At 56.2% G+C, this 56,776-nt stretch carries 53 protein-coding genes, 1 tRNA gene, 1 pseudogene and 1 riboswitch (1 of these 56 cut by a window edge); of the genes and pseudogenes, 16 read left to right on the top strand and 39 right to left on the bottom strand.

The genetic code is table 11. The features are described 5' to 3' along the window. The 3 genes from ACN085_RS08420 to ACN085_RS08410 all read left to right on the top strand — a co-directional run. Window positions 1-201: the final stretch of a TY-Chap domain-containing protein gene (locus ACN085_RS08420; protein ID WP_419111234.1), read on the top strand. It extends 1,248 nt beyond the left edge of the window; only the last 201 of its 1,449 coding nucleotides appear in the window; its start codon lies off the left edge, out of view; its stop codon occupies window positions 199-201. Between the two features lie 72 nt (window positions 202-273). Then, window positions 274-1,104 carry an HNH endonuclease family protein gene (locus ACN085_RS08415; protein WP_419111233.1) on the top strand — a complete coding sequence of 277 codons (831 nt, stop codon included), beginning with the start codon at window positions 274-276 and terminating at the stop codon, window positions 1,102-1,104. A 109-nt stretch (window positions 1,105-1,213) separates the two neighbouring features. Then, complete coding sequence (locus ACN085_RS08410; protein ID WP_419111232.1) at window positions 1,214-2,437, top strand: MFS transporter; 1,224 nt, start codon at window positions 1,214-1,216, stop codon at window positions 2,435-2,437. Between the two features lie 81 nt (window positions 2,438-2,518). On the opposite strand, the gene ACN085_RS08405 is transcribed toward ACN085_RS08410, so the two are convergent. Further along, a complete protein-coding gene (locus ACN085_RS08405) occupies window positions 2,519-3,976 on the bottom strand; it encodes an amino acid permease (protein ID WP_419099958.1) in 1,458 nt (485 codons plus the stop codon). A gap of 225 nt (window positions 3,977-4,201) precedes the next feature. Between ACN085_RS08405 and ACN085_RS08400 the strand changes: the two genes are divergently transcribed. Together ACN085_RS08400 and trmB are read left to right on the top strand one after the other, a co-directional pair. Then, window positions 4,202-5,884: an alanine/glycine:cation symporter family protein gene (locus tag ACN085_RS08400; RefSeq protein ID WP_419111231.1), complete on the top strand. Its 1,683-nt coding sequence runs from the start codon at window positions 4,202-4,204 to the stop codon at window positions 5,882-5,884. A gap of 95 nt (window positions 5,885-5,979) precedes the next feature. After that, the gene (trmB, locus tag ACN085_RS08395; RefSeq protein WP_419099960.1) at window positions 5,980-6,801 is read left to right on the top strand and encodes a tRNA (guanosine(46)-N7)-methyltransferase TrmB; all 822 of its coding nucleotides are present in this window, start codon (window positions 5,980-5,982) and stop codon (window positions 6,799-6,801) included. A gap of 165 nt (window positions 6,802-6,966) precedes the next feature. Here the strand turns inward: trmB and ACN085_RS08390 are convergent, their stop codons facing one another. From ACN085_RS08390 to ACN085_RS08345, 10 genes are all read right to left on the bottom strand, one after another. Next, window positions 6,967-7,326 (bottom strand): hypothetical protein, encoded by a 360-nt coding sequence (locus ACN085_RS08390; RefSeq protein ID WP_419111230.1) that lies wholly within the window; start codon window positions 7,324-7,326, stop codon window positions 6,967-6,969. A gap of 14 nt (window positions 7,327-7,340) precedes the next feature. Further along, window positions 7,341-7,925 carry an ABC transporter ATP-binding protein gene (locus ACN085_RS08385; protein ID WP_419111229.1) on the bottom strand — a complete coding sequence of 195 codons (585 nt, stop codon included), beginning with the start codon at window positions 7,923-7,925 and terminating at the stop codon, window positions 7,341-7,343. A gap of 47 nt (window positions 7,926-7,972) precedes the next feature. Then, window positions 7,973-9,916, bottom strand: a complete 1,944-nt coding sequence (locus tag ACN085_RS08380; RefSeq protein ID WP_419111228.1) for a hypothetical protein — start codon at window positions 9,914-9,916, stop codon at window positions 7,973-7,975. A gap of 100 nt (window positions 9,917-10,016) precedes the next feature. After that, on the bottom strand, window positions 10,017-10,298 hold the full coding sequence (locus ACN085_RS08375) for a lactococcin 972 family bacteriocin (RefSeq protein WP_419111227.1): 282 nt from the start codon (window positions 10,296-10,298) through the stop codon (window positions 10,017-10,019). A gap of 227 nt (window positions 10,299-10,525) precedes the next feature. Then, the gene (locus ACN085_RS08370; protein ID WP_419099961.1) at window positions 10,526-10,951 is read right to left on the bottom strand and encodes a heat shock protein transcriptional repressor HspR; all 426 of its coding nucleotides are present in this window, start codon (window positions 10,949-10,951) and stop codon (window positions 10,526-10,528) included. A gap of 2 nt (window positions 10,952-10,953) precedes the next feature. Further along, a complete protein-coding gene (locus tag ACN085_RS08365) occupies window positions 10,954-11,970 on the bottom strand; it encodes a DnaJ C-terminal domain-containing protein (protein ID WP_419104358.1) in 1,017 nt (338 codons plus the stop codon). 184 nt (window positions 11,971-12,154) lie between these two features. Next, on the bottom strand, window positions 12,155-12,748 hold the full coding sequence (locus ACN085_RS08360) for a nucleotide exchange factor GrpE (RefSeq protein ID WP_419099963.1): 594 nt from the start codon (window positions 12,746-12,748) through the stop codon (window positions 12,155-12,157). A gap of 2 nt (window positions 12,749-12,750) precedes the next feature. Continuing rightward, on the bottom strand, window positions 12,751-14,598 hold the full coding sequence (dnaK, locus tag ACN085_RS08355; RefSeq protein WP_419099964.1) for a molecular chaperone DnaK: 1,848 nt from the start codon (window positions 14,596-14,598) through the stop codon (window positions 12,751-12,753). Between the two features lie 762 nt (window positions 14,599-15,360). Further along, entirely contained in the window at window positions 15,361-16,119 is a 759-nt protein-coding gene (locus tag ACN085_RS08350) for a hypothetical protein (protein ID WP_419111226.1), read from the bottom strand. A 96-nt stretch (window positions 16,120-16,215) separates the two neighbouring features. Further along, a complete protein-coding gene (locus tag ACN085_RS08345) occupies window positions 16,216-18,957 on the bottom strand; it encodes a DEAD/DEAH box helicase (RefSeq protein WP_419111225.1) in 2,742 nt (913 codons plus the stop codon). A gap of 127 nt (window positions 18,958-19,084) precedes the next feature. On the opposite strand from ACN085_RS08345, the gene ACN085_RS08340 reads away from it, so the two are divergent. Together ACN085_RS08340 and ACN085_RS08335 are read left to right on the top strand one after the other, a co-directional pair. Next, window positions 19,085-19,732, top strand: coding sequence for a hypothetical protein (locus ACN085_RS08340; RefSeq protein ID WP_419111224.1), 648 nt, complete (start codon window positions 19,085-19,087; stop codon window positions 19,730-19,732). Window positions 19,733-19,745: 13 nt separating this feature from the next. Then, window positions 19,746-20,966, top strand: a complete 1,221-nt coding sequence (locus ACN085_RS08335) for a multidrug effflux MFS transporter (RefSeq protein ID WP_419099968.1) — start codon at window positions 19,746-19,748, stop codon at window positions 20,964-20,966. Window positions 20,967-21,014: 48 nt separating this feature from the next. Here the strand turns inward: ACN085_RS08335 and ACN085_RS08330 are convergent, their stop codons facing one another. From ACN085_RS08330 to ACN085_RS08310, 5 genes are all read right to left on the bottom strand, one after another. Beyond that, window positions 21,015-21,896 (bottom strand): aminotransferase class IV, encoded by an 882-nt coding sequence (locus ACN085_RS08330; RefSeq protein WP_419099969.1) that lies wholly within the window; start codon window positions 21,894-21,896, stop codon window positions 21,015-21,017. Window positions 21,897-21,947: 51 nt separating this feature from the next. Next, window positions 21,948-22,748 (bottom strand): energy-coupling factor transporter transmembrane component T family protein, encoded by an 801-nt coding sequence (locus ACN085_RS08325; protein ID WP_419099970.1) that lies wholly within the window; start codon window positions 22,746-22,748, stop codon window positions 21,948-21,950. Then, window positions 22,738-24,348, bottom strand: a complete 1,611-nt coding sequence (locus tag ACN085_RS08320; protein ID WP_419111223.1) for an ABC transporter ATP-binding protein — start codon at window positions 24,346-24,348, stop codon at window positions 22,738-22,740. The genes ACN085_RS08325 and ACN085_RS08320 overlap by 11 nt, the downstream gene beginning before the upstream one ends. Window positions 24,349-24,352: 4 nt before the next feature. After that, window positions 24,353-24,979, bottom strand: a complete 627-nt coding sequence (locus tag ACN085_RS08315) for an ECF transporter S component (RefSeq protein WP_419104348.1) — start codon at window positions 24,977-24,979, stop codon at window positions 24,353-24,355. 55 nt (window positions 24,980-25,034) lie between these two features. Beyond that, window positions 25,035-25,137: riboswitch (TPP riboswitch) on the bottom strand. 351 nt (window positions 25,138-25,488) lie between these two features. After that, window positions 25,489-25,857, bottom strand: a complete 369-nt coding sequence (locus ACN085_RS08310) for a thiol-disulfide oxidoreductase DCC family protein (RefSeq protein WP_419111222.1) — start codon at window positions 25,855-25,857, stop codon at window positions 25,489-25,491. A 277-nt stretch (window positions 25,858-26,134) separates the two neighbouring features. Here ACN085_RS08310 and ACN085_RS08305 point away from each other — a divergent pair, with 277 nt between their 5' ends. Together ACN085_RS08305 and ACN085_RS08300 are read left to right on the top strand one after the other, a co-directional pair. Further along, complete coding sequence (locus ACN085_RS08305; protein ID WP_419099974.1) at window positions 26,135-26,404, top strand: DUF4235 domain-containing protein; 270 nt, start codon at window positions 26,135-26,137, stop codon at window positions 26,402-26,404. Window positions 26,405-26,527: 123 nt separating this feature from the next. Beyond that, complete coding sequence (locus ACN085_RS08300; RefSeq protein ID WP_419111221.1) at window positions 26,528-27,853, top strand: MFS transporter; 1,326 nt, start codon at window positions 26,528-26,530, stop codon at window positions 27,851-27,853. Window positions 27,854-27,975: 122 nt separating this feature from the next. Here the strand turns inward: ACN085_RS08300 and ACN085_RS08295 are convergent, their stop codons facing one another. Together ACN085_RS08295 and dcd are read right to left on the bottom strand one after the other, a co-directional pair. Further along, window positions 27,976-29,130 carry a hypothetical protein gene (locus ACN085_RS08295; protein WP_419111220.1) on the bottom strand — a complete coding sequence of 385 codons (1,155 nt, stop codon included), beginning with the start codon at window positions 29,128-29,130 and terminating at the stop codon, window positions 27,976-27,978. Between the two features lie 12 nt (window positions 29,131-29,142). Beyond that, the gene (gene dcd, locus ACN085_RS08290; protein ID WP_419099977.1) at window positions 29,143-29,739 is read right to left on the bottom strand and encodes a dCTP deaminase; all 597 of its coding nucleotides are present in this window, start codon (window positions 29,737-29,739) and stop codon (window positions 29,143-29,145) included. 368 nt (window positions 29,740-30,107) lie between these two features. Here dcd and ACN085_RS08285 point away from each other — a divergent pair, with 368 nt between their 5' ends. Beyond that, a complete protein-coding gene (locus ACN085_RS08285; RefSeq protein ID WP_419111219.1) occupies window positions 30,108-31,187 on the top strand; it encodes a MauE/DoxX family redox-associated membrane protein in 1,080 nt (359 codons plus the stop codon). 109 nt (window positions 31,188-31,296) lie between these two features. Here ACN085_RS08285 and ACN085_RS08280 read toward each other — a convergent pair whose 3' ends face one another. Further along, window positions 31,297-31,992, bottom strand: a complete 696-nt coding sequence (locus tag ACN085_RS08280) for a hypothetical protein (protein WP_419099979.1) — start codon at window positions 31,990-31,992, stop codon at window positions 31,297-31,299. Between the two features lie 65 nt (window positions 31,993-32,057). Between ACN085_RS08280 and ACN085_RS08275 the strand changes: the two genes are divergently transcribed. Continuing rightward, a complete protein-coding gene (locus ACN085_RS08275) occupies window positions 32,058-33,038 on the top strand; it encodes a hypothetical protein (protein WP_419099980.1) in 981 nt (326 codons plus the stop codon). Window positions 33,039-33,282: 244 nt separating this feature from the next. On the opposite strand, the gene ACN085_RS08270 is transcribed toward ACN085_RS08275, so the two are convergent. Beyond that, window positions 33,283-35,214: an NHL domain-containing thioredoxin family protein gene (locus tag ACN085_RS08270; RefSeq protein ID WP_419111218.1), complete on the bottom strand. Its 1,932-nt coding sequence runs from the start codon at window positions 35,212-35,214 to the stop codon at window positions 33,283-33,285. A 267-nt stretch (window positions 35,215-35,481) separates the two neighbouring features. Between ACN085_RS08270 and ACN085_RS08265 the strand changes: the two genes are divergently transcribed. Beyond that, window positions 35,482-36,873: an amino acid permease gene (locus tag ACN085_RS08265; RefSeq protein WP_419111217.1), complete on the top strand. Its 1,392-nt coding sequence runs from the start codon at window positions 35,482-35,484 to the stop codon at window positions 36,871-36,873. 249 nt (window positions 36,874-37,122) lie between these two features. Beyond that, window positions 37,123-37,299 carry a hypothetical protein gene (locus ACN085_RS08260; RefSeq protein ID WP_419099983.1) on the top strand — a complete coding sequence of 59 codons (177 nt, stop codon included), beginning with the start codon at window positions 37,123-37,125 and terminating at the stop codon, window positions 37,297-37,299. A 72-nt stretch (window positions 37,300-37,371) separates the two neighbouring features. On the opposite strand, the gene ACN085_RS08255 is transcribed toward ACN085_RS08260, so the two are convergent. The 11 genes from ACN085_RS08255 to ACN085_RS08205 all read right to left on the bottom strand — a co-directional run bounded on the left by ACN085_RS08255 (window position 37,372) and on the right by ACN085_RS08205 (window position 46,565). Next, window positions 37,372-39,585 (bottom strand): cytochrome c oxidase assembly protein, encoded by a 2,214-nt coding sequence (locus tag ACN085_RS08255; protein ID WP_419111216.1) that lies wholly within the window; start codon window positions 39,583-39,585, stop codon window positions 37,372-37,374. Between the two features lie 49 nt (window positions 39,586-39,634). Beyond that, window positions 39,635-40,978 carry a Dyp-type peroxidase gene (locus ACN085_RS08250; protein WP_419111215.1) on the bottom strand — a complete coding sequence of 448 codons (1,344 nt, stop codon included), beginning with the start codon at window positions 40,976-40,978 and terminating at the stop codon, window positions 39,635-39,637. Between the two features lie 87 nt (window positions 40,979-41,065). Further along, the gene (locus ACN085_RS08245; RefSeq protein ID WP_419111214.1) at window positions 41,066-41,737 is read right to left on the bottom strand and encodes a copper chaperone PCu(A)C; all 672 of its coding nucleotides are present in this window, start codon (window positions 41,735-41,737) and stop codon (window positions 41,066-41,068) included. 33 nt (window positions 41,738-41,770) lie between these two features. Next, window positions 41,771-42,364, bottom strand: coding sequence for a copper resistance CopC family protein (locus ACN085_RS08240; protein WP_419111213.1), 594 nt, complete (start codon window positions 42,362-42,364; stop codon window positions 41,771-41,773). Between the two features lie 35 nt (window positions 42,365-42,399). Beyond that, window positions 42,400-42,987 (bottom strand): hypothetical protein, encoded by a 588-nt coding sequence (locus ACN085_RS08235; RefSeq protein WP_419111212.1) that lies wholly within the window; start codon window positions 42,985-42,987, stop codon window positions 42,400-42,402. 237 nt (window positions 42,988-43,224) lie between these two features. After that, window positions 43,225-43,512, bottom strand: coding sequence for an HU family DNA-binding protein (locus ACN085_RS08230; RefSeq protein WP_419099989.1), 288 nt, complete (start codon window positions 43,510-43,512; stop codon window positions 43,225-43,227). Between the two features lie 80 nt (window positions 43,513-43,592). Then, complete coding sequence (rpsN, locus tag ACN085_RS08225) at window positions 43,593-43,898, bottom strand: 30S ribosomal protein S14 (RefSeq protein WP_419099990.1); 306 nt, start codon at window positions 43,896-43,898, stop codon at window positions 43,593-43,595. A gap of 3 nt (window positions 43,899-43,901) precedes the next feature. Beyond that, the gene (gene rpmG, locus ACN085_RS08220) at window positions 43,902-44,072 is read right to left on the bottom strand and encodes a 50S ribosomal protein L33 (protein ID WP_185173514.1); all 171 of its coding nucleotides are present in this window, start codon (window positions 44,070-44,072) and stop codon (window positions 43,902-43,904) included. Between the two features lie 2 nt (window positions 44,073-44,074). Continuing rightward, window positions 44,075-44,311 (bottom strand): 50S ribosomal protein L28, encoded by a 237-nt coding sequence (gene rpmB / locus ACN085_RS08215; protein WP_083090534.1) that lies wholly within the window; start codon window positions 44,309-44,311, stop codon window positions 44,075-44,077. Window positions 44,312-44,868: 557 nt separating this feature from the next. After that, window positions 44,869-45,672: an SGNH/GDSL hydrolase family protein gene (locus ACN085_RS08210; protein WP_419111211.1), complete on the bottom strand. Its 804-nt coding sequence runs from the start codon at window positions 45,670-45,672 to the stop codon at window positions 44,869-44,871. Window positions 45,673-45,809: 137 nt separating this feature from the next. Next, window positions 45,810-46,565, bottom strand: coding sequence for a siderophore-interacting protein (locus ACN085_RS08205; protein ID WP_419111210.1), 756 nt, complete (start codon window positions 46,563-46,565; stop codon window positions 45,810-45,812). A gap of 667 nt (window positions 46,566-47,232) precedes the next feature. On the opposite strand from ACN085_RS08205, the gene ACN085_RS08200 reads away from it, so the two are divergent. Next, window positions 47,233-48,039 carry an alpha/beta fold hydrolase gene (locus tag ACN085_RS08200; RefSeq protein WP_419111209.1) on the top strand — a complete coding sequence of 269 codons (807 nt, stop codon included), beginning with the start codon at window positions 47,233-47,235 and terminating at the stop codon, window positions 48,037-48,039. A gap of 187 nt (window positions 48,040-48,226) precedes the next feature. Here the strand turns inward: ACN085_RS08200 and ACN085_RS08195 are convergent, their stop codons facing one another. After that, window positions 48,227-48,589, bottom strand: a complete 363-nt coding sequence (locus ACN085_RS08195) for a hypothetical protein (protein WP_419111208.1) — start codon at window positions 48,587-48,589, stop codon at window positions 48,227-48,229. Window positions 48,590-49,006: 417 nt separating this feature from the next. Between ACN085_RS08195 and ACN085_RS08190 the strand changes: the two genes are divergently transcribed. Further along, window positions 49,007-49,495 carry an AAA family ATPase gene (locus ACN085_RS08190; protein ID WP_419111207.1) on the top strand — a complete coding sequence of 163 codons (489 nt, stop codon included), beginning with the start codon at window positions 49,007-49,009 and terminating at the stop codon, window positions 49,493-49,495. A gap of 14 nt (window positions 49,496-49,509) precedes the next feature. Then, a complete protein-coding gene (locus ACN085_RS08185; protein WP_419111206.1) occupies window positions 49,510-50,832 on the top strand; it encodes an ATP-binding protein in 1,323 nt (440 codons plus the stop codon). Between the two features lie 231 nt (window positions 50,833-51,063). Here the strand turns inward: ACN085_RS08185 and ACN085_RS08180 are convergent. From ACN085_RS08180 to ACN085_RS08150, 7 genes and pseudogenes are all read right to left on the bottom strand, one after another. After that, window positions 51,064-51,137 (bottom strand) — tRNA-Thr (locus ACN085_RS08180). 199 nt (window positions 51,138-51,336) lie between these two features. Then, window positions 51,337-52,230 (bottom strand): ATP-binding cassette domain-containing protein, encoded by an 894-nt coding sequence (locus ACN085_RS08175; RefSeq protein WP_419111205.1) that lies wholly within the window; start codon window positions 52,228-52,230, stop codon window positions 51,337-51,339. After that, window positions 52,217-52,600, bottom strand: coding sequence for an ATP-binding cassette domain-containing protein (locus tag ACN085_RS08170; RefSeq protein WP_419111204.1), 384 nt, complete (start codon window positions 52,598-52,600; stop codon window positions 52,217-52,219). Before ACN085_RS08170 ends, ACN085_RS08175 begins: the two co-directional genes overlap by 14 nt. A gap of 139 nt (window positions 52,601-52,739) precedes the next feature. Then, window positions 52,740-53,249: a CbiQ family ECF transporter T component gene (locus ACN085_RS08165; protein ID WP_419111203.1), complete on the bottom strand. Its 510-nt coding sequence runs from the start codon at window positions 53,247-53,249 to the stop codon at window positions 52,740-52,742. A 110-nt stretch (window positions 53,250-53,359) separates the two neighbouring features. Further along, the gene (locus ACN085_RS08160) at window positions 53,360-54,100 is read right to left on the bottom strand and encodes an ECF transporter S component (protein WP_419111202.1); all 741 of its coding nucleotides are present in this window, start codon (window positions 54,098-54,100) and stop codon (window positions 53,360-53,362) included. Between the two features lie 433 nt (window positions 54,101-54,533). After that, window positions 54,534-55,106 (bottom strand): annotated as a pseudogene (locus ACN085_RS08155) (nucleoside hydrolase); the annotation flags it as partial. Between the two features lie 426 nt (window positions 55,107-55,532). After that, a complete protein-coding gene (locus ACN085_RS08150; protein WP_419111201.1) occupies window positions 55,533-56,420 on the bottom strand; it encodes a DsbA family protein in 888 nt (295 codons plus the stop codon). Between the last annotated feature and the right edge of the window lie 356 nt (window positions 56,421-56,776).

Here is a 56,776-nt window from a genome sequence, read left to right as displayed (position 1 = left end):
AACTTCCTCTCTGTGGCAGACGCCGCCGATGGAATTATTAGCGCCATGCGCATGGGCATGGGGTGCGGCCAGCCTGACTACTACCAGTCTGATGACCCCACCGGTAGCGCCACCGTAGATGTTGCCCACCCTGGCACCGGGTCTATCCCCATGGTGCCGGTAACAGGCCAAGGCTACGTTGTGGTCGAGGACTTTAGCTAAAGCTCACCTCCCGCTCCGTTTGAGGTTCTGAGCCCTGCGCTTTCTTGCGCGCACCGCTAGAATGGTGTGCCTATGGCAATCTTCAAGAAGGCCCGCAGGGCACCGCGTCTTCCCGCTTCCGGTTTTACGGGCAAGCGCCGGGGAGTTTCTTCCTCCTCGGGATACAAGCCAACCCTGGCGATCATTCTTCTGGTTCTTCTGCTGGTCACCGGTGTTCTCTGGTTGCGATCCCATAACTGGGATCTCCGCGCCGGTTTTGAGAGCATCACCGGTGGTGGACGACCGGTCAGCACCGGCTTCGCGGGCTCAGGGGTCGAAACCTACTCGACTGCCTCCCAGGTCCTTGAAACCATCACCGTGGCCAAACCCTATAGCGGGGGCGGTTACAAGCGTTCAGCTTTCGGCCAGGCCTGGGAGGATATTGACGGCAATGGGTGTGACCAACGCAATGATATTCTGGCCAGGGACCTCACCGACCTGGACCTATCTAAGAACTGTAAGGTGCTTTCCGGGACCCTTACTGACCCCTACACCACCGAGATCATTAGCTTCAGGCGCGGTGAAAAAACCAGCGAAGCTGTGCCCATTGACCATGTTGTAGCGCTCTCTAACGTCTGGAGTTCAGGGGCCTGGCAGTGGAGTCTCACAGAGCGCACCCTCATAGCAAACGACCCGCTCAACCTCCAAGCAGCCGGGCAGTTCAGCAACACCACCAAGTCCAATAAGGACGCCGCTAGCTGGCTCCCCCAAACAGGCTACCGGTGCGAGTACGTTGCCCGGCAGATTTCAGTCAAGGCTGCCTATCATTTGACCATCACCTCAGCGGAAAAACGAGCCATGCAGGGGGTCCTGGCAACCTGCCCAGATCAGCCCGCCTACCGTTCCAGCTTTGCTCGTGGCTAGCGCTTTGACCGGCTTGCCGGTGTGTCACCCAGCGCAATAAAGACACTCACAGAGATCTCCCCGGTTAAGGTTAGATGTGCCACCTGTCACCAAGGCCCGGAGGAAGACCTTGACCTACACCTTTGAAGGCTACCGGGGCGGAAGCCGTGAATACCGGCGGCTGCTCACAGCCCTCTTTGCTGCGGGGGTCGCAACCTTTGCCCAGCTCTATTCCCCCCAGCCACTGATTCCCCAGATAGCCCGCGACCTGGCTATCTCAGCGGACCGCGCCGCTCTCACCATCTCCTGCTCCACCGCCGGTCTTGCCCTCTGCACCCTCCTGTGGGCGGCATTAGCTGACCGTTGGGGGCGGGTGCGCACCATGACCCTAGCTCTGTGCGGGGCAACCCTTCTGGGGCTCATAACCCCCTGGATCCAGCTCTACCCTCTGCTCCTTGTTCTTCGAACATTCGAAGGGGCCTTTCTGGGCGGTGTTGCGGGGCTGGCGGTAGCCGTCATTGTGACAGAAGCCCATATTTCGGTCCGGGCTGCGGCCGCCGGGCTTTATATCTCAGGAACCAGCGTGGGCGGGCTCATCGGTAGATTACTCTCCGGGGCACTGACCGAACTGTTAAGCTGGCGGGTAGCTATGTTCTCGGTCTCCTTCACCGGCTTCATGGCCGCGCTAATCTTTATCGTGCTCATGCCTGCCTCACATGACCGTCCCTGCCAAAGAACTGCAGCCTCTGCCCCCTACGCTGACAGCTCCTGGGCAAAAGTGGGGGCACTGCTGCGCAACCGTCAAGAAGTAACCCTCTTCACCGCAGGGTTTGCCCTCATGGGTGCCTTCGTCAGCATCTACAACTACATCGGCTTCAAGCTCCAGGCCGCTCCCTACCACCTCTCACCGCTCCTGCTCTCTTTTATCTTTCTGATCTACCTGCTGGGTACAGTTTCGTCGGGGTTTGGCGGTAAGCTGGCCCAGCGCGGAGGGCTCAAACGGGTTTTCCTGGCGGCCTGTCTGCTCATGGCTGGAGGAATCCTACTCACCCTGGCCCGCCCCCTGCCACTGGTCATAGCTGGCCTAGCGCTTCTGACTGCGGCTTTCTTTGCCGCTCACGCGCTTGCCTCCGGCTGGGCAGGTGCGCTGGCTGGCCCTGCAAAATCGCAGGCGACTGCGCTCTATAACTCCTTCTACTACGGGGGTTCAGCTCTTATCGGTTGGGGGGCAGGGCTACTTCTGCCCCATGCAGGCTGGGAAGGGCTGGCGCTGAGCTGTACCGCCTTGGTTTTCTTCTGCTGTCTGCTCTCTGCGCTCTATCTCCCCTCTCAAGGGGCAGACACTGCGGGATAAGAACTTGTATGCCATCAGCTAGGGCAAAGGCCCGCCACCGGGTGTACCGGTAGCGGGCCTCAGCAACTTACCCTCTAGGGCCTATTGAGCTGATGAGTCATGTTCCTGGTGCTCCAGCGCCTTCTGGCGGGCACGGGCTTTCAGAGTTGTTCCCTGGTTGTTACGGTGAATGAAGAACCAGCCAAGGGCAAGCAAGGCGTACCAGAAAGGCATAGCAATCAGGGCCTGGCGGGTGTCTTCATAGCTAAAGAGCAGGACAATAACACCCACGAAGAAAGCCAGAACAAGGTAGCAGGTGTAGATGCCGCCGGGGAGCTTATAGACAGATGACTCGTGTAGTTCGGGGCGGGTCTTACGGTACTTAATGTAGCTGACCATAATCAGAGACCAGGTTACTACGGTGAGCACCGAGGCCACGGTGGTCACCAGTGTAAAGGCCTCAATTAAGGAGTCTCCCGAGTAGAGCAGGATAATGCCTGAGAAGAGTAGCACCGTGGTGAGGAAAAGGCCATTGCGCGGTACACCGTTCTTGGAGAGGCGGCCAAAGATAGCCGGGGCGCTACCGGTCTGAGCCAGACCGAAAATCAGGCGGGAGGTAGAGAAAATACCCGAGTTGGCCGATGAGGTAGCGCTGGTCAGCACCACAAAATTAATCAGGTGTGCGGCAATAGCTAGCCCTGCCAGGGTGAACATTTCAACGAAGGGGCTCTGCTCAGGGTCAATAGTGCGCCAGGGTGTGACCATCAGAATAACTGCCAAGGTCAAAACGTAGAAGACGATAATACGAAGAGGCACCGCGTTGATAGCGCGGGGAAGGGTCACAGTGGGGTTCTTGGTTTCGGCAGCTGTAGTGCCTATGAGCTCGGCACCCAGGAAAGCGAAAATACCGATCTGGAAGGCCGCGAAGAAGCCGCTGGCGCCCATGGGGAAGAAACCGCCGTCATTCCAGAGGTTTTCCACCGATGCCCGCTGTCCGCTGGGTGAGGTAAAGCCGGCAATTACCATAATCGCTCCCACGATGATAAGAAGGACGATGGCAACAATTTTGATCAAAGCGAACCAGAACTCGATTTCGCCAAAGTTCTTGACGCTGGGCAGGTTCAAGGTAAGGAGCAAGCCAATCAAGCAGACAGCGGGAATCCAGGCGGGTAAATCAGGCCACCAAAAGTGGACATAGCCGGTAATGGCGATAATATCGGCAACGCCGATGACAACCCAGGTAAACCAGTAGGACCAGCCCATGAGAAAGCCAGCACTGGGCCCCAGGATATCGGTGATGAAATCGTTGAAGGTTTTATAGCTCAGGTTAGAGAGGAGTAGCTCTCCCATGGCCCGCAGAACCAAGAAAATGACGACCCCAATAATCGCGTAGACCAGAAGCAAGGATGGGCCAGCCAGTGAAATCGTTTTGCCGGAGCCCATGAAGAGGCCGGTACCAATCGCTCCACCGATAGCGATGAGCTGAATATGCCGGTTGGAAAGCCCGCGTTGCAGGCCTTCCTTTTCTTCTAGGCCCGGTGTGTTCTCGGTTGTTGCCATAAGCACCCCCTGATGTTGTTGTGTCCTGTCTGCTTTTGCCCTCTTCATCCGGGGCCAGTGGGTCCCTGGGAGGGATGATCAGGCTCATAAGACTAAGTGGTTATGGTCAAGTCTAAGCCCTCTTGCTCCTCATATCTTTCAGTACCGGGTAGTAGGTAGGATTCATGATAAATTGATGAAAGTTCGCTCACTCCAAAAAAACATAATTTAGATGGGAAAAATCGCGTGGACGCTCTCCAGCAGGTACTCGATGAAACCAGCCGTATCATTTGGGGTCCCTGGCTTTTGCTACCGCTTCTCGTGGGCACCGGCATTTTTCTGACTGTCCGCCTGGGCCTAATTCAAATCAGACTTTTTACCAAGGCAATGAGCCTGCAGTTTGGTCGCCGAGCCAGGCAGGAGGGCGCAAAAGGTGACATTTCATCCTTCCAGGCTATGAGCACGGCCCTGGGGGCAACGGTGGGTACCGGCAACATTGTGGGTGTCGCTCTCTCCCTGAGTATCGGTGGCCCCGGGGCGCTCTTTTGGATGTGGGTTACCGCTATTATCGGCATGGCCTCTAAATACTCAGAATGTTTTTTGGGTGTCCGTTTCCGTCACCGTGACAAGATGGGGGAACTAACAGGAGGCCCCCAAGCCTACCTGCAACGAGGCATCCCTAACCGCTTTGGCAAGTTCCTGGCAACAATGTTTGCTATCTGCTGTGTTTTCGCCTGCTTTGGCATTGGTAACATGACCCAATCCAATGCCATCTCCGCTAACCTGGAGCACTCCTTAGGGGTACCATCCTGGGCTACCGCCCTTGTCCTTGCCCTCCTAACTGCCTTGGCTCTTTTGGGTGGCATTAAGACAGTCTCGAAGATTGCCGCTTTTTGTGTTCCCCTGATGATTCTGCTTTATCTAGGCTTCGGTGGCTACATTGTGGCACGTAACGCCGCTATGATCCCGGAGGCCTTTGCCATGATTCTGCGGGGAGCTTTCACCGGGCAAGGAGCCCTGGGCGGGGCGGTCGGTGCAGGAATGATTTTTGCCCTACAGGTCGGTGCCCAACGCTCCCTCTTCTCTAACGAGTCAGGGATGGGTACCGCCTCTATCCCCGCTTCAGTTGCCACGACGTCGCACCCTGTGCGCCAGGGCCTGGCCTCCATGACCCAGACTTTCGTGGATACCCTTGTGGTGATTTCCATGACCGGTTTCATTCTGCTGACCACGGGCACCTGGACTAACTCCGAACCGGCTACTGCCACCGCCCAAGCATTTTCCTCCGGTATTCCTGGGCCCTGGGGCGGCTATGTGGTAACCCTCTGCCTGGTGCTTTTGGGGTATTCAACCGTGCTGGGCTGGTCCTACTACGGTGAGCGCGCCCTTGAGTCCCTGGGCGGCGGTAAACGAGCCATTACTGGCTACCGCATGGTCTTTGCCCTCATGTGCGGGCTGGGCGCAGTCGCTCCCCTGTCCGTAGTTTTTACTTTCTCCGATATCATGAACGGCCTGATGGCTATCCCCAACCTCATTGGCCTCATCATGCTCTCAGGCCTGGTCGCCCGTGAAACCAAGAAGTACCTGACCCACGACCCCAACTTTGTTGCCACGGTCGATACTATTGACGGCTTCATGTACGGCCTACCCGGTGGCTTGGATGCCCAGATTGACCACGAGGTAGACCTCAGCCAAAGCGAACCCGCCCTAGAGCACCCCGACACCACCCGCCTCAAAGTAATCACTCAGAAGATGATTGAGGAAGACCTTATGACCAAGGAAGATTCCAAGGTCTACGATGTGTCCGTTGAGCAGGTGCATACCGGGAGCATCCCCCTGGTCACTGGTTCTCTGCCGATTATCCAGCAGGCCAAACCCACCTTTGGCTCCCCCACCGATCCCAGGGCAGCAGAGCCACCTCAATCCTAATTAGGGGGCGGGGTCTATAATGGGTGCCTTAGCTACCGGTGGCGCTTAGAGTTTCCGCGAGCACCGGCTACCCTTTCAACCTCGCAAGGAGAGTTATGGAAACCAATAAGCAGAAGCAAGACCTCGAGCAGAAGGCAGCACGCACCGCTGCCGGGGAAGATTTAAACGCTCCGGTGCCCGAGAAGTTCCACCGTCAGCCCTACTCTTTTGTTCGTCGCGGTGACCGCCTGACCGCCCGCCGCCAGAAAGCCTGGGATGCTTACGCCCCCACCCACCTGCTGGACCTCCCCCGCAATATTGGTGACACCTCAGTTGCCGAGGGTGCCGTCTTTAACCCTGAAGAGCTCTACGGCCGCGCCGGTGCGCCCCTGGTCCTTGAAATCGGCTCTGGCCTGGGTGAGGCCATTGTCCACCGGGCAAGTCAGGTCCCCGAAGCCAATTTCCTAGCTGTTGAGGTTTACACCCCCGGCATTGCCGACCTGCTGCTCAAGATGGGCCAGGCCGGGGTAGAGAATGTGCGTGTAGCGCAGGCTAACGCCCCAGAGCTACTCGATAACCTGCTTGAAGAGAACTCTGTCGATGAGCTGTGGGTTTTCTTCCCCGATCCCTGGCATAAGGCTCGCCACCACAAGCGTCGCCTGGTCTCCCCGGCTTTTGCCGATAAGGTAGCCCGCGTGCTCAAGCCCGGCGGTACCTGGCGACTGGCAACCGACTGGGAAGAATACGCCCTGGTTATGCGTGAAGTTCTCGATGCCCACCCCGACTTTGTGAACGCTCACGCCGGTGAGAACACCAGTGAGGATGACCCCGTTGGCGGTTGGGCTCCCCGCTGGGAGGGCCGTGTGGTGACTTCCTTTGAGCGTAAGGCCGGTGAGGCTGGCCGCCGCGCCCACGACCTGACCTATATCCGCCGCTAAAGCTCGGTATATAAAGAGACCATCATAGAAAAGCCCTGCCCATCTAACAAGGGCAGGGCACAGTGAAAGCATTTAAGGTCAAAACGGTTCCACGCAGATTATAGATAGTGGTAATAGTCTTTTCATCCGCTATTTCAGGTTCTCTTACAAACCCTGGCGACAGATTTATTTTTTTACTACCTCTAGTGCTACTCCATAACCTCCAGTATTTTTGAGAAGATTTTGAATTTCTTCAAAAGTATCTAAATCACCGCTGTAGCTCACAGTGATGAGTGCTTTTTCATTGTCGCAGGTAACTGTCTTAGATACAGAAACTGATGGTGATATATTCTCTAAATTTTTTGTAATCGCAGAGTGGGAATCCAAAGCCGAATCAACATCTTCAATGCTCGATAAACCACTACAGGTGGGGCGATCTGTTTGCCCCTCAGATTTATTACCCAAAAAACCCAAAACACCCACGGCCAAAATACAAACAAAAAATAAAGCTGAAATAAGTACAAACAATGTTTTTTTATTTTTCATTTTTATCACCCATATTACCTTTGCTGAGTTTCAAGATGGTAAGTCATATCACAAGCGAGAATCATGTTTTCATCATGGGTGGCAATCACAACATGTGAACCCTGATCTGCAACGGCTCTTAATAATCTCTGAACATTATCCCGATTGCCTTCATCCAGACTGGCAGTAGGTTCATCAACAAAAAGGTAGGATGCCTCCCGATAAAGAGCCCGGGCAATTCCCACACGCTGTTTTTCACCACCGCTTAACCTACTAGCTTTCTCACCCTGTCGGCCATGAAGAGAAACACTATTCAAGACTTTCTCCATCTTATCTTTCTCCCTTCTTGGAACGTGCTGGGCTACGGCAAGGTTCTGCGCCACTGTCCATTCATCAATGATTCCATAATCCTGGAATACGAACGCCGCCTCATCTCTCCAAAATGATAATCTTTTTTTATTCGACGGATTACTAAAATCTCTACCGTCAATCTCAATAGATCCAGTAGTTATTGGCTGAAGAAGACCAAGGCAATTAAGTAATGTAGTCTTACCGCTTCCACTCTCACCTATTAAGCCAGTAACCCTCCCAGGCTCAATGAATATTTCATCAATAGCCATAATAGTTCGCCCCTTAATCTGAACACTAATATCGCGTCCTCTAATCATCAGGAAACCTTTCTAAGGACAGTTTTGGAAAATATAAATTGAGCAAATGATGGTTGCAATATCAAACTAAGGGTTACACACAGAAGAACAACTCCAAAACATGCAAAATTATAGGAGCCGGCTTGACCAATCACGCTTATCCAGGCAAGAACCCCAAGAGCTGTAGCTATTATCGCTTCACCCAAAAGACGCTTTCTAAGGATAGCTAGCCAGCTATTACCTGATACTCGCTGGGTATAGTGAGTCTTCGCCTTACGAAGAAGATAAATATAGCTTGCCAGTACAGTACTAAGGACAAGAGAAGTCATATTGAGCACAAGAGACAGAAGTAGCGACCTAGTACGCGCTTCTGCCATCTGGCTTGACTGCAGGCCAGCATCGCTTGCCCGATCTACGGAAAGTATGACCCCACTCAGTTCTGATTCTTGCACCTTCTTTGTAAGCTCAAAGGAATCGTCAAAAAATATATTATTTGTTGAAATAACTGACGTGATTAAAGAAGGTGAGTAGGTATCAGAGAGTGAGCTAACAGATACAACCAATGGAGTTTCATAGAGCTCTAACTGAGAGTTTCCAGTACCAGAAATAGCAGGCAGGGACCCTTGCTCAGCAGGCACGAGAAAACGAACTCTATCCTGCGCTTGGCTTGAGGGAATCCACAGTTTTAATTGCTCTAAAATAGACTCTCTCAAAGCAATCGGTATTTCTTTTTTATCAATATCCACATATTTACGATGGTAACGATCTTCAAGTTTTTTCAGATAGCTATCATTAGTAAGCATAACTCCATCAAAAGGCTCAAGATTATCCCCTAGAAATTCACCTGGATTGACACCATAGGTGAAGTACAACTTATTTTCATCTTCTGCATCTGTAACCACCCTCAATAAATCTCCCTCTGCCTGGGTTAACTGCTCATCATTACCCCCTAGCCGTAAGCTCTGCGCCTGAGAGAGAGCATCCCAATACGATGCCTGCTGGGCAATTCCCAGCTGAGTGAATCCCTGCCCAACCAAGGCAGGAAGACTCACTGCAGTAATAAAAATTGCTAGGTATTTCGCTCCTTCTGAGGCAAACCGATAATTCTGAATCCCATCCTCCCGACCTGCTACATTCTCTAGCCGTGGTGCCGTCAAAATGCTGGTCAAGAATACACACAAGCCTGTTATTAGCACCATAGCGACAAAGGCAAGTAGCGCAACCCAAATAAAGGAGCCCAAGGCATGGAATCCCCTGAGAAGGAAGACGGCTAACAGGGCAACAAGAAAAGTTCCTAGAGCGGGAACACAAAAACAAAGCAAAATATTACCCAACTGGGCAGCAAGTATCCGCCAGTGAGGTAAGCCGGCAAGAGTCTGTAGTATATGGACTCTTGCTCGTGATGCAGAATAGGCTAAGGAAGCTATACCAAGAAGCAGGCATACGCTCACCAGAGCCAAGCCATAGCCGTTTGCCCACACTGTCTGTACGAGAACCTCAAACCATCCAGCTTTTTTATAGGAAAAAACTGCTCCTAGACTTGTCAGCTCTTTCGAGAGGATGTCAACATCGTCAGGTGAGGAGATATGGGCGACATAAACCCCTTCTAAAGAAGCGTTTCCTAGGTCAGCTGCGACCTCTTGAGAACCGCTGTAATCTGGACGATACCAGTTGATTGGCCCTGTCTGAATATCTTTGTTGGTAAAATAGTACAGAGACCTGTCCTTGAGAAAATTTTCAGGATTCGGGACAACTTTTGCCAGTTTAATATTTCTTTCATCAGAAATATGTGAAAGACGGTCAATAATTTTATTTTTGGTTTCTACGCTCTGCTTGAAGCTTGCTGAAATAACAAGATTCGCCCCCTGCGGAGTATTTTCATCCACGGTAGCACAATAGGTGTCAGCGACTAACAAAAAAACTGATGCAACAAGAACTGCTACTAAACGAACAATATATCTCACATCAACCCTTAAAAATAAATTTATTTTCGGCGCTAAGCTAAAGCCTAGGGAAAATTTAAATTTGTCCTAGGCTTTAGTCCAAAATAGGCCTCAACTAAATCTAGCAAACCCTATAATAATACTTATTATTAGTAAAAATAGTACCGAATTTCTTCGCAACTGCACGTTTCCCAGCAGCGGTGTCGATGTTACGAACGGTACCCCAGTCATTCTGAGCTGTGGAACCATGACAGCGAGACCCGTGATCGTAATAGGAGCGGGCGTATGCGTTCCAAAAACCATATTCCCAATAGCCACCTTCAGCAGGCCATTGAGCTGAAGCATTAGCAGCAGTCATAGCTCCCAGTCCAACCCCAGCTACCAAGGTAAAACTTGCAACCATTTTTCTAATCTTTGTGGGGAATATTTCTCTCCTTTGATTATATTCCGCTTAGGAGTCCTGTGACTACCACAGGAACCTCAGGAAAATACATCAATAAAGCGCGGAAAGTGATTTATAAATCACCACGCCTGATATTTATTATCTCCTGACACCTATATCTAAAAGGTGTTGAAAATCATACTACAATAGGCTTTGTGTGTTTGGCAACCCTGGACGTAATTAATCCCTTAGCGGGGGCGGTAGAGCACCACGGCCTGGGACTTGGGGCGGGGTGCCGGACGCTGTCCGCGCGCCAGGTGCACCGCACCGCCAGACGTCCCGGCGGCAAACACACGAGCGCCCTCCTGTAGGCGGTGGCGTAGGACCTCATTTTCACGCAACAGCTCCGCGTTACGGGCTTTGAGGGCCTCTACCCGGTTCTCCAACTGCATGATGCGTTTAATCCCCTCGAGGGAGACACCGGACTGGGAAAGCTCCTGAATCTCTTGGAGCTTGAGCACATCCCGCTCCGAGTAGCGGCGAGCCCGGCCCGGAGCTCGTGAGGGCTGAACCAGCCCCATGCGGTCATACTGGCGCAGAGTCTGGGGGTGCATACCCGCCAACTCTGCGGCCACAGAAATCACAAAGACCGGCCGGTCAGATTCAAGTTCCATGGTTACTCAGCCGCCTTCCGCAAAAGCTCAGCCCGTAGGTTAACCTGAGGTGCCAGCGCCAGGAAGTTATCCAAGGCATCAGAGGCCTCCTGACTCAGGTCGGTAGGTACCTGAACCTCGGGAATGACCAGTAGGTCGCCGCTACCCTTCTTGGTGACGAAGCCCCGCCCCTTGGCCCGCAGTTTCCGGCCGGCTGGTGAGCCGGCAGCCAAGCGGAGTTTGACGGTAGAACCATCGAGGGTGGGCGCTTCAATAACACCACCGTGCAAGGCTTCTTGCAGGCTGACAGGAACCTTGACCAGCAGATGATCACCCTGGCGTTCAAAAACGGGGTGGGCATCGACTCTCACCCTAACGATGAGGTCGCCCGCTCCCCCGTGACCGGGGTGGCCTTTGCCGCGCAGGCGGACTTTCTGGCCGTCCTTAACTCCGCGGGGCAGACGGACCGTGGTTTGGGAGCCTCCGGGGCGGAAGACCGATACTTCACCGCCCTGGTAGGCCTGTTTCAGAGAAATGCGGACGCTAGTGGTGGCATCCTCGCCCTTGGGAGCCGGAGCGGAGAAGCCGCCGGGGAAGCCGCCCCCGCTGCTGGCGCCGAAACCGCCGCCACCGAACATGCCCCCAAGTAGGTCCTCAATATTAATGTTGGCGCCGCCGGAGGAGGTATGAAAGCCACCTGCGCCTGCGGGAAAGCCACCGGCGCTTCCAGGAAAGCCACCTGCGCCTGCGGCGCCTGCGGGAAAACCCCCGGGGAAACCACCACCAGCCCCTGCGAAGCCTGCAGCCCCGTACTTGCGGATCTGGTCGTATTCTTCTTTTTGCTTGGCATCTGAGAGGACGTCGTAGGCTTCGGAGACCTCTTTGAACTTCTTTTCTGCGGCTGTGTCCCCTGGGTTCTGGTCGGGGTGGTACTTGCGGGCTAGCTTGCGGTAGGCCTTCTTGATGTCTGCCTCGGAGGCAGACTCAGCTACGCCCAGTACCTTATAAAAATCTTGATGGAGCCAGTTTTCGCTCGCCATTGCCTCTCCTTCCGAGGTAGATCTTAAGTCTTTTATGCTGTGCTTATTATCTTGGGGTCTTGCTCACGGCAAACCCCTCTTCATGTGTGCAGGTAGGGGCAACCCAGTATTTGGTTCCCTGCCTGGTGTAAAAGGCGGGCACCCAACCTGATCTATCAGGCCGGGCGCCCGCCCCTTGTCTGTTTTATTCGGCCACTGCCACAGCTACCTGGGCGGTGCGGACCAGGCGGTCCTTGACCCGGTAGCCATTACGCAGGACCATGCAGACTGCATCCGGTTCAACCTCGCTGGTCGGTTGCTGCAAAACAGCCTCGTGGACCTGCGGATCGAAAGGCTCCCCTACCTCGCCAAAGCGCTCTAAACCTTGCTTAGTGAGGGTCTCTTCCAGCTTGGTTGCGATAGCGGCAAAGGGACCATCTTCCAGGTCGCCGTGCTTGCGGGCGGCATCAATATCGTCAATCACCGGCAACAGCGCAGAAACTAGGTCAGCAACCACGAAGTCGCGGAGCTGTTCCTTCTCCTTGGCCGTGCGGTTCTTGAAGTTGGTGAACTCAGCCTTGAGGCGAAGCAGGTCTTCCAAACGCTCAGCCGCTAGGGCCGCATCGGGGCTAACCTCAGCTTCTGATTCCGCTTCGGCGGCGGCAGACTCTTCGCCTGCCGCAGCCTGAGCGGAAACACCGTCGGGCTCAGGGTGGCCCTCAGCAGCAGGTGCCTGGAAGGCTTCTTCCAAGGGGTCACCGCCCTGGGGTTCTGTGGGCTCTTGGGTGTTCTCAGCCATGATTAGTTCTTCTTCTCGTCGTCTTCATCGATTACTTCGGCATCAACAACGTCATCGTCTTCAGCCTGTTCCCCCTCGCCGGCGGCGGCATCAGCCTGAGCCTGGGCGTAGAGAGCTTCACCCAGCTTGGTCTGTGAAGCCTGCAGCTTCTCGAAGGCGGTCTTGACGGCTTCGTCGTCTTCACCTTCAAGGGCGGCCTTCAGGGCGTCAACGTCAGCCTGAACCTCGGTCTTGACATCCTCGGGCAGCTTGTCGCCGTTTTCCTTGATGAGCTTCTCGATGGAGTAAGCGGAGTTCTCGGCGGCGTTGCGGGTCTCGGCGGCCTCGCGGCGTGCCTTGTCCTGCTCTGCGTGAGCCTCGGCGTCCTTGACCATGCGGTCGATGTCGTCCTTGGAGAGTGAGGTACCGCCGGTGATGGTCATGGACTGCTCCTTGCCGGTGCCCTTGTCCTTAGCGGAGACGTGAACGATGCCGTTAGCATCGATGTCGAAGGTGACCTCGATCTGGGGTACGCCGCGAGGAGCGGGTGCGATACCGGTCAGTTCGAAGGTGCCCAGGTTCTTGTTGTCGCGAGTGAACTCGCGCTCACCCTGGAAGACCTGAATCGATACGGAGGGCTGGTTGTCCTCAGCGGTGGTGAAGGTTTCAGAGCGCTTGGTGGGTATCGCGGTGTTGCGCTCAATCAGCTTGGTCATCACGCCGCCCTTGGTCTCGATACCCAGGGAGAGGGGGGTGACGTCAATCAGCAGAACGTCCTTGCGCTCACCCTTCAGCACACCGGCCTGCAGGGCTGCACCCATGGCGACGACCTCATCGGGGTTAACACCCTTGTTGGGTTCGCGGCCACCGGAGAGTTCCTTGACTACCTCGGTTACTGCGGGCATACGGGTTGAGCCACCGACCAGAACGATGTGAGCGATGTCCGAAACCTTGACGTCTGCCTCAGCGATAACGTCGTTGAAGGGCTTCTTGGTGCGCTCGATCAGGTCGCTGGTCATGTCCTGGAACTTGGCGCGGGTCAGCTTCTCGTCCAGGTGGATGGGGCCCTCGGGGGTAACGGAGAGGTACTGCAGGGAGATGTTGGTGGAGGTTGCAGAAGAGAGTTCCTTCTTGGCCTGCTCAGCGGCCTCACGCAGACGCTGGAGAGCGATCTTGTCCTTGGACAGGTCGGCACCGGTCTTGGACTTGACCTGCTCCAGGAGCCAGTCAACGATGCGCTGGTCCCAGTCGTCGCCACCCAGGCGGTTATCGCCCGAGGTTGCGCGAACCTGGATGGTGGAGAAGCCGTCTTCGTCCTTACCAACTTCGAGCAGGGAGACGTCGAAGGTACCGCCACCGAGGTCGAATACCAGGATCAGTTCGTCTTCGTTGCCCTTGTCCAGGCCGTAGGCGAGTGCTGCGGCAGTGGGTTCGTTGACGATACGCAGGACGTTGAGGCCTGCGATTTCACCGGCTTCCTTGGTGGCCTGACGCTCAGCGTCGTTGAAGTAGGCGGGAACGGTAATAACTGCGTCGGTGACCTTATCGTTCAGGTAGGCCTCCGCGTCACCCTTGAGCTTCATGAGGGTACGAGCTGAGATTTCCTGAGCGGTGTAGGGCTTGCCGTCGATCTCCTGGGTCCAGGTGGTGCCCATATGACGCTTGACGGATGCGATGGTGCGGTCAACGTTGGTAACTGCCTGACGCTTGGCGACGTCGCCTACCAGGACTTCGCCGTCCTTGCTGAAGGCAACGACGGAGGGGGTAGTGCGGGCACCCTCGGCGTTTGCGATAACGACGGGCTCGCCGCCTTCGAGGACTGATACAACTGAGTTGGTGGTACCGAGGTCAATGCCTACTGCACGTGCCATGATGTGTTCTCCTATTGAGTTGGGTTACTTGAAAGTCTTGCAAACATCTTGAGTCAAATAGGCTCAATCCGTTTGGCTCACTCTCTAGTGTGACAGATTTGAAACAGAAGTCAAGAGAGTTGAGTGTAAAAGACTCAACTTTTTTGCAATAAATTTGTTCATCTGCAGCGGGCAGTCAGGCCACCCCAGGCAAAACACCCACTTCTCAGCTCTACAGGCTTCACGACCCCAGCACCCCGTTACTTGATTCAATACCCCTGGGGGTATAATTATTTGTGAAAGATTCCTCGCTTTAGGAGAAAATAATGTGCCGTCCTGTTAACTGCAAGCTGTGTTCTAAGACCACTTGGGCTGGCTGTGGTCAGCATATAGATACCGTGAAGGCTTCAGTCCCTCCTGGACAATGGTGCAATGGCAAGCATACTGAAGCAGAGAAAGCGGTAGCTGTACCAAGCGGTGGCTTCTTCGCCAAGCTCTTTGGGCGCTAACCTTGCTTGTCCGATTCTAAGTGTGTGCCGGGTAGTTACCTAGTATCTTTCTGGGCAACGCAAAAGCCCCGTAGGTGTGTGGCCTACGGGGCTTTCGTCATCTCGAAAGAACTCAAGAAACTGGCGTATGGATACTCAACAGCTCACTGCTGTATGAACCGGAAGCTAGACAACCTCTCAAGAGCACCCATCAAGTGTGTGTACCTGTGTATTATACACAAGCCATCGAAAACTCTCAGCGACAGGCGCCTACAACGCCGCCAAAAGGAGCTTTTTACTCTTTGCTCTCAACCAGGTTTCCACCCAGAGTTTTTTGAGCCAGCTCCTTAGCATCATCTACATTAGAGAACACACCCCAGTGATCATCGGCCAAAGACCATTGCCCATCTTCTAATTCCCCTAGGTCACCAAAATCTTCTCTGGTAAATTCACTCGCCGAGAAGAGCCCCACCATCATTTTAGGATTCTGAGACATATCAGCAGACATCAGGGTCTCCAAGCTAGTCATATCCACCGAGGAGCAGAAAAAGACCTGAGTGTCATCGGGAATATCTTCAACCTGATCCAGGGGCTTAGCGTCATTGAGCACAGTGTCCTGATAGTCAGCGCAGAACTCCATCCCTTTCTCTTTACCTATTTCTGTCATGCCCTGAGTAAGGTCCTCATAGGTCTTGGTTTTTGGGCCAGACAGCAGAAAGAAACTACTCGCAAGAGCAATGACCACGCCCAGGACCAGCAGAAGACCAATCATCAAGCCTTTTTTACTCTTCGGGGCAGGCTCCCCCGCTCCAGGCTGAGCCGGCGCAGGAGACAGATTACTCTCGTGCTGGGGCAAATCTGCCCGCCCATCAGCCAGGGGCTCCTGGCCAGGGGTAACTCCCTGCTCAGAATGAGGAGTATTAGTCTGCTCAAGCCCAGGAGTATTTTCAGGATGGTCGGGGTTCTCCGGGTTCTGCGGGTTCTGCGGGTTCTGCGGGTTCTGCGGGTTCTGCGGGTTTTGCGGAGACTGGGGATTATAGGGATTTTGAGACACAGCTTGCCTTCTCTCTCTTCTTATAACCAGGGCATCTGAGATGACCTAGAACGTCCCTGTAAAACTATCATCTTCTCTTCCGGCTGGAGAACAATATTACTTATCGCGCTGACTACCCTGGTCATCAACAGGCACTTCCAGGGGCCGGTTATCTTGTCTTCCTAGGTCAGCTTGGGTTCTCGGATCATCTTGGGTTCCCTGGTCATCCTCCAGTGATCGGTTGGATTCCAAACCCAGGCGTGCACGCTCTTCGGCAATAATTTGCGAGGCCATCTTGGAGTCTGAAATATCCACGGACTCGGCGGCTGAGTCCTTGGCCGCCGAGATGCGGGCGTATTCGTCAAAGAGCTGGGATTTGATACCCAGCAAGTCAATCATGCGTTCGTCCACGGTATCTGCGCCGAGCAGGCGGAAGACATCCACGGTGTGGGTTTGGCCCATACGGTGAGCTCGGGCAATAGCCTGGGCCTCAATAGTGGGTTTGAACTGGGGTTCAGCCAGCACCACAATAGATGCGCTTTGAATGTTCAGTCCAGCACCGGCAGCGGTAATTTGGGCCAGTAGGACGGAGCCGGAGGGCGCGGTGGCTAGGCCGTCAACGGTATCTTGGCGGTCGGTGGGAGGCATAGCGCCGGTAATAAGGCCGACAACCTTGTCACCAAGGGCGGCTTCGAGACGGGAGAGCACGCTCAGGAAGAAGGAGAAGACCAGGACCTTGCGGTCGGCGGCGGTGGCTTCTTCTACGATTTCGAGCAGGCGCGTGAGTTTGGCGGATTCATCGGCGGACCAGGCGGCGCGGCGCATAAGGGAGAAGTTTCCATCGGCTACGGCCTGGCGGTAGGCATCGGTGTCACCGGGGGTGAGTTCGAGCCAGTCGCGGTGCTCGGTCATATCCGGTAGTTCGGAGAGCACGTCTTTTTGGTTGCGTCGTAGGTAGGCGGGGGCAATGCGGGCCCGGAATTCGCTGGCTAGGAGGCTGTCCATGCCGGCTTCGGCTACCAGCTGGGGTTGCAGGTAGTCCACCAGGGTGACGAACTCACTGACCTTGTTTTCCATGGGGGTACCGGAGAGGAGGACGGCGTATTCGGCACTGCGCACCAGGGCGGATACTGCCTGTGAGCGCTGGGCATCCTTGTTTTTGATGAGGTGGGCTTCGTCGGCTACCACGGCGTCGGCGCGCCAGGTGCCGTCGGAGTAGAGGCGGGCACCGTCGTAGGTGGTAATCAGTAGGCCGCCTTTAGCTTTCCAGTTGGAGAGGGCTTCTTCGCGGCTGTCGCCGTGGGCCAGGTAGGTGCTAATGGCGGTGAATTTTTGGGTTTCGCGCTCCCAGTTGATGACGAGAGAGGCGGGGCAGACCACGATGAAGTGGGTTTTGCCCTTATTGGCCAGGTGGGTGAGGGCGGCAAGAGTTTGCATGGTTTTACCGAGGCCCATTTCGTCGCCCAGGATAATTTTCTTTTGGGCCAGCATGAATTTAGTGCCGTAGTTTTGGTAGCCGCGGAGGGTGGCCTTGAGGCCGGTAAGGTCGAGGGGGAATTTGCGGATGCGTTCGAAGATTTCAGCGGGCAGATAGGCGTCGCCGATGGTTTCGTTACCCAGGTAGTGGGCAAGGAGGGCCTGGTGGGCGGCAGGATCAGCTAGGTAGCCTGCCCAGGCTTGGTCGGCGGTGAGCCAGGTGGCCGCAGGTACGTTCAGGGGCGCATGGGTGCGGCACCATTCTAGGTCGGTGAGGAGTTGCTGGTAGTCGGTGGGATCATCGCCCACAGCGATGAAGAGGGGGCCGGTGGTGGGCACGGGCTGAGTGAGGAGGGGCGCATAGCTGCTCAAGCGATCCAGCAGGTCGCTGTCGCCGATAGTGGAGTCAATGACGCGCAGACGGTCGAGGCCGATGAGGATGCGCTCGGCGGCCGGGGTGCGGGTTTGGCCCAGGTTTTCTTTTTCTTGGCCTGCGGCTTCGTCGAGCAGGCGGGTGGCGGCCGCGTAGATTTGGGCGGCGGTGGTTTCCCCTACCCCGGGGATTCGGGTGAGGGCGGCAGGTGAACCTTGGGAGAGAACCTGGGCGACGGTAGTGATGCCGGCTTGGGTGAGTGGCGCGGTGCGCACAGTTCCACTGGTAATATCCCGGAGCTTATCTACGGGCATATCGGCCAGAGTCAGCTGGGCACGTTCTGCTTTGAGAGCCTGCATATCCCTTCCCATGCCGGTCATCAGCTGAGCACGTTCGGGAGTGTTAATGGCCTGCCAGATGGCCAGGTAGGCAGCATGGGCCTCTACAGGTACTTCTTCAAAGACAGGGTTTTCCCACTGCTCACCCGCAAAACGGGCAACAGCACGGGCAGCTACGTCCCTGAGGCCCAGCTTGTTCTCGGCTAGGGCAGCTTCGGGGCTGATGGTATCGAGCTGGGCTAGCTGCTCAAAGAGGGGCTGGAGCCTGCTCACAGCCGATGAGGTACTGACTACGCGTTCGGAGAGAGCGGCGGTAGCGGCCTCAGCGCGCCGTTTCTTCTCACCGCCACCGAAGAGCTTACTGACCAGACCGCCGGAAGCGGCCTGAATATCTGCGGTCATCTGGGCCAGCCCAGCATCGGCAGCGGCTAAAGCACGCAAATCATCCAGGGTCGCGGGGCTCTGCTGACGCCAAAACTGCTGGTGAAGCCAGGAACTCAACCCCGCAATACTCTGGGGCGAGAGCGGCGCAAACCGGTAAAGGGACCCGCTATAGCCCTCGGGCAAGCTAAAACGCGGTGCGGTTGGCTGGCTCAGCTCGTCCAAGGCCTGGCGGCTACGCTGGGCATAGCCCTGAAGTATCTCTGCCTGGCGCAAAAGATCAGCTGTCATGGGGTCTCCTTAAAATTTATGCCTTGCCCCAGAGCGTGAAGGGCCGGGGATAGGTGCTCTGAGTCCCATTATGGCCCAGCAGACCGGCACTGTGCGATAGCCTGGAGCAAAAGGAAAGGAAACCTTTGTGCCCACATTCACCAGCGCCGATGATTTAGGTAGCTTCATGCTGGAGGCCCACGCGCAGGCCACCCAGCTGGGCAAACTGGCTCAAGGCCCCTACCTGGTAGCTATCGACGGGCGGAGCGGCTCAGGCAAAACTACCCTGGCCCGCCAGATACAAGATATTCTGGCAACCGCCGGAACCACCGTTGAGCTCTTCCACCTCGAGGACCTCTACCAGGGGTGGGACGGCCTAGCTCAGGCTGTGCAGACCTGGCAGGAATTAGCGCTCAGCCTGACCGGGGACGGCACTGACCCAGGGCCCACTCCCCTCTGGTACGGCTGGGACTGGCAGAGCGGGCAAGCAACCGGCCCGCATATTTTTACCCCAGCCCAGGCACCGGCCGGCAGTATTGTCCTGGCCGAAGGGGTTGGCGCGCTCTGCGGTACCCACGACCTGGGAATCCTCATAGAGCTAGATACCCTCACTCGCAAAGACCGCGCTCTGATCCGTGACGGTGACACCTACCGCCCCTACTGGGACAGGTGGGCCCTGCAGGAAGAAGCCCTCTATAGCCACTACCGCCACATCTACCATGCGGTACAGGTCACCTACCGCCCAACTGAGGGCCCCCACACCGTAGAATATGCTTGGCCCGAGACCACCCGATAAGCAAAGAGGAAGCATGACCCCCAAACAAGCCCACCTACAGGCAGATAGCCCCTCAGCAGGGCTCCCGCTGATCGCCATCTTCACTCTTGCTTCCCTAACCGCCGTAGGTCCTCTGGCTATCGACATGTACCTGGCAGCCCTACCGACCATTGCAGAAGAATTTTCTAGCAGTGCAGCGCTGACCCAGTTCACCTTAACTTCTTTCATGCTGGGCATGGGTAGTGGCCAGTTTTTGGTGGGCCCGCTCTCAGACAAAACAGGCAGATTACTGCCTCTGCGCATCGGTGTTTTCTGCTGTGCGCTAGCTACCCTTGCCTGCGCCTTCGCGCCCACTATTCAGGCCCTGATTTTAGCCAGGTTCTTCATGGGGTTCGCAGGTTCTATCGGCCTGGTACTTTCACGAGCTATCGTCACCGATAGCACCAGGGGCAAAGAAACAGCTCGCCTGATGAGCATTATGATGATGATTAACGGCCTAGCCCCGGTGCTAGCACCCATCCTCGGGGGAATAGTTCTTAGCTACGGTAGTTGGCAAGATATTTTTAAGCTCCTAGCTCTGATCATCACCCTGTCCATGATCCTGGTTCTTACCTTTATCAAGGAATCCCTGCCCCTAGAACGCCGACGTCGCGGCAGCCTAGCCTCCACCTACAGGGGCGTGATTGAAGTAGCCCAAAATCCCTCTTACCGGGGCTTTATGCTGACTATGGTCCTAGCCTTCGGCGCGCTCTTTGCCTATATTTCTGGCTCCTCCTACCTGCTACAAAAGGTGCTAGGGCTAGATGCGGTTCATTTCACCTACGTCTTTGGTTTTAACTCTCTGGGTATTGTTCTGGTCTCTAGCCTTAATGCCCGCCTGGTGAGCCATTTTGCCCCGGTTAGGTTGCTGACCTGGGGTGCCTGGTCTCTGCTTGCCTCCTCAGCCTTACTTACGGTGCACTTTTTAGCGGGAGCCTCACTGCTACCGACCCTGATTCTGCTCTTTACTTTTACCAGCTCCCTGGGCTTAGTCCTGGGTAACGCTTCGGCTCTAGCGCTCAGCCAAGTCCGGCAAGAAGCTGGTGCAGGGTCCGCTCTACTGGGAACAACTCAGGCCCTCATGGGTGCTTTAGCGTCTCCGCTCGTAGCCCTAGGCGGTAGCCAGGCTTACCTGCCCATGGCTGTGACCATGTTCGGCTTCGCGCTGTTGGCGGTTCTGGCTCTGATGAGAACACCCCGGGAAGCTAAGAACTAGGTTCTCCTTCCCCGGAGTGCCGCGCTCTCTAGTATTGGACGCTGTCGGTTAGCCTGCCAAGTAACCCATCAACTCATCAGTCAGGGCAGAATCCAGCGCTAAGGGCGTACCGTTCAGGTGGGTCACCGGCGCCAGCAGACGCACCGAGGAAGCCAGCCACACAGCATCCGCTTCGAGCAGGTCTTGGGGGTAAAGAGGGCCATAACCCAGCTCCCAGCCAGCTTGACGGGCCCCCTTAAAAATTGCCCCCTGGGTAGTACCGGGTAGGATGCCGTGGGCAGGCTCAGGGGTATAGAGCACCCGCTGGTCACCGCTTCGCTTGGCAACAATGACAGAGGAGGTAGCGCCCTCCAAGATACGGCGGTCATCGGTCACCCAGATAGCATCATCTGCACCGTGCTTACCCACATAGCGCAAGACCGACATGTTCACAGCATAGGAGAGGGTCTTAGCCCCAGCTAGAAGCCAGGGGTAGGCAGAGTCCTCGGCGGGGTCGTGGCCGCGCGGTAGCAACATGGCCCGCACGCCCTCCTGGCGCTGGCGAACAATGGTAGGTGAGGAGGGGGCTACTGTCACCCAGGTATGAGCCCCCTCTTCCGGGGTTCCCCGCGAAATAATGATTTTGACGGTGTGCTCTTCGCCCAGTACCGTCTGGGGGCCGGCAAGAGCAGAATCAACGGCCAGTTGCACGGCAGAGCGCAGTTTCTCTTCCTCCGGCAGAGGCAAATCAAGGATTCGGGCTGATCCGGTCAAACGGCTCAGATGGGCCTCGAACTTACGCACCTTGCGGTTGGCAGCCAGCATGGTTTCAAAGACACCGTCGCCGCGGGTGAGGCCCTGGTCTTCAATATTAATCAGCGGTGTGGAGGCATCAACCAGCTCCCCTGCGGGGTTCTGCTGGGTCAGCATTACTACGGTTGTATGAGTCATAGTCTTAAGCCTACTCCTGACCAGGCCCCCAGTAAGAGCGAGATAGCTGGCTTACTGCCAGACCCAGGTCAGGTTCCCGGTGTAAGCGGCCAAAAGATAGCCGCAGACCAATAGCCCAAGGGTACCCAGGGCGAACCAGAGGTCTGCCCACCGGTAGCTGGGCACGCGCGCCCAGGTGCGGGGTCCCGGGCCAAAGCCACGCGCCTCCATAGTGGTCGCTAACCGGCTCCCGCGCCGGATGGCCTGCACCAGCAGAGCGAAGGTCTGCCCGCCCAGGGTGCGAGCGCGAAGCCAGAGCGTATCTTGGGACCCCAAACCTCTAGCCCTTCTAGCCTGCCCCAGGGTATTCCATTCGGCCATCATCAACCCCACCAGCCGCAGGGCTGCCAGGGCACCGAGCACGAACCTGGCCGGTAGCTTGAGACTCTGGGCTAGGGAGTCTGCAATATCGGTCGGGTCGGTGGTTGCTATGAGGAAAATGCCGGGCAGTAGCATAGCTAGCCCGCGAAGCATCAGGGCTATGCCTACCGCCGCTGATCCGGTGCTCACCCAGAGAGGGCCAAAGTGCAGCAGGGTGCTGCCGGTTTTTTCTGCTAGCAGGGAGGTGGACCAGCCCGAGAGCAGGGCGCCAAAGAGCACGGGCCAAAAGCGACCCAAGAGTGCCAGGGGGCTAAGTCCCAGCAATCGCAGGGCCAGTAGCTCTAGACAGAGCACCGTCAAGGAGGTAACCCAGTCCTGAGTTAAAAGTAGCCCCAGGGTCAGGGCGAAGGTCGCCCCCAGTTTGACTCCGGCGTTGATTCTACCGAGGGCGCCTTGCCGCTCAGCGGTGGCGGCGAAGGGATCATAGGCCACGGTTTCCCCCTCCTTCTAGGCTGTAGGTATCCCCGCCCAGGGCGGCAACATAGTCGGCATCGTGAGTGATAGAGATGACTGCCGTACCTGCTTGGATCAGCTCTCGGATGAGGGTGACCAGTTCCTTCCAGGTTAGAGCGTCCTGGCCGAAAGTGGGCTCATCCAGTACCAGGATTTTAGGCTGGGTCGCTAGCGCGGTAGCCACCGAGAGCCTGCGCTTTTCACCACCGGAGAGCGTGAAGGGGTTGGCCTCTTGCAGGTGGGTAAGCCTCAAGCGTTCTAGGAGCTGGTCGGTAGCCTGGGCTAGGGAGGCTTCATCGAGGCTTTGCTTGCGGGCCCGTGCCAGGTGGCGGGGGCCAAACTCCAGTTCAGCTCTAACAGTGGGTGCGATGAACTGTTGCTCTGGGTCTTGGAAGACCAACCCAATTCGATCGGCCAGTTCAGCTGCTGGCCAGCTGGCTATGTCCGACCGATAGCGCTCAGCCAGATCACCGGTCAGGTGGGGGTGGGCAATGACCTGCCCGGCCACCGGGTAGAGCAGGCCGGTCAGGGTCAAAGCCAGGGTTGATTTGCCACAACCGTTGGGGCCTAGCAGGGCTAAGTGACTGCCAGCGTAGAGCTGAAGGTTGATACCCTCAGCAACTACAGGTAGGTCTAGGGTAGGTTTTTGACCCGATGCCAGGGCACGAGCGCGGTGCTTGAGCTGGCGACGGCTGGGGTAGGCGCGAGTAAGGGTCAAGTCACGGGCTTCTAGCACAAGTGGACCCAGCGCAGGGCTGTCCTTTGTGGGTGCCGGTGGGTGCGGCTGGTAGCCTGGCACCCAGACACCAGCATCAATGAGTTCCTGGCCTGCCTGGCTGAGCACGCGTTCAGGTGGACCATCGTGGCTGATACCGCCCTTGGCGCCGAGCACTATGATCCGGTCCATGTGCCGAGCCCAGATATCCAGGCGGTGTTCGATAACAACAAGGGTTGAGCCTGTCTCTTGGCAGGCTGCCACCACAGCGTCTCGAACCTCTATGACACCTGCGGGGTCCAGGTTGGCGGTTGGCTCATCGAGCAGCAGGGCGCCTGGGTTCATGGCTAGGATGCCGGCTAACCCCAGCCGTTGCTTCTGCCCGCCGGAAAGGGCCGATGTTGACCGGCTGTAGTCTAGGTGGCCTAAACCCACGGCCTTGAGGGCGCTTTTAACCCGCTCCCAGATCTGGGTGCGGGGGACGGACAGATTCTCGGGGCCAAAAGCAACGTCATCACCAACCCTCGCTAGGACCACGGAGCTTTCCGGGTCCTGTTGCATGAGCCCGCAGGTCCCGCGTGATTGGGCGGGAGTAAGGCCGTTAACGGACAGCTCCCCCAACTGGGATTGGCCGTCTTCGTCTTCTAGCAGGCCACCTAAGGCCTGGAGCAGGGTGGTTTTACCAGCACCGGAGGGGCCCACCAGGAGCACCTTCTGACCGGGTTCAATCTCGAAGGTCAAGTTAGAGAAAGTGGGCTTGGGCCGCCCCGGGTAGTGCCACCCGAACTCCCGGGCCCGGAAGTGGGCCCCCCGGCCTCTTGACTCTGGGCCGGGGGACGCAAGCTGATGATCTTCTGCGGTCAACGCCCTAGCCCTTTGAGCTGGCTGGTCCGCCCCGGCGGGAAGGCCTGCGAGCGGCCCGCCCTGCTGCCAGGGAATCTAGCGCGCCGGTTGAGACCAGACCGCGCACCAGCAACCAGGAGACCAGACCGGCCAGAACCAGGCCCGAGATCATAGAGCACAGAACATAGATGACTGCTTTTTGACCCACCATCTCACCGGCATAGTAAATGATGATTTCTGAGATCCCCATAGCGGCACCTGAGGCTAAACCGGCCAGCATGGCGGTGGCGAGGTTCCAGACCTTGTAGAAGAAGATCAGGAATATCAGCTCAGCACCCAGGCCCTGAACTAGGCCAGAGATTACTACAGTGAAGTTGTAGTGGGTGCCCAAGAGGGCCTCGATGACTGCCGCCAGAATCTCGGTGTAAAGGGCTGCACCGGGTTTGCGGATGACCAGGGCCCCCAGCAGACCCGCAAGTAGCCAGACACCCCCGGCTAAGGGGGAGTATTCAGGGGCCAGGGCTAGGGTGGTAGTGATGGCGGAGTAGCCAAAATTTGACCAGAGCCAGAAGATCAGGGCGCAAGCTACGGCCAGCACCGATGCTACGACGATATCGTTGACGCGCCAGGTGAGCGCGGATTTCTTGGACATAAAGCCTTCCTTTGGTGAGAACAGCAAAGGGGGCATGCACCGGCGCACCTGGGTACGCCTATTTACTTCGACTCCCTAGCGCCGGTACTAACCGGATCAGGTTGGAGGGTCTGCATGTGCACTCTCAGCGCCAGTCTGGCGCTCCCCTGTCGTTTATGGTTACCCGCCGGCATAGAGCGGGGTCCCAAGCATGGAACCCTTCCAGTATAGAGCAAGCCGGGATACCCACGAAAAATGAACAGTTATCCAGGCTGCGGGACTTCCCTAGTGTCTTTGTGCATAAGCTACAGCAATCATGAGGTGGCTCATGATCCACCCATCGACGGTAAGGAAGGTGAACTGCCGCGCCCTCCACATTCCACTACAGCGGCTGAATAAAGGCCCCCAGCACAACACTGGTTACTATCCATTCATTCCAGGCATTGTGAAAAAATAAGACCGAAACTGGGAGTTTCTATTTTTATAATCAGACTCGTGTCTATAAAAACTACTCTTTAAATACTCTAGGGCTAGCAATTATCTTGCCTATCACACCAAGGGGTAGTTCCTGGAAGGTACCTCCTATTCTTAGCGACAAGTCTATAAACGGCCTCCATGCAGGAACCCAGCAAGGGAAAATCATAGATTCTTGAGAACAGCGACAGGCCGGTAATTCTATCTAAAAACTTCATAAAACCCCTTGCCCCAGTAAAATACTGACGGTTCTTTATGTAAACAATAGACTTACTAAAATCACACGCATATTCTTGCTCGCTAGATTTTTCAAACACCTGGTAAGGAATAAAATCCACCAGCTTATTTCTGTCTAGTTTAATAAGATAATCAACGGTTTTCGTACAAAAACCACAATTTCCATCAAAGATAAACAATTCTTTCATCTAAAAACCTCCATCTTGTTTATCAGCCTAGGCCATACATCCATAAAATACAGGGCATGGCCCCACCAGGAGCACCGTGAGGATTTCCCCCCCCCCCCCCTTGCCCGAACACCTACCTAAGCCCCTGATAAGCTCTTCAGTCATCAGGAGCAGACCGCGCTCACTTTGCCTGCCCTATACCCCAACCCTAGCGGGCAACTCACACCCTAACAATAAGTACTGATAGTCTTAGGGCAAGGGGCCATCCGGCCCGCCACACCAACAGAAGGGATCCCTCATGAACCCCCTCACAAAAATTGCAGGCTCGGCCGCCTCTCTAGGCGGTATCGCCCTGGCCAACAAGGTACTAGCCGCTAGCTGGGTTCGCATCACCGGCAACGAACCGCCAGAAAACAACCCCAATGAGGAAGAACGATGGCGCGACATCATCCTCTGGTCACTGATCACCGGCCTGGTAGGCACCCTCATCAAGGTATCCATCACCCGTGCCCAGCACAAGATTGAGACCAAGTCAAAGCTCAAAAACGGCGGGCAGGCAGAAGTCTAAGGCTGACCAGCTCAACTTTTTATCCGCCTTCTTAAACCGGCTCTGCGCCCGCAGGGCCGGCTTTTTTACGCCACCATCCACAGAAAACACTGTTGCACCTGGTGAGGCAAGTATCATAGACCCATGACTTCACCACACACCGGTAGCTTAGAAGCCAAGCCCCCAGCCCCCAGCTCCACCGTCTTCGCCTGGACCCTCTGGGACGTTGGGAACGCCAGTTTCAACGCGATTATGACCACCTTCGTCTTCGCGGTCTACCTCACCAGCAATACCGGCTTTGGCGATAAGGAACACAGCTCCGCTGTCCTCTCTTACGGCCTAACTATCGCTGGATTCTGTATTGCTCTTTTGGCACCGGTTTCGGGCCAGCGAGCCGACGCCAGTGGCCGACGAGCCCTGTGGCTAGGCGTCAACAGTATGCTCCTGGCGGCAATTATGGCCCTCTGCTTCTTCGTCGCACCCGCTCCCCAATATCTCTTACTGGGCGTTGCTTTACTTTCCTTAGGTAACCTGGTCAACGAGTTTGCGGTGGTCAACTACAACGCCATCCTGCCAGCAATTTCTACTAAAGCAACCATCGGCAAAATTAGTGGCTCAGGATGGGCCGCAGGCTATATCGGTGGCATTGTTGCCCTGGGCATCGTACTCCTAGGTTTCGTCACCCCCGGCCTGCTGGGCATCCCCACAGACCAGGCCTACAACATTCGTGCCGTAGCGCTCTTCTCAGCGGCCTGGGCACTTATCTTCTCCCTACCGCTCATGCTCAAAGCCCGTTCACTGCCCAAACCCGAACGCGCACCCCAGGAAAAGGCAAGTCTTCTCGACTCCTACAAGGAGCTCTTTGCCACGGTCAAGAAGCTCCGCAAGGAAGCACCCACCACCCTCTACTTCCTGGTCTCCTCAGCGGTCTTCCGTGACGGCCTCAACGGCATCTTTACCTTCGGTGGTGTCCTGGCAGCAGGCTCCTTCGGATTTAGCACTAACCAGGTCATTATCTTCGCGATTTTCGGCAACATTGTCGCCGGTGCTGGCGCTATGCTCGGTGGCTACCTCGATGACGCTCTCGGCCCCAAACGGGTCATCATTTTCTCTCTGAGCGCTCTCATCGCTGTCTCCCTCCCCCTGCTCATCTGGCCCTCCACCACCATGTTCTGGGTCTGCGGGCTCACCCTCTGTGCCTTCGTAGGACCCGCCCAGTCAGCCGCCCGCTCCTACCTGGGCAGGCTCACCGAGGAAGGCAAAGAAGGCGAGATTTACGGCCTCTACTCCACCACCGGACGCGCCGCCAGCTTCCTGGCACCGGGTCTCTTCGGGCTCTGCGTGACCCTGACCGGCAACCAGCTCTGGGGCATTTTAGGTATCACCCTCGTCCTCTTTGTAGGCCTGCTTCTGATCATCCCCATCAAAGATCCCAAAGTCAGAAAATCAGCCAGCTCAGCTAACAGCTAGGACCAGGCAAGGTAAGCTCACAACAGCGCCGGAGCTAGCCCCCCCCCCCAGAAGAACAAGCCCCGGCTACTTTAGGCCCTAGACAGCCTGAGATACCGATTCCGGTATAGTGCCCAAAAAATTCAACCGACCAGCTCAATAATTCCAGCACCCACCAGGTGCTCAAGAGCCCTATCAAACTCAGGGCGAGGCACCGGGCCATACAGCGTCACCATCACAGCGTGTAAATCATCGGCGCTCAAGGGGTGCGCCAAGGCCTCCCAGATATCCCACCCAATCAGAGATGTCCGGGTGAGCTTGCCCTGAGAAGCCACCAAAAAATCCTCCCCCGTTTCAAGCCCACTCGTGCCCGGTGCACGCCGGTAGCAGACCCCAGAAACCGAATTCACCTCAGCCTGCCCGGTTTCTACAAAGGTGTATTCAGCCTGATGCGAAGCCAAATCCAGCTCACCGGCAAGCAGATCCTGAAAGAAAACCAAAGTATCAGTAATCTCACTGTAGGTTAGCCGAATAGCGCCACCCACCGAATTCACCAGATCCGCAAACTGCGCCAACCCCTGCGGCATTCTCTGAACACCAGACGACTGCTCCACCAGAGTAAAGAGCGCCTCAGCCAGAGGCACCCGCTCCCAAGACAGGGCCGCCTTACCCGCTTTATCCCGATCCAGAATCACCAAGTAACCAAGCCTAAAATCCTGGTCCGGCTCAGCCACCGTCAAACCGCGCTCAGCGGGGTCATACTGCTTCTTAGCCTGCCCCACCTCCTCAATAACCGACAGCGGCTTAGGGTAAGGGCTAACCCGCAAAGTACCGACATCAATAACCGCTGTCTCATCACTCAAATAGGTAAAATGGCGCCCCAAAAAGCGTGCGGCGGTCGTCTTACCTGTCCCTGATGCCGCCACCAGAGCCACCGTCTGCCCGGTCTTAGGGCTAGCCAAGGCAGCAGCATGAAGCAAATGCTTACGCCCCGCATAAGCTTTGAGCAGGTGCATCGTGACCTGCACAGTCAGCGTTTCAGCGGCCCAGGCAAGATTGCGCGAATTAATAACACTCACCTCTAGAGCCCTCGCATAATCCGCCTGAACCTCACTATCCGATCGAGGACTCAAGACCACCAGACGGATACCATCAATGACCTGGGCGATACCGTCCTCAATCTGCTCAGGCTCCAGAGAAGCCCAGGCCTCACACGCACCGTCCCAGAGCTGAGGGTTAGGATCCTCAAAGCAAATCAAGACCGGAACACCGGCAGGACGAATCAGCAAACCGCGCATATAAAACCTCCGCTAGCTCTGGTCAGGGGCAAGAGGAATAGTAGTGCGGTGAAAGTTCATATAACTCCGTGAAGCCGTAGGCCCACGCTGCCCCTGATACCGGTTCCCATAAGCGCCCGAACCGTAAGCATGCTCAGTGGGGCTAGTCAGCTTAAAGAAACACAGCTGGCCCACCTTAGAACCAGGCCAGAGCATAATCGGCAGGGTAGCCATATTTGACAGTTCAAGGGTCACATGCCCCGAAAAACCAGGGTCAATAAAACCCGCCGTAGAGTGAGTCAAAAGGCCCAGACGCCCCAGGGACGACTTACCCTCCAAACGGGCCGCCACGTCATCGGGCAGGGTAACCTTCTCGTAGGTTGCGCCCAGCACAAACTCGCCGGGGTGCAAAACGAAAGGTTCGTCGGGGGCAACCTCTACCAGTCGGGTCAAGTCTTCTTGAGGTTGGCTAGGGTCAATATAGGGGTACTTATGGTTATCAAAAAGCCTGAAAAAACGGTCAATACGAACATCAACCGAGGCAGGTTGAATCATTGACTCATCGTAAGGTTCAAGGGCTATACGCCCCGCCTGAATTTCTTTGCGGATATCCTGATCAGAAAATAGCACACTTCCAAAATACCGCACACAGGTGCTCAATGAGCTCTCCAACAAGGTACAGGTATCGAAAGGTTGCGTGAGGCCACCGGGCCACCAGGCCACCAGGCCACCGGGCCACCGGGTAGGCATGGTGCCTGCCAACCTCCCTTAACGCCAGCCCCGGGCCAGTTGGCAGGCACCATACCCACCCTCCCTTCAAAGCTAACCCCGAGCCAGTAGGCAGACACCATACCCACCCTCCCCTTCAAAGCCAGCCCCAAGCCACTTGGTAAACATGATGCTCACTAAACTGCCCTCAGGTGGCGAGCCCCACCCTTTTACCGGGGCGCTCCTGCGCGTAGGCTAAAAGTAAACGATTTCCTCCCTTAAGGCAGGCTATGAACCCCCTTGTGCTCTGCACCCTCACCATCATTGTGACCCTGGCCGTCAGCGGCTACGCCAAGGTCAAAGAACCAACCAGCACAGTCACCGCGATCGTAAACCTCAAGCTGAACAGATTCCTCCCCGTCAAGCTTGTTGCCCGGGTACTTCCCTGGGCTGAGCTGGCCCTCGCGGTGGCCCTCCTGGTGCTCCCCGGCACCTTCCAAATCCTTGCCGCCCTAGCTTCCCTTGCATTCTTCGCAAGCTACTGGGCAGTTATCGCCCGTGCCCTGGTACAAGGCAACACCGCAAGCTGTAACTGCTTCGGCGGTGCCTCAACCGCCCCCACCTCAGTCTTTACTCTCATTCGGAACACCGCTCTCTTCTTGGCCTCAGCGGGTGCGCTCATCGGTGCCCTCAACACCGGTGGCTCTGCTATTACCCAGCTGCTCGCTCTAGATTCAGCTGGTTGGCTCTGGCTCATTGGTGCCTTTTTAGCTTCACTCACCCTATGGTCCATCAACCGGGCCGAAAGCCTGAAAACACCCCCTAGCCAGCAGCTAGAGCAAGCACCCCCGGCGGCTGCCGCTCAGGCAGAGGACGACTATATCCGCACTCCCATCCCCTACTCCGCTCTCTACTACCCCGCGGAGGATCCCACCTCTTCTAGAGACGGCACCGGCCAGCAAACCAGCCTCCGTGACCTGGCACTAGCTCAGGCCCGCATCATCATCTGGGTCTCCCCCGGCTGCGGACACTGCCACAAGGTGGTGAACAAGCTCGCAGGTTGGCAGGAGCAAATCCCAATGATTGCTCTTCACCCGGTAGTTGCTAGCGGCAAGGACGTCAGCGCATTTGCCATGGCGCCCCATATCCAGGTCCTCATTGACCCCGGCTTTATGACCCGCAAACTGTTCGGTCAGGGAACCCCCGGCGCCCTAGCGCTGGGCATGGACGGTCTTCTAGCCGGCGGACCTGTCACCGGGGGTGACAATGTCATCACCTTTGTCGAAGACATCATTACCGAAGTCACCCAGGACTACCCCAACCATGTCCAAGACAGTTCCTCTACTCCTGACGGTACCCGCCAAGCTTAAGCGCGTCCCCTCATCCCTTCATGGGGTAGATCAGATTGAAAAGGCCGGTCTAGCTCATCAACCGAGCTAGACCGGCTTCTGCTCAAATAGCCTGTGACCCTTGCCCAATTTAGAGGATACTGAACTGCTGTAGAGTCTCCTCTGGTAGGAAAGCCGCCACCGCCAAGGCAATCAGGAAGGCTAAAGAGATAGCGCCGAGTACCGTGGACTTCCAGCCGGGGTGAAGCTCATTGAAGGTTACAAGCCCGGGGTGCTGGGTTTTCATCTGGGTTACGTTAATAACCTTGTATACAGTGGTTTGCGGTGAGATAGCTGTAGCAATGGCGCGCATAGTCTTGGCGTCCCAGATACGCCCATCAAGACGGAAAATCCGTTTCTGCTTCGAATTAAGAGCCCACAGGGCTGGGGCCCCTTTGAACCGTAAAGCAGCGATACCCTTTAGTTCTTTACCCGATGCTTGTTTGGGGGTAAGGCGCTCAGCCAGAACGGTATGTTCGATGTCGGCAAGGGGAACAGTTTCCCAGCCCACGAGTTTGCCCCGCAAGATATGGCTATTGGTTTTGACAATAATCTGGGGTCGTAAAACGGAATAGATAGCGCAAATAGCTCCCAGGGCAATAAACACCAGTATGACCATCACGATAGGGGTGGGGCGTTTAGTCAGCATGAACCAGATGCAGGCTAAGGCAAGGACGGTGCTGGGGACACCGGCGATAAGCCTGCGATGGTAGGAGTGGATACGAGGGTGGTAGATAGCCCTTACTTGGCCGTATTTCTCGGGTACTTGGTGCACGTGTTCTGCCATGGCTCTACTCTATCGACATAGTCGTGCCTCTCCGGGTACAACCCGGCGTGAGCTACATTTAAAGGGTGCATTTTCGTTCTTCTGTTGATCGTGTCCTTGCCTACTGGGTAATGGGGGTTGCTCTTGCTATCCTCCTAGCGCTCGGCTCTCTCGCTCTCATTAACCGGCTGGTGTACGGCCCCGAGGGGCAGGTTCGTGCCTATTTTGCGGCTTTGCGGGAGGGGGACGGCGCCAAGGCACTCGGCATCTTGGGGGTTGAAGCACCCGATGCTGGAGCGGCTGTGCTCGACGGCAAGGGGCTTAAGGCGGCAGTTGATTCTCTGCACAATGTTGATTTGACCACCCTAGAAATTACCGATGGAGGGCAGAAGGCCACGGTTCGGGCCTCTTATACTCTGGACGGTCAGGAGGCCAGCACAGATTTTTCTCTGCACAAGGTGGGCTCCCACTGGGGTGTATTCGATAGCTGGAACATAGATCTGGAAGAGCTACCCACGGTTAAGGTGGAGTCTCCCATGGTGCAGGCGGCAACCCTCAATAATGTGAAAGTAGCTATTGCCGACGGCGATGAGGACTTTGGTGCTTTCTTTCCAGGGCTTTACACCGTGACCTATGAGTCAGCTCTGTTCTCTGCAAGTTCTGACCGGGTGGCACTCACCTCAGCCGAGGGTGAGCCGACACTGAAGGTGGCTTTGGAGCCCTCCGATGCGGCTAAAGCCTCAGTTCAGCAGCAGGTGCGGACCTACCTTGATAGCTGTGCCACCCAGAATTCGCTCTACCCTGCCGGGTGCCCTTTTGAGTATGACTTCACGGGCCGGGTCAGCGGGAACGTGACCTGGACGATTAAGGAGTACCCGGAGCCAGCAGTGAGCCTCGATGGCAATAGGTGGAAGCTCGGTCCGGGTAAGGGAATCGCTGAGATTTCGTTTACACAGCTTGATCTCTACACCGGTAAGACTAAGCAGGTCACGGATCAGGTTCCTTTCAAGCTTTCAGGAAGGCTAACTACTTCTGACCAGACCATTACCTTTACACCGGCTACGTAACTTATTGGCTTTTACGGAGCTCATCTCACTGTCTGCCCTCCTAGGAGGGCAGACAGTTTTCTATGGGTTTTAACTGTGGGATGTGTGCCTTGCTCATGCCGTGTTCGCCAACTAGCTCGGGGCTGGCGTTTAGGGGTATTGACGAACGAGTGACTGGCCTTGCTCATGCGGTGTTCGCCAACTGGCTCGGGGCTGGCGTTTAGGGGTGTTGACGAACACCGTATGAGCAGAGGCAATAAGCCCCCTAATTAACCCCGCGCAGATCAAGCACCAGGTCTGATTCATCTCCCGGGTCGCCGGTCACAACTACAGGTAGCCCCCAGTCCTGCTGGTAGAGATGGCAGGCCGCGTGATCCGGAATCTCACCCCCAGGTTCCCCATCACAGGCAGCCGCGCGGGCGGTAATGTGTAGGACCGCTTCGGTAATTTCTGGGTTGAGGCGCAGGGTGCGGGTGAGCCCCTGGGCGGTACCAGCTCCCTCCAGGATGAAATTTTCGGGGGTGGACGAAATCTTGAGCTGGGTGGGGTCGCCCCAGCGGGTGTCGAGTTTCTGCCCGGTGGGTGCGCTGAAGCGGGCGGTGAGGTTGAGGGTGCCTCCGGTGAGACGGGTAGAGTTGCGGGTGACCTGAGCGGTGCCTTCGTCCACGTGTTGTATGGCTTCAGGGATGCTGATGCGCACGAGCTGGTGGGCGTTGGCTTCTACTGCGATGAGGCGGGAGCCGCCGTCATGGGTCTGTTCTACGATCAGGTCGGAGGGTTCTGCCAGGCCGCGTGCCAGGGTTCCTAGCTCCCCGCTGGCAGGGTCAAAGCGGCGGATTGCGCCATTGTAGGTGTCGGCAATGGCGATGGAGCCGTCGGCTAGTTCGGTCAGGCCCAGGCAGTGTTGCAAGCGGGCTTGGGGGTGGGGTCCATCGACGAAGCCGAAGTCGAAGAGGCCGATGCCGATTGCGGTGCTGACGGTGGCTTCTGCGCCATTGAAAGTGATGTGGCGTAGGGCGCTGGTTTCTGAGTCGGCAACCCAGATGGAGCCGTCAGCGCTTTCGATGATGCCGGAGGATTGGGCGAACCAGGAGTCTGCGGCGGCACCGTCTTTGAGGCCTTCGGCACCGGTTCCGGCGAAGACGTCGAGTTGGCCGGTTTCGGGGTTGTAGCTAAAGATTTGGTGGGTTCCGGCCATGGCGATGAGGAAGGCTCTGGCGGTGCGGGAATAGACCAGGTCCCAGGGGGATGAGAGGGCCACGGTGAGGGGGTCGGCGCCGGTGGCAATGTAGTTGGGGTCTTGGCGAGCGCTTTGGCCATCGATCAGGCGTTGAGTTCCGCTTCCGGCCAGGGTGGTGACTTCTCCGGTAGCTAGCTGGAGGCCGCGGATACGGTGATTGACGGAGTCTGCGATAAGTACGTCAGCGGCAAGTTCTTGGCGCAGGTGTTTGGGGACGAGGGCTAGACCTTGAGGCTCGTTGAAGCGGGCGGTGGCGGCGTTACCGTCTGCGTAGCCTTTTTCGGTGCCGCCGAAGGTGGCCAGGGGGGTTTCGAGGTCTGCTCCTAGGTGGACGAGCCGGTGGTGGGCGGTGTCGGTGACCAGGTAGGTGCCATCGACTCCTGCGAGGTCGGCGGGCAGGGCCAGGGCTTTGCCGGGGAAGGCGAAGGTGCCTTGGGCTTTGGGGCGGGGAACGTAGGGTCCGTCGCCGCGGTGGAGGGTGCCCTGCACTTCGTGGGTTTGGACGAGTTCTTCGACCAGGGAGGTGAGCCCTTGGACGTGGCCTTCGCCGGAGAGGTGGGCGATGATGTAGCCTTCGGGGTCGATGACGACCAGGGTGGGCCAGGCCCGGGCGGTGTAGGCGGCCCAGGTCTCGAGGTTGGGGTCATCGAGGACGGGGTGGGTGATGTCGTAGCGGTCGACGGCGGCGGCGAGCGCCTGAGGGTCTGCTTCGTGTTCGAATTTGGGCGAGTGGACGCCAATGGTGACGAGCACGTCGGAGTATTTTTCTTCGAGGGGGCGTAGTTCATCGAGTACGTGCAGGCAGTTCATGCAGCAGAAGGTCCAGAAGTCCAGGATGACGATTTTGCCCCGGAGTTTTTCGAGAGAGAGTTCTTGGTCACCGGTGTTGAGCCAGCCTCTACCGACAAGTTCTGAGGCACGGACTTTGCTCTGGCGTGCGGCTGCATGATCTGCCATGGGTGTACCTTTCGTGTGTGCCCTGTGGGCGTTCGGTTTGTTCTGTACCAGCCTATCCAAGGAGCTGGGTGGCGGTTATTTGTTGCGCTCTGTGTAGTGGGAGCCGGTTATAGAACTCAACTGTGCGTAATAGTTGCGTAACAGCTAGGATTGTCTGCGGTTGCTACCGTTGGTGGGGCCTGACCACGGGGGAAGTTTTTCCGTATGCCGATGGTTATGTTTGGGGTGCGTGCCGGTTGGTGCGCTTTTACGCTAAAGAAGGTTCATGTGAGCTCTCCGCATCAAGCTGGTTCTTTACCCCCGGCTTCTCAGAAGCTGGCGAGGTCCTTGCGGCCGCGTCACCTGTCGATGATTGCCCTGGGCGGGGCGATTGGGGCTGGTTTGTTGGTGGCTTCGAGTACGGCCATTGTGACTGCTGGTCCGGCGGTTATTTTGACCTATCTTTTGGCTGGTGGTGTGCTGGTTTTGGTCATGCGGATGCTGGGTGAGATGTCGGCCCGGACTCCTGAGACGGGGTCGTTTTCAGTGTATGCGCGACGTTTTATTGGCCCGTGGGCTGGTTTTTCTGTGGGTTGGCTGTACTGGTGGTTTTGGTCGGTGACGGTGGCGATTGAGGCTACGGCGGCGGCTCAGATTGTGACGGCGTGGCTGCCTGCTTTGCCCCAATGGTTGCTTGCGCTGGTGTTTGTGCTGGCTTTTATGGGGTTGAATCTGCTGTCGGTGCGTTCTTACGGTGAGGCTGAGTTCTGGTTTTCGTCCATTAAGGTGGGAGCTATCGCCGTCATTATTGTGGTGGGGGTTCTTGCCCTGCTGGGGATTATTCCCAGTTCCACAGCTTCTTGGGGTAATTACTCGGCTTCTGGTGGGTTCTTCCCTCACGGTGGGGGTGCCGTGTTTGCGGCCCTGCTGGCGGTTATTTTTTCGATGTTTGGGGCTGAGATTGCCACGGTGGCGGCCGGGGAGTCGAGTAACCCAGCGGTTGCGGTGACTAAGGCTGTGCGTTCGGTGATGTTCCGGGTCCTCTTCTTCTATGTGGGGTCTGTGGCGGTTACCCTGCTGGTGATTCCGTGGACGGCTGTGACAGGTGGTGTTTCGCCTTTCGTGACCATGTTTGAGCTGCTGGGTATTCCCTGGGCTGGTTTGGTCATGAATGTTGTGGTGTTGACTGCCTTGTTGTCTTGTTTGAACGCTAGCCTGTATGCGGCGTCCCGCATGGTCTTTGCTTTGGCGGAACAGGGCGATGCTCCGGCAACCTTCTCCCAGGTATCGAGCACCAGGGCCCCGCAGAACGCTATTGTGCTCTCTTCTCTCATTGGGTTGGCCTCGGTTCTGCTCAACTATTTCATGCCGGATCAGGTCTTTGCGCTGCTGGTGAATTCAACCGGTGGGGTAGGCATTTTTGTGTGGTTGATTGTGGCTGTCTCCCACCTGCGGAGCCGCCGTTTGCTCCCTGCCCGGAGTGAGCAAAGTGCTCTGTACTCCCCCGGCTGGCCCTGGGTCAACTACCTGCTGATTTCGGCCCTGGTGGCCCTGCTAATTTATATGGGGGTTACGGAGGCGCACAGGCTAGAGGTGCTTATTTCGCTGGCTGTGGCGCTGACTCTGTCGCTGATTGGTTTTCGGGTGCATACGGGTGGCCCAGAGAGCGGTATAAAATAGCCAGATTTTTTGGGGACAAATAGTGGGGACAAAAACCCAGGCGTACGGAGGATACTGGGGAGTAACCCCTGGTCGGTAGAAGCACCTTGTCCCCATATATGGTGGGACGTCCAGGCTTTTGACAGAGAACCCCCATGTCACCTGCATACCTACTGGCTATAGTGATGGTAAAGCAGACCTGCGGTTGGTCTTCCCACTCTCTACCGCCGGTAGCTCTTCCCACCTGTCCCTGCTGTTTGGAGGCTCCCCATGACTCAACAGACCGACTCTTGCCCCTCATCTGCCCTATACCAAAAAATTGCCAGAATTTCTGCCCGCTTGGAGCAGGTCACCCCGCAGTTCGATGGGGCTGTTTCTGTTATTTCTCCTGCTCACCGCGCTGAAAGTGATGAGCAGAGCGCCAAGCCCTGGGGCAAGGCATCCTAGGTTTGATGAGCTATCACCAGCTCATATTGGCGTGGGGCAGGTCTTGTTGAAGACCTGCCCCACTTTTTTTGCCTAATGCTGGCGGGAGTCCTCATCAGCGAGCTTGGCTAGCATGTCGTTGTAGGCATTGAGCTCCGCGTTGCCGTCGCGGTCGGCTTGACGATCCACACGGCGCTGGACTTTCTTGTCGTTCATTGACCATTGGACAGCCACCGATACGGCAATCACCATGGTTGGTATTTCGCCAATTGCCCACATGAGTGAGCCACCTAGCTGTTGGTCCTCGATAGCCGATAGACCCCAGGGCCGCCCTAGGTTCCCGAACCAGGAGGCTTGAAGGAGGGTATCCATTTGCATGATGGCGATCCCTACAAAGGCGTGGTAACCCAGGGTCGCGATGATCAGCAGAAGTCGCATGAGGTGGGCTGGGCGGTAGGGGATGGGGTCGATCCCGATGAGCACCAGGCTAAAGATGTAGCCGGTAATCAGGAAGTGAATCAGCATAAATTCGTGGCCTACATGGTAGCGGAGCATGACCCCGAAGAGCGGGGTAAAGTAGACAACCACAATGGAGCCAGCAAAATTCACCGCCGCGAAGATGGGGTGGGTGATGACCTTTGACCAGCCGGAGTGAACCAGTCGCAGGATCCATTCGCGGGGGCCGCGGGTGCCGTCCTGCCGTGGCTCTAGAGCGCGCAGGAGCAGGGTAATGGGGGCTCCGAGCACCAGGAAGATAGGGCAGACCATGGTCAGGAACATGTGCTCAACCATGTGTGCTGAGAAAAGTACACGGGCGTAGACCGTCAGGGCACCAGAGGTGATGTAGAGCAGGATAAAAAGCCCGAAGAACCAGGATAGGGTACGCCCGATGGGCCATTTACCGCCCACACGGCGAACTTTGAGCAGTGCCCATAGGTAGGAAAAACCTGCGCAACAGATGAAAGCGACCCAGAACCAGTCAAAGCGCCACTGGGTGAACCACTCGGCTACATGGGGTTCGGGGGGCATGTCGTAGAGGGTGATGATGCGGACCGGTTCCGCACCGGTGGGCAGGGTTTCTGGGGCAGGTGGCGGGGTACGTGAGAGGGAAACGGCTAGGCCGCTGGTGATGCCCATGAGTACCAGCTCGCACAGGATGGCTGACCAGATGCCGCGTGCCGCCCCCAGGTTTCCTGCCTGCATCTGGGGTATTAGGCGCAGGCGGTGGATAGCGCCCAAGGCACCCAGTACCAGGGTCAGGGTGAGCTTGGCTAGTACCAAGGCACCGTAGGTGGTAGTGAAAAGTTCACCTAGGTGGTTGAGCCGTACCAGGGCGTTCACCATACCGGAGAGTAAAACCAGAATAAAGCCAAAGAGCGCAAGAGTTGAATAACGGCGTAGAACAGCAAGGGCCAGTGGTGCCCTGCGTGAGGTGGCGGTTTCTTGCCCGCGTTTGGTTTCTACCAGGGTGCCGCTACCGGCGTCCTTTGCTGAAATGGTGCGGCAGATGTAGGCCAGGGTGATGAGCCCGCCGCACCAGAGCACCACGCCGAGTAGGTGAAGTCCCAGAGAGTTCACAGCTCCCATGTGGTCATCACCGCCAGAAGAGTGACCGCCCAGGGCCATGGTGACAATTCCTATCAGGGAAAGGCCAAAGGTTAGGAGTAGGCCGGTCAGGGACCGCACAGCAAAAACCAGGGTAGCGACGACTGCCGCAACCACAATCATGGTGGCCTTTTCTTTACCCGAGTCGATGGTGGTCATGAAGCTGATTAGCTCGGAGGTGTAGTCTGTACTCCCTGAGGGGGCACGGCCCGAGATATCTGCATAGCTAAAAATCAGTACCGCGATAGCGGTCAGGGTCCAGGTAACCGAGGCTGCTGAGGCCAGGTTCATGATCGCGATGAAGGCCGGGTGCTCTGGACGGTGCAGGTTCTTTTCACGCTGGCGGGCAGTAGATGCATGGGCCATATTGACGTTGACCCGCCCCCGCGCAGAGTCGAGGAACCGAGGAACCAGCCCCAGAGCAAACAGCAGGGCGCCCATGGTCGTGGCCATAGCAAAGTTTTGAACTGTCTCAGCTACGGGTAGGCCCCAGCGCACTACCGGGCCGGCATCGGCCAGGTCGGTGCCGGTGTTAATACCGGTCACCGTCATGCTAATCACCAGGGCCACGAGGGCTACAACGGGGAAAGCCCAAATCAAGTTTCCGGCAAGCCCCTCCCCTGTGCCTGCCGGTCGAATCCGGCCTGTGGTCGGTGAGCTGTCGGATCCCCGCGATTCCTTGCCTGTCTTCTGCGCTGTCATGGTGTGTGTCCTGCCTTCTCTCTCAAGCTAAGTCTGCCTGGGGGGTGGTTTAGCGGAAAAGGCTCTCGCCGATAAACCCGCCTTCGGAGCACCCGGCGGGCAGGGCAAAGACCGCAGACCCGATCGGAACGGTCCAGGTGTTGAGCATATCCAGTTCAGCCAGCCGTTGCTGAATGGGAAGGAACTGGGTCAGGGGGTTAGCCTGGTAAGAGCAGAAGATGAGGCCCGATGAGCTGACCCCGCCCTCTGCCTGGTGGTGCTCAGAGAAGCCTGAGGCGTTCTGGACTGGCTCGTCGTAGTTGTAGCCCCGGCGGAGTATCTGTTCCACCCGTTTTTGGGGCGCAGCCCTGCGAATGTGGGCGTAGGGCGCAATGACGGTGAAGCCCATGTCGTTAGTTGCCGACAGGTCAGCGGGGTCACGTTCCTGGGTGCCGGTTAGGGGCGCGCCGTTGGTGAGGTTGCGCCCGATAGCGTCCTCGCGGGCAGGACGATCCGCCTGGTCCCAGGTATCCAGGTTCATGTGAATACGTCGAATCACCAGGGAGGCCCCGCCCTCTTCCCAGGGGCTCAGTTCCTCGTGATTACCCCAGACAAAGGAGTCCATAGAGCCGTCCTGGGCGGATGGATTGATGGTGCCGTCCACCTGCCCAAAGAGGTTGCGCATGGTCTGGCCTTGGTTTTGGCTGCCGTAGGCGCGGCGGAAGCCCTCCTGAACCCAGCGTACCGACCCGAAAGTACGAATGTTCTTGAGCAGGACGCGCTGGGCATGGGCTAGGGTAAAACGGTCGTCACTGCACAGTTGGAGCAGTAAATCACCGTCCTTCCAGCGGTCTTGGAGCTGATCAATCTGCTCAAAAACGGGCAGGGGTTTGAGCCAGTCCGGTTTCTTTTCTGGGGCAACGATGTCAAAGATGCGTTCGCCAAAGCCGAAAGTGACCGTCAGGTTGGCAGGAACCAGAGCTAACTCTGGTTCCTGATCGGTCAGGGGTGCGGTCCCCCCGGTCAGGCGGGCCGCATCAGCGGTAAGAATCCGCAGTAAGCGGCGCACACCCTCGCGGTCTAGTCCGCTGTTGAGGTCAATAGCGATAAAAGAGGCGTAGCTGGGGGCTGGCGTGTCGATGCCAGCCTGTCGGGGCCCATAAAAGGGAACCTGTGCGCTCTGAAGCGGCGCTGTAGTTTCGGCCTGGTTCTCTGTCTGCTGGGCACCGGCGTACTGGCTGGCAAGGGTAGCGGCAACACCCGTTCCCGCGCCCAGGGCCCCGGTTAGAGCTAGTCGACGGTCGATGCCCCGGGGTTCTGGTGAGTCTTGGCTTGTCTTGTAGCTGGCGTCGTCCTGTGCCTTATCTGCGCCGCCCAGGGCCCGTTCTAAGTCCTCATTAAATGAGCTACTCATGGTGTTTTCCTTTGGTGGTACCTGCCCCGGTAACGCGGTGCGGAACCGGGGCAGGTCAGTAGCTAGCGTGAGCTAGCTAGGGTTGGGTTAGGCGCACTGTGGCAGGTTTGCTTCTGCGCTTGCGGTGCCGGAGGTGTCCATGGAGTGCATGGAGTGCATGGAGTGGTCGGTGGAGTCGCCCATGGTTTCAGCAGCAGGGCTTGTTGCCTGACCGGGAGCGTATTCTTCCTTAGCTCCACTGTAGTCACGGACCTCGGCGTCAAAGCTGTATTCACCAGCTGAGGTTTCCAGAGTGATGGTGTCACTTGCACCGGCAACCAGTGAGCACTTCATGCCCATGAGCATGATGTGGTCGCTACCGGGTGCCAGTTCCAGGGTTGCGCCGGGTTCAATGGTGAAGCCACCCTCTACTTTCTTCATGGTGCTGGTTCCGGTAGCAGAGTCGATGACGGTGGTGTGAAGCTCCACCATACCCGCAGCGCTGCTCCGGGCACCGGTGATAGTGATGGGCTGGTCGCCGGTATTGGTGATGCGGGCAAAGGCACCGGTCATATCGCTGGTATTGGCTTTGATCCAGCTTTCTTCTGCGACCAGGCCGGTTTGGCTGGTGGCGCTGGGAGCGGCACTGGCGGCAGATGAGCTTGCAGTAGCGGTGGCGCTACCGGTGGCAGCGGTCTGGTCTGATGAGCCGCAGGCGGTCAGAGCGAGCAGGGCGACAGCTGCCAGGGCAGCAGGGCGGTAAATCTTATGTGATGACATAGTGAAATCTTCTTTGTTTAAAAGTTGGTGGGTTTACTTGCGCTTAGTTTTAGCGAGTACGACGGTCAGGGCAGTACCAAGTGCGGCTGCCGCAACCACAGCAAGAACAATTTTCATGGGGGTCGAGAGCCCCTCTGTTGCTGAGGCTACAGGGTCAGATACAGCAGCGTTAGATGCCGCTGAGCTACTGGGATTGGTAGCAGTGACGGTTGACCCAGCATCTGTGCTTGCGCCCTGACCCACATCGTAGGTGAGGGTTCCCTGGATCGGGTGACCGTCGGATGAGACCACACGCCAGGCAACGGTGTAGGTCTCGTCCTCATCACCTGCTGTCAGGCCCTGGGTTACGCTTGTTCCCTTAACCTGAGGGTCACCCTGGGTAACGTCTTCCCCGGCTGCGTTGGTCACACGTACCTGGTTGGCACCGTCCATCTGCATGATGTTGCCGCTAAAGGTGAGTTCTAGCTGGCGGGGAGCTTGGGACAGGCTAGAGCCGTCCGCAGGGTTCGTGGAGATAAGCTCGTCATGGGCCGTCGCGGCGCTTATTCCCAGCAGGCTGGTGCCTGCCAAAGTGGCTACCGCTAAGAAAGCACGAGCTGTTGTTGAGGCTGTATGAGCCTTGGTCATTATTGTTCCTTGCTATCGCATCGATACATAAGTTGTTAGGGGTGCATAGCAAGGGCGGGCGGGCCGCGCGTCAGCCGGCAGGTGCCCAGGGTAGCGCCCCTTATTGAGCCTGGGCGCTGGAAACCGGGGATGTGGTGTTTGGCGGGCAAGAAGCCGCGCAGATGGAAAGGGGTGAAAAATCTCTGTGCCGCTTTGAGCAGAGCCCTGAGCAGGGAGTACATCTGCTCACCGTAGGCCAGCACAGCGTAGGTGGCTAGAGCCGCACAGAGGTGCCCAAACCACATGGCTAGGCTCTGAGGCTCGGCATGAAGGGCGCTGACCTGCAGTTGCGCGCCGTGGGTGTGGCTCGTGTGTACTTGACTGCCGGCCGTCAGGGTAACCGACTGGCTGTGGCTGTATAGCCCGTGGAGTAGGCCCTGTCCGGCTAGTACACCAGTAGCCAAACTGAACTGACTGAGTTTGACCCGTGTAGCCCCTAGCGTCAGGAGAGCAGCCAGGGAGGTAGCCAGAGCAAGAATCAGGGGGTTGGGCAGGTACCCGCCGGCAAGCAGGTGAGAGCTTGCGCCGAAGCCAGTGGCTGCGCAGGCAACGAACCAGGCGCGTATGAGCTGACGCTGGCGCATAGTTTCTCCCCTCCCTCGTGCTGTAGGTCAGAAGATTAAAGCTTTGGTCCCAATCTTCTGCGGTGGCCTACCCCGGAGAAAAATTTATCTGCGATCCTAGGAACGCCCGGGGTTACAGGCTTATTATCTCACAGGCTAGTGGTCTCAGGCCCCTCGGCTTGGTCCTGATTATAGTTTGAGAAAGCAAAAGGGCCACCCCGTACTCGGGGTGGCCCTTTTCAAAGTCTGCTCAAGAATTTACTTCTTGGAGGAGACTGCTGCCTTCAACTTTGAACCAGCGGTCAGCTTGACGCCGTGACCAGCAGGAATCTGAATGGTTTCGCCGGTCTGGGGGTTGCGACCGGTACGAGCTGCACGGTCAGTGCGCTCAATGGCCATCCAGCCGGGGATGGTGATTTTCTCGCCCTTAGCAACAGATGCTTCAAAGACCTGGAACAGTGCGTCAAGGACGCCGTTCACTGCAGCCTGGCTGGTGCCGGCCTTCTCTGCTACCTCTGCTACGAGTTCGCTACGGTTCTTAGCCATGGAATGCTCCTCCTGAGACTTTACAAAAAGTGAGTGGCTTGGGTTAGCCCTTTCACAAGGCTAACCGTATCAGCTACAGATTACCAGCTTGACTTGGTAACACCGGGTAGCTCGCCACGGTGTGCCATCTCGCGGAAGCGGACACGCGAAATGCCGAACTTCTGGAAGGTGCCACGGGGGCGGCCATCGATCTGGTCGCGGTTACGAAGACGAACGGGTGAAGCGTTGCGGGGTAGCTTCTGGAGACCCAGGCGGGCTGCTTCGCGCTCTTCGGGGGTTGCGTTTTCGTCAACCAGGGTCTTCTTCAGTTCCAGACGCTTTTCAGCGTAGCGTGCAACGATGACCTTGCGCTGCTCGTTGCGAGCAATCTTGGACTTCTTAGCCATTGTTTAGCGCTCCTCTCGGAAGTCAACGTGCTTACGGACAACGGGATCGTACTTCTTGAGAACCATACGATCGGGGTTGTTACGGCGGTTCTTACGGGTAACGTAAGTAAAGCCGGTGCCCGCAGTGGACTTAAGTTTGATGATAGGACGAACGTCCTTAGCCTTTGATGCCATGTTTAGATCTTCTCTCCGCGTGCAAGAATGTCAGCAACTACTGCGTCGATACCACGTGCGTCGATCACCTTGATGCCCTTTGCAGAGACGTTCAGGGTTACGTTGCGACGAAGTGAGGGTACGTAGTACTTCTTCTTCTGCACGTTCGGATCGAAACGACGCTTGTTGCGGCGATGCGAGTGCGAAATGCTGTGTCCAAAGCCGGGAACAGCTCCGGTCACCTGGCAGACAGCTGCCATAGTTTTCTCCTCCAAATGTTGACGAAATGACGGTACGCAGTTGGCGCTTACCAGCCGAAGCCGATAATCAGCAATGGGCGTCCCGTCACCTAATAGGTAGAGCACCGGGTTATTCTCCAAGGCTAGAGTGTTTGAGACTCATCTTCGGGTGAGAGGCCGAAGTGAATCCCCGCCGCGGGAAAAACGGTGAAGCTTAGGCGAACGAGAGGTGTTGCCACCACTACGAACAGCCTTAAAGTCTAGGTAATTACGGGAAACCACGCAAGCTCAGACCCCAATAAAAAGCTTGCGACAGCCGGTGCTGGGCTACCTGCTCCGGTCTTCGCAAGCTTAATCCTCGGGCCCAAATTTGCGCTTGAACCTTCCGTCAATTCTACCGTTTATTTAACTTTTCGCAAGTCATTTCAGGCTTTAATCGGCACTCTCAGGTTCTTTATGCGCGTTTTAAAACTCGCGCTCTCACAAGGGCAAGAAGCTAAATTACACGTGTGTAATCTTGAGTGTGACGTTAACTTCTTAACTCTTTTAATCCTTTAAAGGAGCTGTTAATCTACCTTCTACCCCTCTTCGGGGAGCGCATCAAAGCGGGTCCATTCGGGGTATTTGGGTGCGATGTTGTCGCCGGAACTTGTTCCGCGCAGACGGCGGCCGATCCAGGGCACCACAAATTCACGGGCCCACTTTGCATTCGCCAGCGCCTCCTGGGCGCGGGTCTGAGGCATTGATTCGGGTACGACGGGGTCACCAATACGGATGTTCTCGGCGCTCAGGGTTTCCAGTGCCCGGCGGGCAACCAGAGTATGGCCAGCAGGGTTCATATGGAGACGGTCCGGTGCCCAGTACCTCAGATCTCTCAGCTCGCGCATACGCCAGTAATCGACGATAGCCACGCCCCGGTCCTCTGCGACTTCACGCAAGAGCTCGTTGAAGAGCGCCACACGGGCCCGGTTGCCGCTCAAGAAGCCCTTGGGTCCGGGGTCAAAACCGGTCATGGTAAAGACCTCAATATTTTCGTCGCGCAGGGTTTTGAAGGCCGCATCATAATGTTGGATGAGGGCATCAACATCGAAGCCTGGGCGGAGTGAATCGTTGCCGCCCCCAATCAGGCTGACCAGGTTAGGTTTAAGCTCAAGGGCGGGTTCTAGCTGCTCTTCAATGATGGGCACGAGCAGGCGGCCCCTGATTGCCAGGTTAGCGTAGAGAGCCTGGGGGTCAGCCAGCATAAACTGTTCAGCCACCCGGTCGGTCCAGCCGCGTACACCGTTGGGGCGGTCGGGGGCATCGTCGCCTACGCCTTCGCTCAGAGAGTCGCCCAGTGCTACATAGCGGATACTTTCGTCGCGGCCAAGAATGGACATCATGGGTGTGCCTCTCAGGTGTAAATGCTCAGTACACCCGCCACTTTACTCCTTTTTGCAGAGATGCAAAGAACTCTTGCCCGTGATATCAGTCCCCTGGCTTTCTGCTATCCCCTGCCTCCATTGGCGCTCCAAGGATTTTACGAGTCTGAGAGCTCTCTGCTCTTGCCCATTTCCTTACCCTGTATCCAGTAGGCGTGCACGTACATAAAGTCTTTGGGTATTTTAGCTTCTTTGAGTAGGTAGCGACGGGTGGGTAACAAGACTTTTGCTTCGCAGACTAGGTGGGGGTACCAGCCTTTCCAGTCTGTGCTTTGAGCTTTCTCTAGCAAGGTTTCAGCGCTGGGTTGGATCCACTCAATCGTGATGTTCTGATGGTGGCGTAGCGGGATTTGGTGGTGGCTGGGTTGCCAGTCTAGCAACCAGACTTTGAGTGGGAAGCTGTCTGCCAGCTGGTCTGCCAGAGCATTGACGTAGGGTATGCCTGCTGCGTCTGCCACAAAGATGAAGCCTTCAGGCTTGTTTGGGGGGAGGGAGAAGGGGCTTGAGCCGTAGTAGGAGGCTTCAAAACGGTCACCGGCAACGGCAGTTTCTGCCCACCGGCTGGCTGGGCCGGCGGGTTGGTGTAGAAGAAAGAGGAGGGTGAATTCGCCGGCTTTGGGGTCGATGTCGATCATGGTGTAGCCACGCATGACTTCTTTGGCGGGGTGGTCTGGGTCTGGGAACCAGCAGCGCAGGTATTCCCCTTCAGCCGGGGTGTAGGTTCTGAGGAACTCTGGGGAGGATATTCGTAAGGCTTTCATGGTAGGGCTGTGCATCCAGGTTTTAGTGACGGTGCAGGGGAGGTCTTCTGCCCGTAGGAGTTTCAAAATTGCCCCGTTAATGCCCCTGCCCATTGCGCTGCCCCTTCCTTAGCCTGGCTTTAGATTGAGCTGGTCACAAGTCCAGTCTGTTCTCATTCTGTATTTCTTAGGCTACCCTAACTTAGCCGAGGAGTTTAGTAGATCAGGGCGCAGTTTCCGAGCGCGCGAGGAAAGAAAACTGCGACCGAATGGTCACCGGTTGATGGTTCTTGCGCCGGCCAGGACCACCAGGGTACCTACCACCAGGAGCGATTCAACTGGTTAGAGGGAGACGATATTTGCTCCCGCTACGCTTCGGATTTTGCCAGCGGCTCAGAGGTTACCGCTCTAAAGCCGGCTACTCGAGCTACCCCCCCCCATCAGAGCAAGTTTGAGGAGCGTCGCCCCCCATCCAGGGAGAGGCTAACACGTTGACGGCTACCGATGAGATAGTTTCCCGGCGAAAGTCAACAGGGCATAGGTTCCGGTGAGCAGAGGGATAAAAGTAATCCCGGTTACCACCGCTGGGGAAGCACACATTTTACTCCCAAGGATTTCAGGGTCGCCTAGTGCTTTTCCCATCCTCCTATAACGTCTGCTCAATCTAGCTCTGTACAAGGGAGCTAAGTGAAAGAGCGGGCTGGGGGCTATCTAGGAGGGTAGGGTTTCCTAGGCTAAGCTGAATCTATTAGACTACCTCCTCTACTCGAGAGATAAAGGCATGATTAGCAAAGATACCGGTACTGGCACCCCGATTATTTTCATCCATGGTTTTGGTGTTAATAGCCTTATCCTGCAAAGCCTTGAAGAAACAATTGATTTTTCAGGCTGGCGAAGAATATACATAGATTTACCATGGACCAGGCAGGGGCTAGACCTTTCTGTTAAGAGTTCTAATGAAATCCTGCATACCGTTGAACAAGAAGTTTTAGACTATTTGGACCAGGAGCCGTTTGCGCTTGTGGGCAATTCGTTTGGAGCAATGATTGCTAGAAGCATGGCTCACAGGCAGCGTGGCAGGGTCTTAGGGTTGGCGACGCTTGCCGGTGTATTTGAGCCCCAGGCGCAACGTAGGACAGTCCCCCAAAAATCAGTTGTCTTTGAGGATGCGGAGTTTATATCTGCGTTAGGTGAGCATAAGGGTGAGTTTACGGATATTTCAGTTATCCAGGACAAGCCAAACTATCAGCGGTTTTTAGAGTATGTGATACCAGGTCTTCTTGAAGCTGACGCAGGTATCATGGAACAGATTTCTGCTCAGTATGCGGTAACACCTGTGCCTGAAGAAGTTGCTTCTGAACCTTTTGGTGCTCCGGCTTTGCACTTGTTTGGTAGGCAGGATCATATTGTGGGGTACAGGGATGGCCTCACCTGGTTGGACCACTACTCACAAGGAACCTACCTTGTGCTTGATATGGCTGGCCATAATCTCCATTTGGAACAGCCACACCTGGTGAAAGCGGTCTTTGAGGACTGGCTACTACGTATGAAGCTGGAGAATCCAACAGCCAAGAACTTCTCTCAGTAATTATGAGGAAACAAAACTGCGACCGAATAGTCACCGGTTATTGGTGCACCGTTCGGTCGCAGTTTTCCAGATGTATCGGTTCCCTTAGAGGAAGAAGCTCCATAGTTGGCAAGTTGCGCAGATAAAGCCTTTGCCTATAACGCAAGTACTTCCATAGACTCATTGCCTACCATAAGCCTCTTCAGCTTTATTGCTCAGTGAGCAAATCAAAATCTGAGTTTTCAGCCAAAAGTTCTGGAGATACCTGGTAAGGGTTGTCGTCATCGCCGATGACCGCAATCAGTACAGTATCCTCGTTCTGAGCTAAGACACGAAAAACATTACCGGGCGTTAGCGTTAAACCACCTCCGCAAGAAACCTCGGCAGTAACCTTATACAGTCTTGCTGACAAGTCATTGGAACTAGCTTTTGGCATCTTTTTACGCTCCACCAACCCACCAATTTTGTATGCAAGTCCGAGTGACCCTAGTGCAATACCGGCCGCGGACTTCGGGCCGCCTACCTTTTTTACGAGAGTGGTGATTATTTGATATCCACCTAGGTTGCTCATAGCATTGCCCCGCCCTCCGTTGACTTTCTAAGTATGAGTCTGAGTTTTCTAATCTTACTGCGAAATCACTCGAACCACCTACAGCTTCATTCATTTATCATCTTTTGCCTTGAAAATCAAGGCATAACCAGTATGCATCCAAGAATAAAAAATAATTGATTTTTGCTGGGCTCTTCTGTTTCATTGAGAGCAGGGAAAGCTCCCTGACATACCTTCAATAGGTTGACAGCTTTAATTTCAGTCAAGACATGCCGATCCTACTATCGTGCTGCAGACACACGCCCGTCTTCGTAACAAAGAAGGCAAAATCACCACATCTGCATTTACTGCGGAGGTGCTAGGTCACATGATATGTATCATGAATATCGATTAGCTCATCCGAGTCGATTCTACGACTCCCCACTAAGCGAGGATATTATGCGTTTAGAATCTATGACCATCCAAAATTTCCGAGGTTACCAGGAAGAACAAAAGATTACCTTCAGCGACCTTACCACTTTTGTAGGAAAAAATGATGCAGGTAAGTCAACAGTGCTAGAAGCATTATCAATCTTCTTTGGCGATGGGACAGTGAAACCTGATCTAACTGACTTTAACGTGTTTACCAACTCAGATAACTTCGAGATTGGATGTACTTTCAGCGACCTTCCAGATGAAATTGTCATCGATTCTAATGCAAAAACAAATCTAGGTTCAGAATTTCTACTAGACAACAATGACATGTTAACGGTAAAAAAAGATGGACAAAAGGTTCTTCAAAGCCTAATGAAAAGGTTTTTATTGTTTGCGAGCATCCGTCAGCTACCGGTTTCGATAATTTACTTGAACAAAAAAATAGTAACCTCAAGTCTCTCCTCAAAAAATTCCTTAAACCAGAGGAAATCGAAGAAAAAGGAATCCACTTAAGCAATAACGTAGAGATGCGTCAAGCTATATGGGGGTCTTGTAAAGATTTGGGGCTTCAAACCACTGAAATCAGCGTTTCTTCAGAAGACTCCAAAAAGATTTGGGAAAACCTGTCTAAGCACCTACCTCACTTTGCACTTTTTCAGGCGGATCGCCCAAGCCAGGATTCCGATAGTGAAGTGCAAGATCCGATGAAGTTGGCTATTTCTACAGCTCTTGCCGAGCCAAAGATTCAAGATTTACTTCAGCAAGTCGAACAAGCTGTTGAGAAAAAGGCTACCGAACTAGCTGAACGTACTCATCAAGCATTGGAGCAACTGTCACCAGAAATTAGCGAAGGGTTAACCCCGCACTTTAAAACCCCCCCTAAATGGGCCAGCCAGTTTGGAATCTCTCTTGATTCTGATAATGGGATTTCCATTAACAAAAGAGGAAGCGGGGTTCGTAGGCTAGTTCTGGTGAGCTTCTTTAAGTCTGAAGCTGAACGTAGAATGCAGGAAGATACAAGAAACAACGTTATTTATGCGATAGAAGAACCGGAGACTGCACAGCATCCAAAGAACCAAAAAATCTTACTTGAATCTTTCAAGCAGATGTCTTCTCAGGAAAACTGTCAAGTTATCCTAACTACGCACAGCCCGTCAGTCGCCGCTAACCTCCCTGCTGAAAGCCTTCGGTTTATTAAAAAAATAGATGGTGTCCCCATCCACGTTACATCTCAAAATATGTTCGAGGAAATTGCAGATGAATTAGGAATTCTCCCTGACGATCGCGTGCGCGTCCTAATATGTGTTGAAGGCCCAAATGATGTGTTAGCTCTAAAATCCCTGAGTCATGCCCTCCACAAGGAAGATAGCTCTGTTATCGACTTATGTGAAAGCCCAAAGGTTGCATTTGTCCCACTAGGAGGAGGAACATTGGGGCAATGGGTATCACAACAATACCTTAAAGGTTTCAGGCGACCTGAGTTTCATATTTACGATAATGATGTCTCTAAATACCAGAAAACGGTGATAGAAGTCAATGCGCGAAAAAATCACGATAAAGCGTTTTTAACTTCTCGACGAGAGATGGAAAATTATTTGCACCCTGATGTTATCAAAGAAACTTTAGATGTAACTGTAAATTTTGGACCTACAGATGATGTACCTCAGCTAGTTGCTAATGCAATTGGTGCTATTCCTGATCGAAAGAGCATCAATTCTAGAAATGTTAAGAAAAAACTTGCAAACGATGCCTTCCCTAAAATGACAGCAGACCAGATAAAAGAAGTAGATCCTAACGGAGAAATTTTAGGGTGGATGAAATCAATAGAAGATCTAGCAAATAAGTTGTGAGTCATGTTGTCATAGATCCTATAGATCAAACAGAAAAGTTAGATTACATTTAAAGTCTGTTGCGACACTCTACGAAACCTCAGAAGCAACCAAATTTACTATTAGACGCCCCCACCGGATTCGAACCAAATGAGAGCCCGAATTCCGGGCGCGCGAGGAAATAAAACTGCGACCGAATGGGCACCGGTTAATGGTGTATCGTTCGGTCGCAGTCTTTATCTGTAATTTCAGAGCCCCCTACCGGATTCGAACCGGTGACCCCCTGTTTACAAGACAGGTGCTCTGGCCAGCTGAGCTAAGGAGGCAACGCTTTTCAAGTGTACCGGATATTGCCGCTGAGTGCATATTTGGTTCAGTGTGCGGTCAGCTACTCCACAACCCACCCGGTGCAGGTGCGGCGGGCAGCGTGCTGGCTGGGGCTGGCGTGAATTGCCCTGTGAGCGTCAGCGAACCGGGCAAGAGGGAGGCACGCCGCCGCTGTACCTGCTCTTGGGCACACTGATTTTATGCGTAGGTTTCTAGGTGCAGGTTCTGGCAGGTCAGTCGTTCGGTCAGTAGCTGGGTAAGTTCTTGGTCGTGGGTGGCTACCACAGCGCTCCCTCCGGCGGCACAGTGGGCTTGTACCAGTTCAACGGCCTGTACCAGCCCTGGTGCGTCGAGTCCGGCGGTGGGTTCGTCCAGGAGCAGGCAGGAGGGGTTGTTGGCGAGGGCTTCTGCCAGCGCAAGTAGGTGTTGCTGGGCGGGGAGTAGGTCGAGTGGGTGGGTGTCCTCATGGCCTTTACCGAGTATGGTTTCGCGCAGGAGCGTACGTTCTGCGTCGCTCGTGCCTTCTCCCCCGCTGAGTCGCATATCTGCTGCTACAGTGCTGGCGAGGAAATGGTGGGCCGGGGTTTGGGCTACCAGCTGGGCGAGGGCAAGGCGTTGCGGGCCGGGCAGACCGGAGGGGGTTTGCCCGCCTACGGTGAGGGTGCCGTTAGCCGGTGGGGTGAGCCCTGCGATGGTGCGGAGCAGACTGCTTTTGCCTGCGCCGTTAGGGCCGGTGAGTATCAGGCAGTTCCCGGGGGCCAGCTCAAAGCTGATACCGGCGTTGACGATCGGTGCGGTGGCGGTTCTGCCCCAGCGTTTGCGGGGTGTGTAGGCGGTCAGTGCCAGGTCGCGGGCCGCAACGGTGCAAGAAGTGCGCGGAGCGAGCATTAGCGCGGCATCTCCCGCCTTACCCGATGCGGTGCTCTCTCCCGCTATGTCCAGGTTCAAGGTTCTTCCAGCAAAGGCGAGTTCATCGTCCTGAGGCCGGGCCGATGCCCAGACCAGCGGCCCACGGCACTCAGCCAGCAGGCCCAGCAGGCGGGTGCGGGCGGTGTTATCCAGCCCGAGGAAGGGCTCATCAAGGCCCAGCACCCGATTCCCATCGGACTGTGCGAGGGGCAAGGTAGCTGGCCAGGGCGACGAGTTGGGTTTGCCCGCCGGAAAGTTCTAGCGGGTTGGCTTCCAGCAGGTGGGCAATACCTAGCCGGTCGGCGATGTCTTGGACCTCTGCCCGGAGTTGGGTGCGGCTGGTGGCTGTGGTTTCCAGCCCCAGGGCTATTTCTTGGGCGACGGTGGGCGCCAGCCCGGTCATGAGGGCGTGGGGATTGATGGGCATAAGGAGCCCGCCGTGTGCCTCTATGAGTTCGTGCAGGTAAGCTGTTTTGCCGCTACCGCGCCCGCCGGTAATGAGGAGGCGTTCACCGGGGGCCAGGGTCTCAGCCAAATAGTCGGTACGGTTCACGGGAGTACCCCCAGGTAGGAGCAGATAATAAGGACTACAGCCAGCGGAAGCGCACTCAATCGAACCAGTCTTTGCCAGGCGCTATCGGGGTAGCCCTGCCACAGGGTGCGCGGCCCGGGGGCCAGTAGGTTGCGGTCTGTCAGGGTGCGCCCCCCCGTGTCTCGTAGTCCAACAGGAGCAGGGTGAAGAGTGCGGTGGCAGTTCGTACCCCCAGGAGGGCGCCGTGGATTCGCCCGGGTTTATCCATGCCACGGGCGCGGGCGGCCTGGCGGATCAGCCCGGAGTAGTGCACCAGCTGGGCCGGTGCGTTGAGAGATGCCACCAGCAGGTAGACCAGACGGGGCGGGAACCGCCAGGTGTGCAGGGCCGCCCGTAGCCCCTGGGAGCCGGTAGGCAGAATGAGCAGAGAGCAGGCCGTCCCGAAGCCCAGTATTTGCAGGGCCAGCCGTAGCCCATAGCGGGCGCCTTCTGCGGTGAGGTTGAAGACCATAAAGCCGGTGGGTGCCCAACTGGCCCAGACAGTCTGGCCGCCGTGACTGATGAGCTGAATGATGAATGCGATAGTTGCCACCGGCAGAAGTCCGACCAGCGCCAGACACAACCAGGATCGCAGGCTCCCACCCACAAGGTGCAGGCCTACCAGGAGCACCAGGAGCCCCACCTACCAGTGGAGCGGCAGGGGAGCTAGGGCAAGGAGTAGGCCTGCGGTACCCAGCATCACCCAGGTCTGCGGGTTGAGCCGGTTAGTGGGTGTTGGTGTCATGCACCCAGAGCGATACGCACGCGGTTGGGTAGGCCGCGAACGATGATCCAGACCAGCAGGAAGGCCACGGTCTTATCAAGCGGGTCAGACAGCAGAGATTGCAGGGTGGTTGCCCCCAGCAGGGACTGCCCGGCGGCTTGCAGGGCGGCAACAACGGAGCCGGTGCCAACGCCCTGGCCACCGCCAAAGACGAAAGCGGCAATGGGCGCGCCCAGGAACCCGGCGATAAGGCCGGTTCCCAGGCCTGCCAGGAGGGCGGTCCAGAGTTTGCTCATCAGGCCCGCACGGCGGGAGCACCCGGCCAAGAAGCCGATAGCGGCGGCACCTGCGGCGAAGGGAATTGTGGTGGGGTTAATGGTCAGGCCCCAGGCCAGGTTGGTGACGGCACCGGTCATGGCACCGGCGGCGGGGCCAGCCAGTACGCCGATGAGGACGGTGGCTACTGAGTCTAGGTAGAGCGGGATTCCGGAGAAGCCGATAAGCTGGCCCACGATGATTTTGAAGGCCGCCGCAAAGGGAATAAGAGCTAGGGTGCTGATAGCAAGCCGGGGAGAGGTTGGCGGCCAGGAGCAGAACAACGCTGAGGGGGGTAAGCCCAGGGTCAGGGGCAGGGAGAGCGCAGCTTGGGTATCGGCACTGCCGTCAAGGTAGCCGCTGTAGTTGGTGGGGCCACCCGCGGTGAGTACCGCCCAAGCGTAGGTGCCTGCAATGACTAAGGCGGGGCGGATGTTAAACACTTTCTGAACCGGGGTGAGCGGTTCGGGTGCGTGAGCTGAAGTTTTACCGAAGAACCCGCCGGTGCGCGAGTTCCTCTGCCCAGAGGTGCTTGCCGGGACTGTAGGTGGGGTGGGAGCCTTTCCCTTCCCTTTCTATAGAATAAACATTCGTTTTATGTGTGTGCTTGGGGTCTGTATAAGTTGCGCTCGGGTAGATATTGCCTGCCCACGGCATGCAGAATGACTCATTGGCGGGCGTAGGCTGAACGTACGACCTCTATGAAGTGTTCAAAGAACTCTTGGGTATGCGCCGCTGTGAGCGCCTGAGCGTTGGTGGGTCTATCCCAGAGGCCTAGCCAGTCCGCTACGACTTGGCCCCATGTCAGGGTTCCTGCCAGTCAACGTCTAGGATGACGGGTTGGTCCTCCCCCAGGGTGAGGGCGAGGTGCCTGGCCTATGCCAAAGCACGGTTAACAGCCAGCGCTGTCACGAAGGGGGCATGCACATGGGCTATGAAGCCCAGTTTGTCCCATTCATGGAACTCAATGTAGAACTGCAGGGCATCATCAAGCATGTCTAAGAGCTCTCCCCCGCCGGCCAGGAGCCACTGGCGGAGTTCCGGTGTCATGACGCTTTCTTCGGTGGAGTCTAGGGGGCAGAGGAGCAGCTGATAGTCCGGCACACTTTGCCCGGGGTTCTGTCGGTCGGGGCTGTAGGCCGCCAGTACGCGGTGGAGTGCTTTCGGGTCAGAGTGTACGTTCCACTCGGTGGTGGGCATGGTGTTGCCCCGGTGGTTCAGAGCACCACCCATGATGGTGAGGCTAGCGAGCCGGTGCACCAGGTCCGGGTCTTGTTCCAGGGCAAGGGCGAGGTTGGTACTGGGTCCCAGCACAAGGCCGTGGAGCTCCCCCGGGAAGGCTCGTGACGTCTCAATCCAGAGTTCAGCCCTTTCGCCGTACTTGCGCCCGGTAGGCTCTTCCGGCCCAGGTAGCTGACCGTAGCCGGTTCCCAGAGGGCCGTGGGTTTCTTCGGTGGTGGTGAGGTCCTAGGCCAGCGGGTTTTTGGCTCCCAGCGCCCAGGATGTTCCTGGAGCAGCCCCCCAGTAGCTCTAGGAGCCCCCGAAATATTTCTACCAACCTGCTCGGTGCTGACGTTCCCACCACTAGCCACCAGCGCTTCAACACGAGCCTCGGGATGTGAGAATACGTAGGTGAGCGCTAAAGAATCATCTATTCCAGGGGTCGGAGTGAATCAGCAGATGAAGGGGGCATGGCTCTGTCTGTTACTTTCTGAGGGCAAAACAAAAGGGGTAGCTACCGTCTACCGTTCTCAGAGAACAGTAGACGGTAGCTACCCCTGCAAGTTATCTCTAGTTTAGTCCATGGTAGAGTCCGTTGCCACACAACCCTCAAAGGTATCGCCGGCTATCGGTATTACCCCCTGGGGTAACTAACTATTCGCTGATCTTCTTATCGGTGATTTTCTGGTTGATCCACTGGGAGAAGTCAGCGCTGGTAGCGTTGTAGAGGTCTCCGTCTGCGAAGATCGTGGGGGTTCCGCTAATACCGTTGCTTGCAGATTCTAGGGTGACAGTGTTGATGAAAGGGCGCCAGGTGTTGTTGGCGACATCGTCCTTAACATCTGCCCCGTACTTGGAGGCAATATCAACCAGTTCTTCGTTGGAGAGGCCACCTGTGCCCTGGTGGGAGAAGATTTCGCGTTGGAAGTCTAGGTACTTGTCGGCCGAAACCTGGTTAGCTACCGAGTAGGCTGCGTTATTGGCTCGTGAGGAGTAGTAGGTGGGGCTGTGGGCATCCAAGAAGGTCAGGTTACGGATTTCTAGGGTAATCTTGCCACTATCTACTAGCTGCTGAATTTCGTCACCGTAGGTGCTCTCAAAGTCTGCACAGTGGACGCAGTCAAAGTCCTGGAAAATGGTTAGTCGGACGGGTTGCCCATTGTCTTTTGCTTGATCTGGCAGGGCCACACCCAGGGGCATAGCTGTCTCTTTACCATCAATACTGGTGTAGGTCGCCTCCGACTTGCCGAGGTCCTGACTGTCCCGACTTTCCTCAGCGCTTGTACCTTGGACGATTCCGTCTTTGGTAAGCACAATGCCACCGTACTGGTTTGCAGAGGTGGGGACAGGCCCTGCTTCAGGAATTTTGTTACGGTTGCCGTTGATTACAACAACTGCAACGATAGCGATGATAAGGGCAATAACACCGAGGACGGTGAACTGGATCCAGCGAGTGGATGACTTAGCAGATTTCTTAGCCTGTTGGGCTGCCAGCTGGCGGGCCTTCTCACGGGCATCTGCTGCAGAGCTTGTCTTGGACACAGCTATGCTCGCTTTCTGTATAGGTTTCTGATGTTTTAAGCCTACCTTGCTTTGGAGCCGATAGTCCCCTAACTTCCGCCCTAGGCTACTTTCCTATGAAAATATTGGGGTTAGTATCAGCCGGTTGTGAGCTGGAAGGTTTAGCTAGCTGTTCGGACAGCTGAGAACAGCCGTCCTTCTTAGAGACAAGCTGTACCAAGGTCAGGGCGGTGACAGCCTGTGGAAGGCCATTGCGTGTGGTTCTTGCCAGCCTGAGCTTCTGAGTGGCACTCGGCATGGTAGGGCAAGCCTTCAATAAGCTCACAGCATGTAACTCTTTAAAGCAAAAAAAGGGGGGGTCAGGTCACCAAACCCCA

This window comes from Rothia sp. P4278 (assembly GCF_048512945.1).
In the GTDB taxonomy this organism is placed as follows: domain Bacteria; phylum Actinomycetota; class Actinomycetes; order Actinomycetales; family Micrococcaceae; genus Rothia.
This window is presented reverse-complemented; position numbering and strand designations above follow the sequence as displayed.

Excerpts from the sequence above, each read along its gene's own strand:
- ACN085_RS08405 (WP_419099958.1), bottom strand. The coding sequence starts at position 3,976 with ATGGCAACAACCGAGAACACACCGGGCCTAGAAGAAAAGGAAGGCCTG.
- ACN085_RS08385 (WP_419111229.1), bottom strand. The coding sequence starts at position 7,925 with ATGGCTATTGATGAAATATTCATTGAGCCTGGGAGGGTTACTGGCTTA.
- ACN085_RS08315 (WP_419104348.1), bottom strand. The coding sequence starts at position 24,979 with ATGTCCAAGAAATCCGCGCTCACCTGGCGCGTCAACGATATCGTCGTA.
- ACN085_RS08310 (WP_419111222.1), bottom strand. The coding sequence starts at position 25,857 with ATGAAAGAATTGTTTATCTTTGATGGAAATTGTGGTTTTTGTACGAAA.
- ACN085_RS08255 (WP_419111216.1), bottom strand. The coding sequence starts at position 39,585 with ATGACAGCGCAGAAGACAGGCAAGGAATCGCGGGGATCCGACAGCTCA.
- ACN085_RS08240 (WP_419111213.1), bottom strand. The coding sequence starts at position 42,364 with ATGACCAAGGCTCATACAGCCTCAACAACAGCTCGTGCTTTCTTAGCG.
- ACN085_RS08195 (WP_419111208.1), bottom strand. The coding sequence starts at position 48,589 with ATGAGCAACCTAGGTGGATATCAAATAATCACCACTCTCGTAAAAAAG.
- rpmG (WP_185173514.1), bottom strand. The coding sequence starts at position 44,072 with ATGGCATCAAAGGCTAAGGACGTTCGTCCTATCATCAAACTTAAGTCC.
- ACN085_RS08295 (WP_419111220.1), bottom strand. The coding sequence starts at position 29,130 with ATGCGCGGTTTGCTGATTCGTCCTGCCGGTGTTCCGGTCTTGATTTGC.
- ACN085_RS08230 (WP_419099989.1), bottom strand. The coding sequence starts at position 43,512 with ATGGCTAAGAACCGTAGCGAACTCGTAGCAGAGGTAGCAGAGAAGGCC.
- ACN085_RS08375 (WP_419111227.1), bottom strand. The coding sequence starts at position 10,298 with ATGGTTGCAAGTTTTACCTTGGTAGCTGGGGTTGGACTGGGAGCTATG.
- ACN085_RS08305 (WP_419099974.1), top strand. The coding sequence starts at position 26,135 with ATGAACCCCCTCACAAAAATTGCAGGCTCGGCCGCCTCTCTAGGCGGT.
- ACN085_RS08280 (WP_419099979.1), bottom strand. The coding sequence starts at position 31,992 with ATGGCAGAACACGTGCACCAAGTACCCGAGAAATACGGCCAAGTAAGG.
- ACN085_RS08190 (WP_419111207.1), top strand. The coding sequence starts at position 49,007 with ATGCGTTTAGAATCTATGACCATCCAAAATTTCCGAGGTTACCAGGAA.
- ACN085_RS08200 (WP_419111209.1), top strand. The coding sequence starts at position 47,233 with ATGATTAGCAAAGATACCGGTACTGGCACCCCGATTATTTTCATCCAT.
- ACN085_RS08360 (WP_419099963.1), bottom strand. The coding sequence starts at position 12,748 with ATGGCTGAGAACACCCAAGAGCCCACAGAACCCCAGGGCGGTGACCCC.
- trmB (WP_419099960.1), top strand. The coding sequence starts at position 5,980 with ATGGAAACCAATAAGCAGAAGCAAGACCTCGAGCAGAAGGCAGCACGC.
- ACN085_RS08270 (WP_419111218.1), bottom strand. The coding sequence starts at position 35,214 with ATGGCAGATCATGCAGCCGCACGCCAGAGCAAAGTCCGTGCCTCAGAA.
- ACN085_RS08370 (WP_419099961.1), bottom strand. The coding sequence starts at position 10,951 with ATGGAACTTGAATCTGACCGGCCGGTCTTTGTGATTTCTGTGGCCGCA.
- ACN085_RS08390 (WP_419111230.1), bottom strand. The coding sequence starts at position 7,326 with ATGAAAAATAAAAAAACATTGTTTGTACTTATTTCAGCTTTATTTTTT.
- ACN085_RS08245 (WP_419111214.1), bottom strand. The coding sequence starts at position 41,737 with ATGTCATCACATAAGATTTACCGCCCTGCTGCCCTGGCAGCTGTCGCC.
- ACN085_RS08345 (WP_419111225.1), bottom strand. The coding sequence starts at position 18,957 with ATGACAGCTGATCTTTTGCGCCAGGCAGAGATACTTCAGGGCTATGCC.
- ACN085_RS08210 (WP_419111211.1), bottom strand. The coding sequence starts at position 45,672 with ATGATGTCCATTCTTGGCCGCGACGAAAGTATCCGCTATGTAGCACTG.
- rpmB (WP_083090534.1), bottom strand. The coding sequence starts at position 44,311 with ATGGCAGCTGTCTGCCAGGTGACCGGAGCTGTTCCCGGCTTTGGACAC.
- dnaK (WP_419099964.1), bottom strand. The coding sequence starts at position 14,598 with ATGGCACGTGCAGTAGGCATTGACCTCGGTACCACCAACTCAGTTGTA.
- ACN085_RS08365 (WP_419104358.1), bottom strand. The coding sequence starts at position 11,970 with ATGGCGAGCGAAAACTGGCTCCATCAAGATTTTTATAAGGTACTGGGC.
- ACN085_RS08300 (WP_419111221.1), top strand. The coding sequence starts at position 26,528 with ATGACTTCACCACACACCGGTAGCTTAGAAGCCAAGCCCCCAGCCCCC.
- ACN085_RS08415 (WP_419111233.1), top strand. The coding sequence starts at position 274 with ATGGCAATCTTCAAGAAGGCCCGCAGGGCACCGCGTCTTCCCGCTTCC.
- ACN085_RS08185 (WP_419111206.1), top strand. The coding sequence starts at position 49,510 with ATGCGTCAAGCTATATGGGGGTCTTGTAAAGATTTGGGGCTTCAAACC.
- ACN085_RS08260 (WP_419099983.1), top strand. The coding sequence starts at position 37,123 with ATGACTCAACAGACCGACTCTTGCCCCTCATCTGCCCTATACCAAAAA.
- rpsN (WP_419099990.1), bottom strand. The coding sequence starts at position 43,898 with ATGGCTAAGAAGTCCAAGATTGCTCGCAACGAGCAGCGCAAGGTCATC.
- ACN085_RS08235 (WP_419111212.1), bottom strand. The coding sequence starts at position 42,987 with ATGCGCCAGCGTCAGCTCATACGCGCCTGGTTCGTTGCCTGCGCAGCC.
- ACN085_RS08205 (WP_419111210.1), bottom strand. The coding sequence starts at position 46,565 with ATGGGCAGGGGCATTAACGGGGCAATTTTGAAACTCCTACGGGCAGAA.
- ACN085_RS08250 (WP_419111215.1), bottom strand. The coding sequence starts at position 40,978 with ATGAGTAGCTCATTTAATGAGGACTTAGAACGGGCCCTGGGCGGCGCA.
- ACN085_RS08330 (WP_419099969.1), bottom strand. The coding sequence starts at position 21,896 with ATGACTCATACAACCGTAGTAATGCTGACCCAGCAGAACCCCGCAGGG.
- ACN085_RS08285 (WP_419111219.1), top strand. The coding sequence starts at position 30,108 with ATGAACCCCCTTGTGCTCTGCACCCTCACCATCATTGTGACCCTGGCC.
- ACN085_RS08335 (WP_419099968.1), top strand. The coding sequence starts at position 19,746 with ATGACCCCCAAACAAGCCCACCTACAGGCAGATAGCCCCTCAGCAGGG.